The sequence below is a fragment of the Paenarthrobacter sp. TE4293 genome (genome assembly GCF_050435325.1).
Lineage (GTDB): Bacteria > Actinomycetota > Actinomycetes > Actinomycetales > Micrococcaceae > Arthrobacter > Arthrobacter nitroguajacolicus_C.
The window spans coordinates 573418-628010 of record NZ_JBNJRY010000002.1 but is presented as its reverse complement, the minus strand read 5'-3'; the positions used below and the strand labels follow the sequence as shown (position 1 = coordinate 628010).

Annotated in this window: 51 protein-coding genes, 1 tRNA gene and 1 pseudogene (1 of these 53 running past the window's edge); 23 read left to right on the top strand and 30 right to left on the bottom strand. The window is 63.3% G+C overall.

Going from position 1 to position 54593, the window contains the following annotated elements:
- Positions 1-154 precede the first annotated feature (154 nt).
- Both QF015_RS06305 and QF015_RS06300 read left to right on the top strand, forming a co-directional pair.
- Complete coding sequence (locus QF015_RS06305; RefSeq protein WP_429387793.1) at positions 155-649, top strand: SRPBCC domain-containing protein; 495 nt, start codon at positions 155-157, stop codon at positions 647-649.
- Between the two features lie 73 nt (positions 650-722).
- Positions 723-1175, top strand: coding sequence for a GNAT family N-acetyltransferase (locus tag QF015_RS06300; RefSeq protein ID WP_429387791.1), 453 nt, complete (start codon positions 723-725; stop codon positions 1173-1175).
- On the opposite strand, the gene QF015_RS06295 is transcribed toward QF015_RS06300, so the two are convergent.
- Complete coding sequence (locus QF015_RS06295) at positions 1172-2194, bottom strand: LacI family DNA-binding transcriptional regulator (RefSeq protein ID WP_310202435.1); 1023 nt, start codon at positions 2192-2194, stop codon at positions 1172-1174. The two genes, QF015_RS06300 and QF015_RS06295, sit on opposite strands and share 4 nt — an antisense overlap.
- A gap of 18 nt (positions 2195-2212) precedes the next feature.
- Positions 2213-3970: a glycoside hydrolase family 13 protein gene (locus QF015_RS06290; RefSeq protein ID WP_429387788.1), complete on the bottom strand. Its 1758-nt coding sequence runs from the start codon at positions 3968-3970 to the stop codon at positions 2213-2215.
- Positions 3971-4314: 344 nt separating this feature from the next.
- Between QF015_RS06290 and QF015_RS06285 the strand changes: the two genes are divergently transcribed.
- The 3 genes from QF015_RS06285 to QF015_RS06275 all read left to right on the top strand — a co-directional run bounded on the left by QF015_RS06285 (position 4315) and on the right by QF015_RS06275 (position 8004).
- A complete protein-coding gene (locus tag QF015_RS06285; RefSeq protein ID WP_429387786.1) occupies positions 4315-5778 on the top strand; it encodes an FAD-binding oxidoreductase in 1464 nt (487 codons plus the stop codon).
- Positions 5779-6126: 348 nt separating this feature from the next.
- Positions 6127-7410, top strand: a complete 1284-nt coding sequence (locus tag QF015_RS06280; RefSeq protein ID WP_429387784.1) for an MFS transporter — start codon at positions 6127-6129, stop codon at positions 7408-7410.
- 105 nt (positions 7411-7515) lie between these two features.
- The gene (locus QF015_RS06275) at positions 7516-8004 is read left to right on the top strand and encodes a pyridoxamine 5'-phosphate oxidase family protein (protein ID WP_429387782.1); all 489 of its coding nucleotides are present in this window, start codon (positions 7516-7518) and stop codon (positions 8002-8004) included.
- 82 nt (positions 8005-8086) lie between these two features.
- Here QF015_RS06275 and QF015_RS06270 read toward each other — a convergent pair whose 3' ends face one another.
- From QF015_RS06270 to QF015_RS06245, 6 genes are all read right to left on the bottom strand, one after another.
- Entirely contained in the window at positions 8087-9304 is a 1218-nt protein-coding gene (locus QF015_RS06270) for an amidohydrolase family protein (RefSeq protein WP_429387780.1), read from the bottom strand.
- Between the two features lie 37 nt (positions 9305-9341).
- Entirely contained in the window at positions 9342-10364 is a 1023-nt protein-coding gene (locus QF015_RS06265) for an ABC transporter ATP-binding protein (RefSeq protein WP_310202423.1), read from the bottom strand.
- Between the two features lie 8 nt (positions 10365-10372).
- Complete coding sequence (locus tag QF015_RS06260) at positions 10373-11425, bottom strand: ABC transporter ATP-binding protein (protein ID WP_429387777.1); 1053 nt, start codon at positions 11423-11425, stop codon at positions 10373-10375.
- Positions 11422-12423, bottom strand: coding sequence for an ABC transporter permease (locus QF015_RS06255; protein WP_429387775.1), 1002 nt, complete (start codon positions 12421-12423; stop codon positions 11422-11424). The genes QF015_RS06260 and QF015_RS06255 overlap by 4 nt, the downstream gene beginning before the upstream one ends.
- A 63-nt stretch (positions 12424-12486) precedes the next feature.
- Positions 12487-14211, bottom strand: a complete 1725-nt coding sequence (locus QF015_RS06250; protein ID WP_310202417.1) for an ABC transporter substrate-binding protein — start codon at positions 14209-14211, stop codon at positions 12487-12489.
- 51 nt (positions 14212-14262) lie between these two features.
- On the bottom strand, positions 14263-15315 hold the full coding sequence (locus QF015_RS06245) for an ABC transporter permease (protein ID WP_429387773.1): 1053 nt from the start codon (positions 15313-15315) through the stop codon (positions 14263-14265).
- 143 nt (positions 15316-15458) lie between these two features.
- Between QF015_RS06245 and QF015_RS06240 the strand changes: the two genes are divergently transcribed.
- Both QF015_RS06240 and QF015_RS06235 read left to right on the top strand, forming a co-directional pair.
- Entirely contained in the window at positions 15459-16925 is a 1467-nt protein-coding gene (locus tag QF015_RS06240) for a chlorohydrolase family protein (RefSeq protein WP_429387771.1), read from the top strand.
- Between the two features lie 52 nt (positions 16926-16977).
- The gene (locus tag QF015_RS06235) at positions 16978-17661 is read left to right on the top strand and encodes a GntR family transcriptional regulator (protein WP_310202410.1); all 684 of its coding nucleotides are present in this window, start codon (positions 16978-16980) and stop codon (positions 17659-17661) included.
- A gap of 61 nt (positions 17662-17722) precedes the next feature.
- Here QF015_RS06235 and QF015_RS06230 read toward each other — a convergent pair whose 3' ends face one another.
- The 5 genes from QF015_RS06230 to QF015_RS06210 form a co-directional block, all read right to left on the bottom strand.
- Positions 17723-19144 carry a DUF4032 domain-containing protein gene (locus QF015_RS06230; RefSeq protein ID WP_310202408.1) on the bottom strand — a complete coding sequence of 474 codons (1422 nt, stop codon included), beginning with the start codon at positions 19142-19144 and terminating at the stop codon, positions 17723-17725.
- Complete coding sequence (locus QF015_RS06225; RefSeq protein ID WP_429387768.1) at positions 19141-20730, bottom strand: family 20 glycosylhydrolase; 1590 nt, start codon at positions 20728-20730, stop codon at positions 19141-19143. Before QF015_RS06225 ends, QF015_RS06230 begins: the two co-directional genes overlap by 4 nt.
- A 102-nt stretch (positions 20731-20832) precedes the next feature.
- On the bottom strand, positions 20833-21915 hold the full coding sequence (locus tag QF015_RS06220) for an ABC transporter ATP-binding protein (RefSeq protein ID WP_310202404.1): 1083 nt from the start codon (positions 21913-21915) through the stop codon (positions 20833-20835).
- 206 nt (positions 21916-22121) lie between these two features.
- Positions 22122-22919, bottom strand: coding sequence for a trehalose-phosphatase (gene otsB, locus QF015_RS06215; protein ID WP_310202402.1), 798 nt, complete (start codon positions 22917-22919; stop codon positions 22122-22124).
- Positions 22909-24408 (bottom strand): alpha,alpha-trehalose-phosphate synthase (UDP-forming), encoded by a 1500-nt coding sequence (locus QF015_RS06210; protein WP_310202400.1) that lies wholly within the window; start codon positions 24406-24408, stop codon positions 22909-22911. The genes otsB and QF015_RS06210 overlap by 11 nt, the downstream gene beginning before the upstream one ends.
- A 175-nt stretch (positions 24409-24583) precedes the next feature.
- On the opposite strand from QF015_RS06210, the gene QF015_RS06205 reads away from it, so the two are divergent.
- On the top strand, positions 24584-25462 hold the full coding sequence (locus QF015_RS06205) for a DsbA family protein (RefSeq protein WP_310202398.1): 879 nt from the start codon (positions 24584-24586) through the stop codon (positions 25460-25462).
- 141 nt (positions 25463-25603) lie between these two features.
- A tRNA-Thr gene (locus QF015_RS06200) sits at positions 25604-25680 on the top strand.
- A 289-nt stretch (positions 25681-25969) separates the two neighbouring features.
- Here the strand turns inward: QF015_RS06200 and QF015_RS06195 are convergent.
- Positions 25970-26851: a helix-turn-helix transcriptional regulator gene (locus QF015_RS06195; protein WP_310202396.1), complete on the bottom strand. Its 882-nt coding sequence runs from the start codon at positions 26849-26851 to the stop codon at positions 25970-25972.
- Between the two features lie 324 nt (positions 26852-27175).
- On the opposite strand from QF015_RS06195, the gene QF015_RS06190 reads away from it, so the two are divergent.
- A complete protein-coding gene (locus QF015_RS06190) occupies positions 27176-28564 on the top strand; it encodes an MFS transporter (protein WP_429387819.1) in 1389 nt (462 codons plus the stop codon).
- 125 nt (positions 28565-28689) lie between these two features.
- Here the strand turns inward: QF015_RS06190 and QF015_RS06185 are convergent, their stop codons facing one another.
- Positions 28690-28929 carry a hypothetical protein gene (locus QF015_RS06185; protein ID WP_429387763.1) on the bottom strand — a complete coding sequence of 80 codons (240 nt, stop codon included), beginning with the start codon at positions 28927-28929 and terminating at the stop codon, positions 28690-28692.
- A gap of 131 nt (positions 28930-29060) precedes the next feature.
- On the opposite strand from QF015_RS06185, the gene QF015_RS06180 reads away from it, so the two are divergent.
- Complete coding sequence (locus QF015_RS06180) at positions 29061-29423, top strand: hypothetical protein (RefSeq protein WP_310202393.1); 363 nt, start codon at positions 29061-29063, stop codon at positions 29421-29423.
- Here the strand turns inward: QF015_RS06180 and QF015_RS06175 are convergent.
- The 3 genes from QF015_RS06175 to QF015_RS06165 are packed head-to-tail and all read right to left on the bottom strand — an operon-like array spanning position 29368 to position 31045.
- Positions 29368-30036 carry a DsbA family protein gene (locus QF015_RS06175; RefSeq protein WP_429387761.1) on the bottom strand — a complete coding sequence of 223 codons (669 nt, stop codon included), beginning with the start codon at positions 30034-30036 and terminating at the stop codon, positions 29368-29370. The genes QF015_RS06180 and QF015_RS06175 overlap by 56 nt on opposite strands.
- Positions 30033-30722 carry a cation transporter gene (locus QF015_RS06170; protein WP_310202389.1) on the bottom strand — a complete coding sequence of 230 codons (690 nt, stop codon included), beginning with the start codon at positions 30720-30722 and terminating at the stop codon, positions 30033-30035. The genes QF015_RS06175 and QF015_RS06170 overlap by 4 nt, the downstream gene beginning before the upstream one ends.
- Positions 30719-31045 (bottom strand): ArsR/SmtB family transcription factor, encoded by a 327-nt coding sequence (locus tag QF015_RS06165; protein ID WP_429387759.1) that lies wholly within the window; start codon positions 31043-31045, stop codon positions 30719-30721. Before QF015_RS06165 ends, QF015_RS06170 begins: the two co-directional genes overlap by 4 nt.
- 242 nt (positions 31046-31287) lie before the next feature.
- Between QF015_RS06165 and arr the strand changes: the two genes are divergently transcribed.
- Positions 31288-31698, top strand: coding sequence for an NAD(+)--rifampin ADP-ribosyltransferase (gene arr, locus QF015_RS06160; protein ID WP_429387757.1), 411 nt, complete (start codon positions 31288-31290; stop codon positions 31696-31698).
- Between the two features lie 13 nt (positions 31699-31711).
- Here arr and QF015_RS06155 read toward each other — a convergent pair whose 3' ends face one another.
- The 6 genes from QF015_RS06155 to QF015_RS06130 all read right to left on the bottom strand — a co-directional run bounded on the left by QF015_RS06155 (position 31712) and on the right by QF015_RS06130 (position 38311).
- Positions 31712-32398: a DedA family protein gene (locus QF015_RS06155; RefSeq protein ID WP_429387755.1), complete on the bottom strand. Its 687-nt coding sequence runs from the start codon at positions 32396-32398 to the stop codon at positions 31712-31714.
- 132 nt (positions 32399-32530) lie between these two features.
- Positions 32531-33610, bottom strand: a complete 1080-nt coding sequence (locus QF015_RS06150) for a LacI family DNA-binding transcriptional regulator (protein ID WP_310202380.1) — start codon at positions 33608-33610, stop codon at positions 32531-32533.
- A 38-nt stretch (positions 33611-33648) separates the two neighbouring features.
- Entirely contained in the window at positions 33649-34566 is a 918-nt protein-coding gene (locus QF015_RS06145; RefSeq protein ID WP_310202378.1) for a carbohydrate ABC transporter permease, read from the bottom strand.
- The gene (locus QF015_RS06140) at positions 34563-35444 is read right to left on the bottom strand and encodes a carbohydrate ABC transporter permease (protein ID WP_310202376.1); all 882 of its coding nucleotides are present in this window, start codon (positions 35442-35444) and stop codon (positions 34563-34565) included. The genes QF015_RS06145 and QF015_RS06140 overlap by 4 nt, the downstream gene beginning before the upstream one ends.
- A 46-nt stretch (positions 35445-35490) precedes the next feature.
- Positions 35491-36828, bottom strand: coding sequence for an ABC transporter substrate-binding protein (locus QF015_RS06135; protein WP_310202374.1), 1338 nt, complete (start codon positions 36826-36828; stop codon positions 35491-35493).
- A gap of 46 nt (positions 36829-36874) precedes the next feature.
- Positions 36875-38311, bottom strand: coding sequence for a GH32 C-terminal domain-containing protein (locus tag QF015_RS06130; RefSeq protein WP_429387750.1), 1437 nt, complete (start codon positions 38309-38311; stop codon positions 36875-36877).
- Positions 38312-38658: 347 nt separating this feature from the next.
- Between QF015_RS06130 and QF015_RS06125 the strand changes: the two genes are divergently transcribed.
- From QF015_RS06125 to QF015_RS06115, 3 genes are all read left to right on the top strand, one after another.
- Positions 38659-40218 (top strand): glycoside hydrolase family 32 protein, encoded by a 1560-nt coding sequence (locus QF015_RS06125; RefSeq protein ID WP_310202369.1) that lies wholly within the window; start codon positions 38659-38661, stop codon positions 40216-40218.
- 101 nt (positions 40219-40319) lie between these two features.
- On the top strand, positions 40320-40940 hold the full coding sequence (locus QF015_RS06120; RefSeq protein ID WP_429387747.1) for a dihydrofolate reductase family protein: 621 nt from the start codon (positions 40320-40322) through the stop codon (positions 40938-40940).
- A gap of 129 nt (positions 40941-41069) precedes the next feature.
- The gene (locus QF015_RS06115) at positions 41070-42737 is read left to right on the top strand and encodes a RecQ family ATP-dependent DNA helicase (protein WP_429387745.1); all 1668 of its coding nucleotides are present in this window, start codon (positions 41070-41072) and stop codon (positions 42735-42737) included.
- 14 nt (positions 42738-42751) lie between these two features.
- Here the strand turns inward: QF015_RS06115 and QF015_RS06110 are convergent, their stop codons facing one another.
- On the bottom strand, positions 42752-43681 hold the full coding sequence (locus tag QF015_RS06110) for an NAD(P)H-hydrate dehydratase (RefSeq protein ID WP_310202365.1): 930 nt from the start codon (positions 43679-43681) through the stop codon (positions 42752-42754).
- On the bottom strand, positions 43659-44435 hold the full coding sequence (locus QF015_RS06105) for a histidine phosphatase family protein (protein WP_310202363.1): 777 nt from the start codon (positions 44433-44435) through the stop codon (positions 43659-43661). Before QF015_RS06105 ends, QF015_RS06110 begins: the two co-directional genes overlap by 23 nt.
- Positions 44436-44567: 132 nt before the next feature.
- Here QF015_RS06105 and QF015_RS06100 point away from each other — a divergent pair.
- Positions 44568-45864, top strand: a pseudogene (locus QF015_RS06100) (NAD(P)/FAD-dependent oxidoreductase).
- Here the strand turns inward: QF015_RS06100 and QF015_RS06095 are convergent.
- Complete coding sequence (locus QF015_RS06095; RefSeq protein WP_310202494.1) at positions 45853-46578, bottom strand: 3-keto-5-aminohexanoate cleavage protein; 726 nt, start codon at positions 46576-46578, stop codon at positions 45853-45855. The pseudogene QF015_RS06100 and the gene QF015_RS06095 overlap by 12 nt on opposite strands.
- Before the next feature lie 97 nt (positions 46579-46675).
- Here QF015_RS06095 and QF015_RS06090 point away from each other — a divergent pair, with 97 nt between their 5' ends.
- Positions 46676-47137 (top strand): GatB/YqeY domain-containing protein, encoded by a 462-nt coding sequence (locus QF015_RS06090; RefSeq protein WP_310202359.1) that lies wholly within the window; start codon positions 46676-46678, stop codon positions 47135-47137.
- 20 nt (positions 47138-47157) lie between these two features.
- Here the strand turns inward: QF015_RS06090 and QF015_RS06085 are convergent, their stop codons facing one another.
- The 3 genes from QF015_RS06085 to QF015_RS06075 all read right to left on the bottom strand — a co-directional run bounded on the left by QF015_RS06085 (position 47158) and on the right by QF015_RS06075 (position 48717).
- On the bottom strand, positions 47158-47889 hold the full coding sequence (locus QF015_RS06085) for a DUF72 domain-containing protein (protein WP_429387742.1): 732 nt from the start codon (positions 47887-47889) through the stop codon (positions 47158-47160).
- A gap of 35 nt (positions 47890-47924) precedes the next feature.
- Positions 47925-48152: a hypothetical protein gene (locus QF015_RS06080; RefSeq protein ID WP_429387739.1), complete on the bottom strand. Its 228-nt coding sequence runs from the start codon at positions 48150-48152 to the stop codon at positions 47925-47927.
- 88 nt (positions 48153-48240) lie between these two features.
- Positions 48241-48717: a MarR family winged helix-turn-helix transcriptional regulator gene (locus QF015_RS06075; RefSeq protein ID WP_310202353.1), complete on the bottom strand. Its 477-nt coding sequence runs from the start codon at positions 48715-48717 to the stop codon at positions 48241-48243.
- Between the two features lie 139 nt (positions 48718-48856).
- On the opposite strand from QF015_RS06075, the gene QF015_RS06070 reads away from it, so the two are divergent.
- The 6 genes in view from QF015_RS06070 to QF015_RS06045 are tightly spaced (at most 56 nt apart) and all read left to right on the top strand, a layout consistent with a single transcriptional unit that may run on beyond the window.
- Positions 48857-49807: an SDR family NAD(P)-dependent oxidoreductase gene (locus QF015_RS06070; protein ID WP_429387736.1), complete on the top strand. Its 951-nt coding sequence runs from the start codon at positions 48857-48859 to the stop codon at positions 49805-49807.
- Between the two features lie 2 nt (positions 49808-49809).
- Positions 49810-50700, top strand: a complete 891-nt coding sequence (locus tag QF015_RS06065; RefSeq protein WP_429387734.1) for an amidohydrolase family protein — start codon at positions 49810-49812, stop codon at positions 50698-50700.
- 1 nt (position 50701) lies between these two features.
- Entirely contained in the window at positions 50702-51928 is a 1227-nt protein-coding gene (locus tag QF015_RS06060; protein WP_429387732.1) for an acyl-CoA dehydrogenase family protein, read from the top strand.
- A gap of 56 nt (positions 51929-51984) precedes the next feature.
- The gene (locus QF015_RS06055) at positions 51985-52440 is read left to right on the top strand and encodes a MaoC family dehydratase (protein WP_310202345.1); all 456 of its coding nucleotides are present in this window, start codon (positions 51985-51987) and stop codon (positions 52438-52440) included.
- Between the two features lie 42 nt (positions 52441-52482).
- Entirely contained in the window at positions 52483-53808 is a 1326-nt protein-coding gene (locus QF015_RS06050) for an MFS transporter (RefSeq protein ID WP_310202343.1), read from the top strand.
- A 12-nt stretch (positions 53809-53820) separates the two neighbouring features.
- On the top strand, positions 53821-54593 hold the 5' portion of the coding sequence (locus QF015_RS06045; protein ID WP_429387729.1) for an acyl-CoA synthetase. It continues 778 nt past the right edge of the window; the window shows 773 of its 1551 coding nt (coding positions 1-773); it begins with the start codon at positions 53821-53823; its stop codon lies beyond the right edge, outside the window.

The window sequence follows — 54593 nt, the reverse complement described above, 5'->3', positions numbered from 1 at the left end:
CCGATGGTACTGCACCCGGGAGGGTGTGGGAGAGTAGGACACCGCCGGACAACCATTAGGCAAGAGCCCCGACCACACGGTCGGGGCTCTTCCCCCTTTAACCCACAAACAACACCAGCCCGCGGAACACCGCCCGCCGGTAGAGTTGGTTGTCATGGAAAACCTCTTCAGCCACCCGGCCTCTGAGCCCGAGTCATCCGAGCAGGGCGGTGGGTCACTTGAACCGCTCATCCTCACCGTCGTGGTGCCAACCACTGTCCCGCACGCCTTCCAGGGGTTCACGGACCACCCTCACCTGTGGTGGCCCTTGGAGCAGGAGAGCGTCTATGGAGCGGGATCCCACGTGGAGTTCGAAGAGAACCTGATCCTGGAAACGGCTGAAGACGGCCGGACTTCCGTTTGGGGCACCATCGATGATTGGCAGCCCCCGCTGTCCTTCCACGCCAGCTGGTACCCGGCCAGCACACCTTTGTGGTCCACCGAGATCCGAGTGGCTTTCCGGGCAGTGGAGGAGGGCACGGAAGTGCGTCTGGTCCATGATGGATGGGAAGGTGCGGAGGATCCTGCAGCGTCCCGGGCCTCCTATGCCGAGGGTTGGCCGTCTGTTCTGGATCGCTACGTAAGGTTCATGGGCGGAGCAGTTGCCTAGGATCCGCAGGCTGCTCGCACCAGACTGGCGGTTGCTCAAGGCTGTCCGCCTGGAGATGCTCACGGATACACCCATGGCCTACATTGAGAGCCTTGATGCGGCGCGCAGGCAGACCGATACCCAGTGGCAGGAACGCGCGGCGGCCATGTCCGGGGACAACAGCCTCACGGTGGTGGCTGATGCCGGCGTGGACGGGAGCAGGTTCTGTGGGCTGATGCGCGTGGTGCTCAAACACCCGCAGGCCCCGCACAAGGAGCTCCAGGCCATGCTCATCAGCGTGTACGTCGCACCCGAACACCGCGGCCTGGGTCTTGCAGACGAGCTTCTGAAGGAGGCGTGCAAAGCCGCTGCCGAAGATCTCGGTGCCACGTACCTTGAGCTCGGGGTCCACGAAGACAACTCGAGGGCACGTGCCTTCTACGAACGGCACGGGTTCGAGACCACAGGGGCCAGTAGGCCGTATCCGCAAGACACGACCAAACGTGAGCTCGCCATGGAACGCCGCCTGCAGTTTCAGGGCGGTTAGGAAGCGCCGGCCTTCGGAACGGCGGTGCTGCTCCGCACCACCAGGCTGGTGGGATGTTCGGTATCGGCCGGTTCCAGGACCAGGCCGTTGGTGATGGCGCCCAGGAGGGTGCGGACAGCCAATGCACCCTGGCCCTTGGCATCTTGGTCGATTGTCGTCAGGCCCATGACGTTGCCCAGGTCGTGCCCGTCGATTCCCATCACGGAAAGGTCGTCCGGGATACGCAGCCCGAAGTCCCGGGCGGCAAGGATGGTGCCGATGGCCATTTCGTCAGACGCTGCGAAGACGGCCGTGGGCCTGTCCGGCGCACTGGCCAGCAACTGCCGGGCAGCAGCGTAAGCGCCTTCAATGGTGAAGTCCGCAGAAACGATCCATTCGGGCCTGACCGGACAGCCGGCGTCGTTCATTGCTTCCTCAAAACCGCTCCGGCGGGTTCCTGGAAGATGGAAGTCCTGGTCGTAGGCCTCGTGACCGGTGATGTGGGCGATCTGGGTGTGTCCCAGGCCCAGCAGGTGGTTGGTGGCCTTCCGCGCGATCCCGGAATCGTCGATCCTGATGGTTGAGGCTCCCGGCAAGGGACCGCCGATGCCCACGATCGGGCGGTGCATGGCGTGGAGCTGCTGGAGTTCCGCCTCGCTCAGTTCCAGCGATACCGCGATGACTGCATCCACCCGTTTACGCAGCAGGAAGTCGTTGAACACGCTGTGCCGATGCGCGGGGTTCTCGCCGATGTTGTACAGGGTGAGGTCGTAGCCGGCCTCGAGCAGCGCGGCCGAGGCACCCTCGATCACCGCTGAAAAGAACCAGCGGTGGACCGAGGGCACCACCAAACCAACGTTGTGTGTACGCCCCGAGGCCAGGCTGGACGCGTGATAGGACAACACAAAGCCCAGCTCGGCCGCGGCGGCGCGGGCCCGCTCCCGGCTGGTGGGGGAGACGTTGCCCTTGCCGCTCAGTGCCCGTGAAACGGTGGCAACGGACAGCCCTGCGCGCTCGGCTACGTCCTTGATGCCTGTCATGCCGCTCCTCGGGAAAAATCAGCTGACTGTCAGCCAGATTGTCTCCCCCGAGCCTAATGGATCAGCGTCGAGGAGATCAGCCGCCGGTTGATCAGCGGCTGGTGCAGCAGAGCTGCGCAAGATCGTTTCTCCAGCGGGTAGCGGCAGTGGGTCCGTTCCCACGTTCATGATCACCAACGTGGTGCCGTTGAGGTACGCCAGCGAGGACTCCGAGCAGAAGTCCTCTGCCCAGGCGAGCGATCCCTGGCCGAGCCGGTGCGCGGCGCGTTGGGCGAGCATGGCCCGGTACAAGTTGAGATGCGACGTCGGATCAGCCTCCTGCTGGTCCCTCGCCAGCGCGGGCCAGGACTCGGGCTGCGGAAGCCAGGGATCCATGCCGGAGCCGAATCCGGAGTGCGGTTCGCCTGAGCGCCATGGCAGGGGCACGCGGCAGCCGTCGCGGCCGATCCGGGCTCCGCCAGTGCGGGCGAAGGTAGGGTCCTGGCGCATGGTGCCGGGAATGCTGACGGAATCGGGGAGGCCCAGCTCTTCACCTTGGTAGAGGTACGCACCACCCGGGAGGCCGAGCATGAACATGGTGGCTGCGGCAGCCCGGCGTCGTCCGAGTTCTTCATTGGGCTGTGCGTCGTCGGGGCCGATGCCGTCGCCGTCGCGGGGTCCTGGTCCGTCGTACCCGAAGCGTGAGACATGCCGGACAACATCGTGGTTGGACAGCACCCACGTGCTGGCAGCGCCCACGGCGTCGAGCGAAATCAGCGAGTCGGTGATGGTGTGGCGAAGGCGGTGCACGTCCAGGCCGGCATGCAGGTAGGGGAAGTTGAAGGCCTGGTGCATCTCATCGGGACGGACCCACTGCGCCAGCCGGGGGAGCGGATCCACGTTGGCTTCGGCGCAGAGAATGCGGTCCGGACCGTACTCTTCCAGGAGGGCACGCCAGCGGCGGTAGATGTCGTGGAGGGCGGGCTGGCCAAACATGGGAGCGTCGTGTCCGGGGAAGCCCTCTGAGCTGTTGCCGTCAGCGCGCCCACCCCAGTTGGGCAGGCCGGCTGCTTTGACCAATGCGTGGGCGACGTCCACCCGGAAACCGGAGATGCCGCGGTCCAGCCAGAAGCGGAGGACGCGTTCGAACTCCGCGTGGACCTCAGGGTTGTCCCAGTTGAAGTCCGGCTGCGAGGAATCGAAGAGGTGCAGGAACCATTGCCCGGGCTGTCCATTGGGCTCGGTGATGCGCGTCCATGCCGGTCCGCCGAAATGGGACTGCCAGTTGTTGGGCGGCTCGTTGCCATCGTGTCCTTGGCCGTCACGGAAGATGAACATATCCCGCTCCGGGCTGTTGGGCCCGGCGGCCAGGGCGGCCTGGAAGGCGATGTGCTGGTCGGAGCAATGGTTGGGCACGAGGTCGGCGATGACGCGAAGGTTGAGCCTGTTGGCTTCGGCGATGAGGGCGTCGAAGTCAGTCAAGGTGCCGAACAGGGGGTCCACGTCGCAGTAGTCGCTGACGTCGTACCCGGCATCCCGCTGGGGTGAGCGGTAGAACGGCGACAACCACACGGCGTCGACGCCCAACCCGGCAAGGTGGGAGAGCTCGGCAGTGATTCCGGCCAGGTCGCCCACGCCGTCGCCGTTGAGGTCGCGGAAGGACCGCGGGTAGATCTGGTAGATCACAGCGGAACGCCACCACCCGTGCGCCGTCGAGGCGTCGTGGACCGGGGTGAGATGCGTGAAAGCTGCGGTGGGCTCATGGGCCGCAACCGAGAGCAATGAATCAACGGACATGAACACATCGTAGAAGAGAACTCTGAAAATTGTAAACGTTTCCAGTCCTAAGGGTACTGTCATTGAGGCTTGGATAAGGGTTTGCTTCTTCAACTTCGAGGACCCGGGTGCATCTTGTGGAAGCGCTTGCGGAGACGCGGTTACCCCGGGATTTAGCCGGGGTGTGCGACAAAACACCGACATCGCCCTGAACACGCGAGACACCGCACGGGCATCCACTGTGATGTTTGACGGCGGGCCGGGAACGCAGCTGGGCCGAGGGCGCTGGCTAGACTGGGAGCACTGAAAACACTGCGAAGACTGCCGGTTTGGCGTGTCCGCGGTGCTCACGTGGAGGGAATGCTTTGTCGGACGAAACGGCAGTGGCCGGAACATCAGGGGAACGCATCAAGGACCGCACCGTCGGTCACGCGGAAGAGGCCAGGCGTACAGCCGGCCAAGAGGCGTTCCTGGACGGATTGGCGGAGGGTCTCCAACGCGGACAAATAGCGCAGGACGAAGAAACCCTCACCGTCTACTCCGCGGATCAAGGTCCGCTGTTGGAGAGGCACCTCCCGCTCGCTGTGGTGTGGGCCGAGTCCGTGGAGGACGTGCAACACATCGTCCGCAGCTGCGCAGCGCATCAGGTCCCGATCGTTGCCCGCGGGGCTGGAACGGGGGTCTCCGGCGGTGCGCACGCCACCCACGGCTGCATCGTCCTGAGCCTTGAACGAATGAACCGCATCCTGGACCTCAACCCCGACGACGAAACCGCCGTCGTCGAACCCGGAGTCATCAACGCCGACCTGAACGCTGCTGCCGCCGGCCACGGCCTGATGTACGCGCCTGATCCGGCCAGCTACAAAATGTCCACCATCGGCGGGAACGTGGCCACCAATGCCGGCGGACTGCGCTGCGCAAAATACGGCGTGACCCGCGATTCCGTGCTGGCCCTGGACGTCGTCATGGCCGACGGCTCGCTCATGCACACTGGCCACCAAACCTTCAAAGGCGTGGCCGGCTACGACCTCACCGCCCTGCTGGTTGGCTCCGAAGGAACACTCGGAATCGTGGTGGGCGTGACTGTCCGACTGAAATACCTGCCCCGCGAAGTCCACACCATCGCCGCCTTCTACCAGGACTTCCGCAGCGCCGCCGCAGGAGTGCTCGCCGTCGGAAGGGCCCGTGTGCAGCCCGCCATCATGGAGCTCCTGGACAACGGCACCCTGGTGCAACTCGACGAACTCCACGGCGGCGACCTCCAGAAGCGCGGCAAGTCATTGCTGCTCATTCAGGCCGATGGATTCGGTGCGGCCGCAGAAGCCGACGTCGTCCGCCAAGTACTCGCCGACGGCGGCGCGACCGTCACCACCGAAGCCAGCGCCGAAGCAGAGATGCTCGTGGAACTGCGACGCAACAGCCGCGGCGTGGAAGTGGACGACGAGTTCAGGGTCGGCGAGGACATCGCGGTCCCGCGTTCACGGCTGGTGGACTTCGTCGCCGAACTTGAAGCCATGGCCGCACGGTTCCAGGTACGCCTGAAAGTCGTCGCGCACGCAGGCGACGGCAACCTGCACCCCACCTTCTGGATGGACCGTGTGGACCCGGCCACCGATGCAGACGCCCTGCAACGACTCAACGCTGCCCTGGACGAATCCATCCGCGTAGGCCTCGAGATGGGTGGCACCATCACCGGCGAGCACGGCGTGGGGCAATACAAGCTGCGGTGGCTTGGGCTGGAGCAGCCCGAACCAGTGCGGGAGCTGCAGCGGCGGATCAAAGAGCTGTTCGACCCCCAGGGGATCCTGAACCCGGGGAAGGCCATCTAGGGGTAATCCGTGGTGCGGCGCGCGGCCCGTGTGCTGCGGGGCGCGGCCCGCAGGCTGCGGGGTGCGGCCCGCGCAGGGCCGAAACGCTCGGCGCGCTCGGTCGTTCCTCCCTTAGACGCGCGCTGCCGCGTTCCGGCCCTGCGCGGGCCGTGCGATCTCGCGTTCCGGCCCTGCGGGCCGTGCGATCTCGCGTCTCGTGGACGCGGGCTGGGGCTGGGGTCTTTGGTATTCCAAATTTGATGGGTCCTTGTGGGTGTCACATGCTTCCAGCTTGTTTGGACGCATTTACTTTCCTTCAATCTCCTTTTAGGCTTACTTGGTATACCAAGTGGCTATGAGGGGAATGACGTGGAAGAACGACGGCGGGCCGGGACGGCGCTTTTGGGGCTTGGGGCCCGACTTGCTACGGGGATGGTGTTGCTCGCGTTGGTGATGGTGTCCGTCAATCTTCGGCCGACCATCACCACCGTTGCCGGAGTCATGAACCAGGTGCCAGGGGTGTTCGGCCTGGATCCGGCGCTGCTGCCCCTGCTGGGGACGCTGCCGGTATTGGCTTTTGGTGTTTCGGGACCGATCGGCCCTTGGCTGGCCCGGCGTTTCGGGACCGGGCGGGCTGTGGCCCTGGCCCTGGTGGTCCTGGCTCTTGCGCTGGTCGTCCGGGTATTGGTGCCGGTGCTTCTTCTGCCGGGGACATTCCTGGCAGGCATGTCGATCATGACCGCCAGCGTGCTGGTGCCGCAGATCGTCAAGGCAAACCATGGCACCGGCTGGTGGACCGGGCTGTGCACCATGGGGTTCGGGCTGGGCGCTGCGCTCGGTGCGGGACTGGTCCAGCCGTTGCAACATGTCCTGGGCGGGAGCCTGCCTTGGGCCTTGGCCGTGTGGGCTGTGCCTGCCCTGATGGGTGCCATACTTATTCACCGGTCCGGAGGCGCCGCGGCGGACGCCGCCACCTCGTCACCTACCGGGGACGCGTCGTCGACAATTGTCGGAAGAAGGCCCGCAGAGCCGCTCCGAAAGCAGCGGACCGCGTGGGCGGTGACCGCATTCTTTGGCCTCCAAGCCATGCTCTATTTCGCCATTACGTCCTGGTTGGCCGTGTACTTGGTATCCCGGGGCATCGCAGCAGCAGAATCGGCCGCCTTACTCGCTTGGTTCAGCTTGGCGGGGCTACCGGCGAGTTTGCTGGCCCCCGTGCTGGCGGGCCGTCCCGGCGTCCTGAAGATCCTGGCACCCGGACTGGGTTTGTCGGTGGCGCTGGCACTCCTCGGAGTCCTCGCCGCACCGTCAGAGCTGCAGTTCCTGATGGTCGGGATCCTGGGCGTGGTTCAGAGCGCCGGATTCGGACTCGCCATGGCCTTGGTGGTAATCCGCTCGGACGGCCCCCAATCGGCAGGAAGGCTCTCCGCCATGAGCCAGGGATTCGGATTCGCTCTGGCGTCCCTTGGCCCACTGGGGGCCGGGTTGCTGCACACGATGACCGGTGGCTGGGACGTGACCTTCTGGGTGCTCGCGCTTGAAGCCGTGGTGCTGGCCGGCGCAGGATTCTTCGCAATCCGCGGCCCCTTGGTGAGTGTGGAGCAGGCACCAGCTCCAGTGGAGCCAGGGACCGAAGCCACCCTCGTTGGATAATCCGGCGATACAAAGGACCCCCGGAGCAGACCACGCCGGCGCCGGCTGGGCTGCCGGTGGCCCTTGCCCTGTCGGGCCGCAAATCTGCGGCGTATCCTCGGCGTTATGACGAACTCACCAACAGGAACCGACCAGCCAGGCACGCCCGCCACCGAAGTCCTGGAAACCAACGAATGCTGGGAGCTCCTCAGGGGTGTCTCAGTGGGCCGGCTCGCGGTGTGGGTCGACGATCACCCGGACATTTTCCCCGTGAATTACAAGGTGGACCACGGGACCATGGTGTTCCGGACGGGTGAAGGCACCAAGCTCCATGCAGCCCTCAGCGATACCCCCGTGGCCATTGAGGCTGACGGCGTTAACGCACAGACCGGCGTTGCGTGGAGCGTGGTGGTCAAGGGCCAGGCGGCCGCAGTGAGCCTCACCCAGGATGTTTTGGATACCGTCGGGCTTCTCCTGTTTCCGTGGGAGGCCGGGCAAAAGGACCAGTTCATTCGGATCACTCCCGGCACGGTGACTGGGCGCCGCTTCCACGTCACGCCCCCCGTCACTTGGTGGACGCCCCTTGATGATGCGCCCACGGCGCGGGGTGAGTAGGGCTTAACGCAGGAACCCGCGCTTGGTGGACCTCCTTCGCGTTCGACCGCGAGGAGGCCCGCCAAGAGCGGGTTCAACAGCGCTAGACGAGTTCCAGCTGGTCCGCGACCACCTTGCCCGCATGGAACACGGTCCGGTCCTTCCCCCGGTCCATGACGGTGGAGGCTACCGTTTCGCCGTCTACCAGCAGCAGGTCCGCTGGGTCGCCAACGTCGACGCCGGGCCGGTGGGCAGTGTCCTTGAGCCTGGTGGCGGTGGGGTCAAGGATGCTGGCGCCCCCGATGGTGGCGATGGCCAGGCAGTGCTCGATCAGCTCATCCTTGCGGAACCCGTGGGTGAAGGCGAGTTGCCACGTGCGGTCCAGCATGTCGGTGTTGCCGTAGGGAGACCAGTAGTCGCGCTGCCCGTCCTCGCCCAAGCCCAGTCGGACCCCGGCCTCGGTGAGGAGCGGGATGGGAAGCTGGCCTGCAGCGGAGGGAGCCACCGAAGCCAGGGAAACGTCCAGCTCCGCGAACGCATCGATCAGCCTCCGGGTGGTGGCCTCGTTGACGCTGCCCAGTTGGTAGGCGTGGGACATGGTCACCTGGCCCTGCATCCCCAGAGCACGGGTGCGTTCAAGGACCAAGTCGGTGCTGAAGACACCCAGTTCGCCGGGCTCATGAAGGTGGATATCGATGGGCACTTGGTACTTCTCCGCCAGGCCGAACACGATGTCCAGATGCTTCGCCGGATCCCGGTCCAAGGTGCAGGGATCGATGCCACCCATCACGTTGGCACCGGCCTTCAACGCCTCCTCCATCAGCTCAACGGTGCCCTCCTCAAGCAGCAAGCCGGCCTGGGGGAAGGCGATGATGTCCACGGAGGCCCGGCCTGCAAACTTCTCCTTGGCGGCGGCCACGGCGTCGAAGCGTTCCAGTCGGCAGTCCACATCCACTTGGGCGTAGGAGCGGACGCGGGTGGTGCCCCGGGCGATCATCCGTCCCAGGGTGTCGTTGACACGCTCCTGCAGCGGGACCTCGGCGTTGCGCCAGTTCTGCCGGTCGTTCATCATCATGGTCCACACCCCGGGACCGCCGGTGTGCTCGCGGAAAGGCAGGCCGATCCGGGTGGAGTCGAGGTGAACGTGGACATCGGAGAACGACGGCAACAAAATCCGACCGCGGCCATGGACAAGCGTCACGCCGTCCGGAACAGTGCGGGTTGGGACATGGGGTTCGACGGCGGTGATCTTGCCGTCAGAGATGCTCACATCGCTGAGAGCCTGCCCCCAGGGACGGACGGCGTGGATCAGGGTGTTCAATGGTTTGCTCCTTTGGTAGTGAATCTATTGCCTGCGTCTATTTCACGCCGGCCAGGACCGATGCGGCCATCCCCGTGTGGTGGCAGGCCGGGGCGGCAGGGGTGGCCGGTGTGGGGATCTGGTCGATGCAGCGTTGGCGCTGCTCCTCGGGAAGGGTGCCGATGAGTGGGCAGCGGGTGCGGAAGACGCAGCCGCTGGGCGGATTGGCGGGAGAAGGCAGATCGCCACGAAGCCGTATTTTTACCTGTTCCCTCGCGGCGCGGGGATCCGGCAGTGGCACCGCCGACAGAAGCGCCTTGGTATAGGGGTGCAGGGGCTCGTGGAACAAGGCGTCGCGCGGCCCCTGTTCAACGATTTTGCCCAGATACATCACGGCAACTTCATGGGAAATGTGCCTGACCACGGAGAGATCGTGGGCAATGAAGATGTAGGAAACGCCGGTGTCGCGCTGAATCTGCTGCAACAGGTTCACCACCTGCGCCTGTACGGAAACGTCCAAGGCGGACACTGGCTCGTCGCACACGATCACGGACGGGTTCAGGGAGATGGCCCGGGCAATGCCCACGCGCTGCCGTTGGCCCCCGGAGAACTCATGCGGGAACCGGTTGTAGTGCTCAGGTTTGAGCCCCACCTGGTCCAGGAGTTCCTTGACCCGGTTCTTGAGCCCACCCGGCGGGCTGATCTTCTGCGCCACCATGGGAGCGGCAATGGCCGTGCCCACGGTTTGCCGGGGGTTCAAGGAGGCGAAGGGATCCTGGAAGATCATCTGCACCTTGCGCCGGAAGTTGTACAGGTCCTTGCCACGCAACTGGCTGATGTCCACGCCGTCGACCACAATCCGGCCGCCCGTTGGATCCATCAGGCGTGCCACCATGCGGCCGGTGGTCGACTTACCGCACCCGGACTCACCTACGAGCCCCAATGTCTGGCCGCGGGCAAGACTGAACGATACGCCGTCGACCGCTTTGACCGAACGCTTGGCGGCCCCCGGAAGGAGGCCGCCCTTCAGCGGGAAGTGCTTCTGCAGGTTCTCCACCTGGAGGATGGGCTGATGTTCCATGGCGGGTCCTAACGCGAATTCCGGATGGTGATGATCTGCGGGCCGCTCAAGTGGCACCGCTTGCCGTGCCCGCCCTCGACCCGAAGTTCAGGCCGCTGGTTGGCGCAGATACCGTCGCCGGCGAGCTCGGCGTACTGGCAGCGTGCGCTGAAGATGCAGCCCTTGGGCAGGTCAAGAAGCGACGGCGGCTGGCCGGGTATGGGGTTCAGCCGGCTGGAGGAGCTGTTGAGGGTGGGCATCGAGTTGAGCAATCCCAAGGTGTAGGGGTGCTGGGTGTCGTAGAAAATTTCATCCACGGGACCCGACTCGACACACTGGCCGCCGTACATGACCAGGACGTTGTCGCAGACCTCGGCTACCACCCCGAGATCGTGCGTGATGAGGATCAACGCTGAGTTGCTCTCCTCCTGGAGCTCGGACATCAGATCCAGGATTTGGGCCTGGACCGTGACGTCCAGCGCGGTGGTGGGCTCATCGGCGATCAGCAGCTCCGGCTCGCAGATCAATGCCATGGCGATCATGGCACGCTGGCGCATGCCACCGGAGAAATGGTGGGGGTACTCGTCGTAACGCTGCTCAGGGCTGGGGATTCCCACCCTGCCCAGCATGTCGACGGCGGCCGCCCTCGCCTGCTTCTTGCTCGCCTTGTTGTGGACCAGGTACGCCTCGGCGATCTGGTGACCCACGGTGTAGAACGGGTGCAACGCCGAAAGCGGGTCCTGGAAGATCATGCCGATGTTGCGGCCACGGAGCTGCCGCATGGCGGACTCGGGCAAGGTGACCAAGTCCTTGTCCTGGAACATGGCCTGACCGGTGACTTGCGCAGAGGTGCCTTTGAGCAAACCCATCAACGCTTGGCTGGTGACGGATTTGCCGGAACCGGACTCGCCCACGATTCCGAGGGTCTCGCCGCGTTCCAGGGCAAAGTCCATGCCGTTTACTGCGGAGACAACGCCGTCATCCGTAGGGAACTTCACGGTCAGGCCGGTGACCTCGAGGAAAGGGGCGGTGGCTGTCCGTCCGGTATTCGCGCTCGCGGTGGTGGCAGGCAGCTGGGTCATTGGAGCCTCACTCGGGGATCGATGGCGGCATAGGCGAGGTCAACCACAACATTGGCGACGATGACGAAGAACGCTGCCAGCATGGTGATGGCCATGGTGACAGGGAGATCGCCGGAAATGGCGGCGTGCACTGCTGTGAAGCCCAGGCCGGGTACGGAGAAGATCTGTTCCGTGAGGACTGCGCCGCCCAGCAGGAGGCCGATATCCATCCCGAGCATGGTGACAACAGGGGTGATTCCTGCCCGTACACCGTGCTTGAACGTGACCGTCCGGGGTGCCAGGCCTTTGGCGCGGGCAGTCCGGATGAAGTCCTCGCCGAACGTCTCAATCATGTTGGTGCGGGTGACGCGGATATAGGAGGCACTGAAGAGGACGGCAAGGGCGATCCACGGCAGCAGATAGTTGGCCACCCACGCTCCGGGTCCTTGCGGACCGAAGGGACTGTTGATCTCGTTGGTGGTGAAGGGCAGCAGATGCAACTGGTTCACGAACAGGAGCAGCAGGAACAGGCCGGTCACCGGGATCGGCAACGAGACGCCCACGGAAGCGGCGCCAACAATGAACTTGTCCACGGGCGAACCCTTGCGCAGGGCGGCCAGGAGTCCCAAGCCAACGCCGGTGATGGTCCACAGGACCAAGGCGCCGATGGCCATGGAGAAGGTGTAGGGAAGCGAGCGGCTGATGATGTCCGCGACGTTCTCGTTGGTTTGGAAGGACTTGCCCATGCACGGCCATTCACACAGTGTCTGGGCGCCGGGGGGCCCAATCATCCGCGACGAGAAAAGGCCGCGGATGTAGTCGAAGTACTGGACAAGGAAGGGCTGGTCCATGCCGAGGGCAACGCGGGCCTCGGCCACGCGTTCGGGCGTGCATTCCTGCCCGCACGCAGCAGCCGCAGGGTCGGAGGGGCCCAACTGGAAGAGCGTGAAGGTGATGAAACTGACCGCGGCGAGAAGCAGGACCAGCGATCCGGCCCGGCGAAGAATGAAAGTCATCATGGTGGTGGTTGCGGGCCGCCGGCTGGTGCAGGCGGCCCGCTTCTCCTTCTGGAAGAATTCCGGTTAGTGCTCGACGCCGACGATCGAGAGGTCTATGCCGCCGAAGAAGTAGCCCACCTGGGCGTTGCGGACGTTGGAACCCACCACGCTGTTGGTGTGGCTGCGGATGAGCGGAACGATCGGGTAGGTCTTCAACGCCGATCCGAACGCCTCGGACCACTTCTTACCCAGTTCCTCGGAGGTGCCGTCCGTGTTGCGCAGATCGAACATGGCCTTCGAAACAACGGGGTCGAAGTAGCGGGACGTGTTGGAGAATCCGTAGCTGGTGCCCTCGTTGTTCGGGCCCAGCAAGGGATCTGCGGACGTGCGGATGGACGCCGGATCAGCACCGCCACACCAACCGGAGCGGCCCATGTCCGGGAGCTGCTCGCTGGCGAGGACGGAGTAGTAGTTCGGTGCGGGAATCGCCACCAACTCAACGTCGATGCCCAGGGCCTTCAGGTTCTGCTGGACCACGGTGCCGGTGTTCTTGAAGGCGTCCCGGTTGTTGGCGTAGCCGTACGTCAGGGTCTTGGGATAGTCCTTGCCTTCCAGCAGCTTCTTGGCTTCCTCGAGCTTGGGCTTGCCGCTGGGATCCAGTTCCAGCTCGGTCTCCACGTAGCCGCGCATCTTGGGGTTCAGTGGGCTCTGGGTGATCTCGCCGAAGCGTCGTCCGCCGTACTGGACCAGGATGGACTGGCGGTCCAGGGCAAGCGCGATGGCCTTGCGGACGTCCGGATCCTTGATCTTCTCCGTGTTCAGGCTCAGAACGTCGTTGCAGCCCAGGAGACCGGAGGCGACACGGTCTTTGACCTTGGCATCGGCAAGCTTCGCGGAGTCCGAGGTCTGCAGCGCACCGTTGGAATCCAAGGTGATGGCATTCGGATCCGAGTCGGCCAGGAGCTGCTGGCTGATGGTGGCCTGGGACGTGGAGAGCGAGAAACTGAAGGTGTCCGGCAGTGCCGAACGGTTGGGGTCCGTGGCGGGGTCCCAATGCGGGTTCCGGACCAACTTGAGCGATTTGCCGCGGTTGTACGACTCCACCATGTAGGGACCCGAGGACACGGGGTGGTTGGTGTAGTCGAGCTTGGTGTCCTTGGCTTTCGGGACAGGCGCTGTGTTGGAACGGGAGGCCAGGGCTGGGAATTCAGCGAACGGCTTCTTCAGGTGGAAGACCACGGTGCGTTCATCGGGTGTTTCAACCGCCTTGAGCACCGCGGAAGGATCCTTGTACGGCCCCTTGTACCCACCGGCGTCGAGAGCTGCATTCAACTCCTGCGGCGCCTGGGTGAAGACGTCCTGCGCGAAGGTGCGCTCCACGCCGTACTTGATGTCGGCCGAGGTGATGGGCGTGCCGTCCTCGAACTTCACGCCTTCCTTGAGCGTGAAGGTCCAACTGAGGCCGTCGTCGGACACCTTGCCGGTATCGGTCGCGAGGTCGGGGACCACGGTGGGCGGCTGCCCGGCTGTTTCCTTCGCCATGGTCAAGGTGCGGTAGTACAGCTGGCCGACGTTGGCCGTCTGGACGTAGTTGCTGTTGCCCGGATCCAGGGTCTGGAAGTCGGACGACATGAGGACGTTGATGTTTCCGCCCTTGCCGTTGAATCCGGACTTGACCACTTGTGGGGCCAACTCCGTGACCGACCCGGCCGGCTGGGAACTGCTGGGCTGGTTCTGGCCAGCGGCACAGCCGGTGGCGGCCATGGCAATCAGGACGGAAAGAGCCAAGGCTCTTGCAGGGGTTTTCATGATGCTCCTTGAGAGGGGTGGAGGCGATGCAGGGGATTGGTGCGAAAGTTGCTAACGGGAAGACTTGGGGTCCAGGGCGTCGCGGACAGCGTCGCCCAGGAGATTGAAGGCCAGGACGGTGACGATGAGCATGACGCCGGGAACGGCAAGGAACCACGGATCACTGAGGTACCAGTTGCCGGACTGGGCGGCATTGAGCATTTGGCCCCACGACGGTGTGGGATCCTTGACGCCGACGCCCAGGAAGGACAACGCAGCTTCTGCGGAGATATTGGTGGGGATCAGCATGGTGGCGTACACCAGGACGACTCCCATGACGTTGGGAATGATCTGCCGGAACAGGACGCTCATGTGCGAGGCGCCGAAGGACCGGGCCGCTTCCACGAATTCGCGCTCGCGGAGGCTCAGCACCTGGCCGCGGACAATTCGTGCGAGGTAGGCCCAGCCGAAGAAGCCCAGGATGATCACCAGCGAGGCCATGGGCAGGAAGCTGCCTTCACCCAGCGGCGTGTCCCTGAGCCGCGACTGCAGGATCGGTGTCAGGGACAGCACCAGGAGGAGGTGCGGGAAGGCGAGGAACAGGTCCATGATGCGGCTGATGATGGCATCTGTTTTACCGCCGAAGTAGCCGGCCGCTGCGCCGAGTACGGTTCCCAGGACCACGGAAACAGCGGTGGACAGGAGGGCGATGGTGAGTGAGACCTGTCCGCCGTAGGCAAGCCTGGCGAAAAGGTCGCGGCCCAGGCCGGGTTCGACGCCCAACCAATGCTGGGCGGATGGATACATGTAGCCGGGGAGGGGAAGGCCCGGAGTCTGGAAATCATCGAGCACCTCCGGGCTGGTGTTGGAGGTGAAGGGATCGTTGCCGGACATGGCGCTCAGCACGGGAGCCAAGATGGCGAACACCATGATCGCCACCACCACGCACAGGCTAAGGAGCGCGATCTTGCTGCGCCGGATCCTCATCCACGCAGTGGCGAGCAGTGAGCGCGCTTCGGCAGGGGCGGCGACTTTGTTCTCCGGCGTCGTTGCTGGAGGAAGTGGTGGGCTGCCTGTAGTGGGTTCGACGGACTGTATCTGGGTCAACGGTTCTGCTCGATTCATGATCCAAGGAGCTGGCTCCGGAGTTCTTGTATACCAAAATAGACTAAGGCAGGATTCATGCGATGTAAATCACAAATAATGTACTGTTTGGAATACCAGAGAGTTTGCTTGTGGATCTGCATCCACCAGGAAGAGGAGTTCCCGTGCCCACCAAGGTCACCGCCCGCTATGTGCTGGGCCACCACAACGGACGCCATGTGCTGCTGGAGGACGCCTGCGTGGTCTACAGCGGAGACACCATTGATTACGTTGGCCACGACTACTCCGAACCTGTGGACGAGGAGCGTCATCTGGGAGAGGCCCTGCTGATGCCGGGCCTGATCGACCTCGATGCCCTCACCGACATCGACCACCTCATCCTGGACAGCTGGGCGGGTCCGGACCAGGCCAAAGGCCACCAGTGGTCCGAGGACTACTTCCGGAACCGGCGGGCCAACGTCTTCACGGCCGATGAACGCCAGCAGGTCCGGGAGTACGCACTGATCCAACTGGTCCTGCACGGCATCACGACGTACATGCCGATCGCATCTGAGGTTCATTCAGAATGGGCCGAGCCCTTCGAGGAACTTGTGGGGATGGCCAACACCAGCAGGCGCCTGGGCCTGCGCGCCTACCTTGGCCCCGCCTACCGCTCGGGCGTTAACGTTGTGTTGGAGAACGGGGACCGTTCCGTCATGTTCGACGCCGGCCGCGGCCGCGAGGGACTGGCCGACGCCTTGCGCTTCCTTGACCATGCGACGGAACTGGATGATCCGTTGGTGAACGGAGTCCTGCTCCCGTGCCGCATCGAAACCCTGGATATCGAGCTGCTCAAGGAGACGGCGGCGGCATCCACGGAACGGGACGCCCTGGTCCGCCTCCACTCGCTGCAGGGGCTGGTTGAACGCGAGCTCATCCTTGACTGGCACGGCGTGGCGCCCTTGGAACTGCTGGACCAGGTGGGTCTTCTCAACGAACGTCTCCTGATCCCGCATGCGACCTACATAGACCGAAATCCCGCGGTGTTCGGCGAGGACCGCGGTGACCTGGCCCGGCTTGCGGACAGCGGCGCAAGCATCATCCACTGCCCCCTGACCTCCATGCGCTACGGCAGCACGCTGGACTCCTTCACTGCCTACAAGGAAGCGGGCATCAACATTTCGCTGGGCACTGACTCGTTTCCGCCGGACCTTATCAGGGGCATGGACGCAGGCGTGCAGTTGGCGAAGATCCTGGCGGGCAGCAACGATGCAGGGGACGTTGCCGGTTACTTCGACGCCGCCACCTTGGGCGGGGCTCAGGCCTTGCGCCGCCCGGACCTGGGCCGGTTGGAACCCGGGGCTACCGCCGATCTGGTGGCCTTCTCCCTGGGGGATATTCGCGACGGCGTCCACGAGGATCCGCTCCGGACGCTGCTCCTGAACGGAACGGCACGCCAGGCCGTGCTGTCCGTCGTGGCAGGACGGACCATCATGACAGAGGGCAGGATCGCCGGAGTGGACCTGGAATATTGGCGGTCACGAGGCCAGGAGCTGTTCGAGACCATGCGGCGCGCCTACACCGCCCGTGACATCAGGAACCGGCCTGCCGATGAGCTCTTTCCCCCCGTGTATGCTCGGTTGGAACGCTGACCGGCGCCGTCCGGCATTGGGAGCGGACGCTGGTATGAAGAGGAGTTTGACAGTGGCTGAGGCGACGCCGGACACCGGGAACGGCCGTGATGAAGAGGCCCGTGCGGAGAACGTTTACCAATTGGTGCTTGAAGGCATCGTCACCGGTACCTACGCGCAGGGTATGCGCTTGCGCGAACGCGAACTCTCCGAGCTCTACAACGTCTCCCGCATACCGGTCCGGGAAGCCATCCAGCGCTTGGAACAGGATGGTTTCGTCGCGACCTTCCCGCGCCGCGGTGCAGTGGTCCGGCAACTGACACTCACCGACGTCAACGAACTGTTCGACATCCGCCTCTGCCTGGAAACCTTTGCCGCACGGATGGCTGCCACCCGGGTGGCAGAGGGCAGCGACGGCGGACGGCTCGAGGAGCTCATGGAAGCGTCCAAGACCGCCATCGACGAGGACCGGACGGACGACGTTGCCGTCATCAGCGCCGAGTTGCATGCCGAGATCGTGCGTCTTTCCGGAAACCGCCTGCTGATCGAATCTGTGAAGCCCCTGTTCGGGAGGATGCGCTGGATCTTCGGCCTCGCCCATAACCGCAGCAACGAGCTCCAACGCGATGAACACACAGAACTGTGCAACGCGATCCTGAAGGGCAGGCCGGACCTGGCCTACTCGCTGGCGTACTCACACATTGAACTGGGCCGGGAACCCGTTCTGGCCGGCCTCGCCGAAACCTTGGAGCCGTGAGTTAAAGAGTTCGACGCCGGCACTGACCTGAGTGCCGACGTCGAGCCCGTTCTGTCGATTCTTAGTCGTCCGCGTCCGGGTACTCCTCTTCGTCTTCGTCGTCGTAACGGCCGGATTCCTCCACCTCGACCTCAAGGATCTTCAGCAGCTCCGTGTCCGGGTTCAGCATGATGGCGGCCTCGTCGCGGCGGTGCTGCAACACAGTATCCAGATAGGACTGCACGGTCTCGGCCAAGGGGACGTACCTGTCCTGTTTCTGGCTCATGTACCAGCGGTGTTCCAGGACTTCGTGCACCACTTCCGCAGGCTCCAGCTTCCCGGCGAGGTGACGTGGAATGGATCGCACAATCGGTTCGAAGATCTGGCTGACCCAAATGTGGGCGCTGATTTCTTCGTCCAGGTCCGGGTTGTTGTCCGCACGGAACTGGTCCATGTCGTTCAACAGCCGGCGGGCCTGGTTCTCCTGGGCGTCCAGGCCCGTGAGGCGCAGCAAGCGCCGCTGGTGATGGCCGGCGTCGACGACTTTTGGCTGGAGCTGGATGGTGGAGCCGTCCGCCGTGGTCTTGATGGCGTACTCCTCCACATCGAAACCGAGTTCGTTGAGGCGCCGGATGCGGGCACCCACACGCCATCGTTCGCCCAGTTCGAAGGACTCTTTCTCCGTGAGTTCGGTCCAGAGCCGGCGGTAGCTGTCCATGATCAGCTCGCTGGTGGCCACGGGGTCGACCTTTTCCTCGATGAGCCCGCCGTCCAGCAGGTCCATCAGTTCGCCAGCGATGTTCACCCGGGCAATCTCGAGGTCGTACTCGCGCTGACCCATGGACAAATCGGGGTACAGCTCGCCCGTTTCGGCGTCTACCAGGTAGGCGGCGAAGGCACCGGCATCCCGGCGGAACAGGGTGTTGGACAGCGAGACATCGCCCCAGTAGAAGCCAATGAGGTGCAAGCGGACCAGCAGCAGGGCCTGCGCGTCAATGAGGCGGGTCAGGGTGTCCTTGCGGAGCATTTGCGAGAACAAAGCACGGTAGGGCATGGAGAACTTGAGGTGTCGGGTCACCAACACCGGGTTGAGGGGACGGCCATCTGCCGTGGTGCGTCCGGTGATGACGGCCACCGGTTCCACACAGGGAACGTCCAACCGGGCCAGCTTCCGCAGCATGTGGTACTCGTGGCGGGCCACGTGCTCGGACGTTTCCTTGATGGCAATCACCGAGCCACCCAGGTGCGCAAACCGCACGATGTGCCGGGAAATACCCCGGGGGAGTGCCGCAAGGTTCTCGGCCGGCCAGTCCTCCAACGCGATATGCCACGGCAGGTCCAACAGTTCCGGGTCGGCCGAAGCTGCCGTGATGTTGAGGGAACCGATGACGCTGGCAGGGGGCGCGGTGTCCTGCGCACTCGCGGCTTCAGTGCGGGGGAGCTTGCCGATCTGCCCGTAGTCGGTAGGTTCGTCGTGCCACTGGGCTCCGTTTTGCTCGCTCATGCCTCAATTGTTCCGTACTCAGGGGTGGAGGAGGTTCCGGCCTCCGGGAAGGGCCACATCGATGCCGCTGACCACTCGACGTCGGGGGCCTCCTGGAAGACGACGCCCTGTTGGGCGAGCCGCTCACCCAAGGCGCCCAGCCGACGTCGGAAGTCACCTGCGTTGCGGACCTCCTGACCGGACCAGGCGACTTCCGCCAAGGAAACGGCCCTCGGGTAGAGGAGCCACTGTGCCTGCTGGTTGTTGCGGACCGTTTCGGTCCACAGAGGGCCTTCAACGCCGAGGATGTGCTGGTCGTTCAGGCCGCCCTGGGCAGGATCCCAGTTGTAATACTCGGACCAGGTAAAGGGTCCGCCTTCGACCCAGGACAAGCCGATGGGGCTGGCCGGGTCATACTTTTGGTCCAGGTAGGTGTTGGCCGCCGGGGACATGATCACCTGAGAGCCGCCCTTTTCGGCTTGCTGCACGGTGGGCTCGAAAGCGCCGTGCCAGTATTGGATGACGGCTCCCTCCGGAAGATCGACGGCGGCAAATTCGTTCCAGCCCACCACAGCCTTGCCGGTTTCAGCGCCGATCTGAACGAACTGCTGCACCATGGCAACGTAGTCGTCGTGCCCGGTGACGTGTGCTTCGTCGCCGCCGATGTGCAGGTAGGGACCGTCGGTGATGGCAGCGAGCTGGTTCAGGACTTCCCGGACAAACTCGTACGTCGCGGGCAGATCCGCGGTCAGGGTTGACCATCCCACCTCAGCGGTGGTGCTCATGGGCTTGACCTGGGAGTCGGGGTTGAGCTGGGGGATAGCGGCGAGGGCTGCATTGACGTGGCCCGGGAGGTCGATTTCAGGTACCACCAGGACATTCTTGCTGGCGGCGTAGGCCTGGATGTCCCTGAAGTCCTGCTGGGTGTAGAAGCCGGAGTTGCCGCGGGGAGGCACGGCGGTGGACACCTCAACCGCCCCTTGCCCGCCCACCCCGGTCAGCTTGGCGTAGGGCAGGCCCGAAGGATTACCGGCAGACCCGGGATCGTGGATTTCGATGCGCCAGGCTTGGTCGTCCGTCAGGTGCAGGTGCAGCGCGTTGAGCTTGAACTGGGTCATGACGTCGATCTGCTCCTTCACCTCCTCCACCGTGAAGAAGCTGCGGGCGACGTCCAGCATGAGGCCGCGGTACGCGAAGCGGGGAGCATCCGCAATTTCGACGGCGGGAACCACCCAGGTGGTGTCGGTCGGGGCGGCGCCTTCAACGGCTGCCGGGAACAACTGCCGGAGCGTCTGGACGCCGTTGAAGAGACCTGCGGCGGTGGCTGCCGCGAGCTTGGCCCCCTCCTCGGTGACGCTGAGTACATAGGCCTCGGGACCGCCGTCGAGCGTTTCCACCACCTCGAGGGAGATATCGCCGGGGCGGGTGTCTTCAACGATGGGCAGTGCGAAACCCGTGGAGCGGCGAAGCAGCGAGGCAAGCTGGCCGGCGACAGGTACTGCCGGGCCGGTGGCACCGATCCGTGCTGTGGAGTTGAGCGTGAAGGCCGGGGCGTCCAGGGGTTCGACGTGGGAGGGGCGGGGGATCAGGGTGTCCGTCGTGTTCATGCCATTCTTTCCGGGAGAAAGGTTAACGCGAGAGCGGCCCGACCTTGAGGGGTCGGGCCGCTATCAAAATGCGGATTTGCCAGCCAGGGTTTCCGGTGGGAATCAGTCGCCCAGGCGGAGGCCGGTCTTGGTGTCGAACAGGTGCACGTGGCCGGACTGCGGACGAACGAAGATGGACTCGCCCTTCATCGGGGGGCGACGACCGTCGACGCGTGCGACGATGTCGTGGCTCTTGCCATCAAGGATGGTGTGGCCGTAGACGTAGGCGTCGGCACCGAGTTCTTCGACGACGTCAACCTCAACCTGGAGGCCTTCGCCATTGCCGACGGTCTCGAGGTCTTCCGGACGCGAACCGAGGGTAACGGTCTGGCCGTGGGCCTCTTCCAGGATGTCGCGCGGCACGGGGTAAACCGTTCCGCCGAACTGGACACCGCCGTCGACGACCGGAAGTTCGAGCAGGTTCATGGCCGGGGAGCCAATGAAGCCGGCAACGAAGACGTTCTGCGGGCGGTCGTAGAGGTTGCGCGGGGTGTCAACCTGCTGGAGCAGGCCGTCCTTCAACACTGCGACGCGGTCACCCATGGTCATGGCCTCGACCTGGTCGTGGGTCACGTAGACCGTGGTGACGCCAAGGCGGCGGGTCAGGGATGCGATCTGCGTACGGGTCTGGACGCGGAGCTTGGCGTCAAGGTTCGACAGCGGCTCATCCATGAGGAAGACCTGCGGGTTACGGACGATTGCCCGGCCCATGGCAACACGCTGGCGCTGACCACCGGAGAGTGCCTTCGGCTTGCGGTCCAGGTACTGCTCAAGGTCGAGAAGCTTGGCGGCTTCGCGAACACGCTCGGCACGCTCTTCCTTGGAGACGCCGGCGATCTTGAGTGCGAAGCCCATGTTGTCCGCAACAGTCATGTGCGGGTAAAGAGCGTAGTTCTGGAAGACCATGGCGATGTCGCGGTCCTTCGGCGGAACGTCCGTGACGTCGCGGTCGCCGATCAGGATGCGGCCTGCGTTGACGTCCTCAAGGCCGGCGAGCATGCGCAGCGAGGTGGACTTACCGCAACCGGAGGGTCCAACGAGGACCAGGAATTCGCCATCGGCGATGTCGATGTTGAGCTTATCGACGGCGGGCTTATCTGTGCCCGGGTACAGACGCGTAGCGTTATCAAAAGTAACTGTAGCCACAGTTATCAATCCCTTCACCGGCAGGTACGTGCCGGACGATCCGTTGTGAATGGTTCATTTTCTTCAGTTGAACTCCCCGGCCAATGGCCGGGGAGGATCGTGTGACGTCGCACGGTACTGTGCGTCACATCACATCCAAGAGTATGTCAGACTTTTTGACTTACTACCTAAATGTTACGAACGTCACATGTCACGCTCGTCACCCGCTACGCCCCGGCGGTGACCCGGCGACGCTCCTTCAGCAACGCTTCAAGCAACTCTGCCACGTGTACCGGTGCCTCCACCCGGAACTGGGCCTGGGTGAAGTCCAGGCCCACCTTGATCCCGATGTCGTCGCCCATCAGGCGCCCCAGCGCGTCCTCATCAGTAACGTCGTCGCCGGCGAACAGGATGGCCGTTGCGCCGGTGGCCTGCCGAAGGAACTCCACGGCCTCACCCTTGGAGGCGTGGACCACCGACGTCTCCAGCACCCTCTTGCCTGTCTTGAGGTACACACCAGGGTGCTCGCGCAGCACCCTGGTGGCTGCCTCGACGGCGTCTTCCGCAACGTCGTCATCGGCCATCCTGGTGTGGAGGACGACGCCGGCAGGTTTGTCCTCGAGCACCGTCCCCGGGGCGATGTTCACGATTTCCGCCAACACCTCACGGACCGCGGCCAGCTTGCTGCGCTGTTCGTCGTCCAGTTCCAGGCCCAACGACCCTTCACCGAGCCAGACTTCTGCTCCATGGCTGCCAATCAACAGCGTGGTGGCCGGCGGCGAGGCGACCAGCCGCAGGCTGTCCAGTGCCCTGCCCGAGATGAGTGCCGTCGTCGTGCGTGGAAGTTCGGCGAGTGCCTCCAAAGCCGCAGCCGACCGGGGCAGCGGCCTGGCGTCCTCCGCCCGGTCCACGATAGGGGAAAGGGTGCCATCGAAATCGAGGGCCACCAGGAGATGCTCCGTGCCGGAAATGCGCCGGACGGCGTCCAGCAATTCCGGTGGGAGGGTGAGGTTCTCAGCTGTCATCGCGCACTACCTTTTCTTCGAGTGCGGCCAGGAACTCGGCCGACCAGTGATCGACGTCGTGGTCCAGGATCTGCTTGCGCATCAACTTCATACGCCTGCGTGCTTCCTTGGGGGAGAGGTTGATGGCCCGCAGGATGGTGGACTTGAGCCCATCGATGTCGTGCGGGTTGATCAGGAGCGCTTGCTTGAGTTGGTCGGCGGCGCCGGCGAACTCACTCAGCACCAACGCGCCGTCATCCTCGGAACGGGCCGTGACATACTCCTTGGCCACCAGGTTCATGCCGTCCCGCAATGCCGTGACCAGCATGACGTCTGCGGCGAGGTACAGCGCCACCATCTCCTCCACCGGGTAACTGTGGTGCAGGTAGCGGACCGCGGTGTTCTGGATGGTGTCGTAGGTGCCGTTGATGTGGCCCACGGTGCCTTCGATTTCTTCGCGAAGCAGCCTGTACTGTTCCACCCGTTCGCGGCTGGGGCTCGCCACCTGGATCAGCGTGGCATCGTCAACCTTGATGTGCCCGTCGGCCAGGAGTTCCTCGAAGGCCTTGAGCCGGTGCCTGATGCCCTTGGTGTAGTCGAGGCGGTCCACGCCCAGCAGGATGGTCTTCGGGTTGCCCAGGTCCTTGCGGATCTGCTGCGCGCGCTCGATGATGTCCGGCCGCGCAGCGAGCTCGCGGATCTGGGCGACATCGATGGAGATGGGGAACGCCTGTGCCCTGGCGATGTGCGTGACCTCGCCGTTGGGACCCTTGACGTGGACCTGCTGCTGTTTGACGCTGGCGCCCAGGAAACGGCGGGCCGAACGCATGAAGTTGCCGGCGTCGCTGGGCCGCTGGAAGCCCAGGAGGTCTGCGCCGAGCAGGCCGTCGATGATTTCGCGGCGCCATGGCAACTGGGCGAAGATCTCCGGCGGCGGGAAAGGAATGTGGTTGAAGAAACCGATCTTAAGGTCCGGCCGGGCCTCGCGCAGCAGGCGCGGAACCAACTGCAGTTGGTAGTCCTGCACCCACACTGTGGCGCCGTCGGCGGCGTGGCGGGCGACGGCGTCGGCGAACTTCCGGTTGACCTTGCGGTAGGAATCCCACCACGTACGGTGGAACTCCGGCGGCGCAATGACGTCGTGGTACAGCGGCCAAATGGTCGCGTTGGAGAAGCCCTCGTAGAAGAGCTCGACGTCATCGCTGCTCAACTGGACCGGGATGAGGTCCATGCCTTCATGGCTGAAAGGACGCACTGTCTCATCCGGGGCGCCATGCCAACCCACCCACGCGCCGTCGGACTTTGTCATCATCGGCGCGAGCGCCGTCACCAAGCCGCCCGGTGAACGACGCCATCCGTCGCTGCCGTTTCCGTCCTCGTCGCTGATGCGATCCACGGGCAGCCTGTTGGAGACCACCATGAAGTCGAACTTGGTTGCCGTGGGCTTCTTGACTGGAGAAGCCCGAACGCCTTCTTCGGTCTTGAGTTTTTCGCTTGCCAAATCCTGCATTAATGCTCCCTGGGGTTGCTGTGACTCAACTCCCAGCCTACTAGCGGAATCTTCAGTGGCAGTTGATCGTTCAACAACCGGGCAGGAGGGTCTGCGGCAGATCTTCAAGTTTGCTCCCGTAAACTGACCCCGTTGCCCTAGCTAGCCCTATGACGTCGAATACCCCGAGGAACTGATGAGCCCCGCAAACGAACAACGCCTGTCCAAGGCTGAACGCACCGCCCAGGCACGGGAGAAAGCGCGCGCAATCCGCGAAGAGCAGCTGAAGAAGGACAAGCGCAACAAGCTTCTGGTTGGCTGGGGCATTGTGGTTGCCGTTGTCGTCATCATCGCCGTGGTGGCGTTCGTGGTTATTGGCAACGCCAAGAACAATGCACCCATCGCCGACCAGGGTCCGACCCCGGCCAACGGCAACGTGCACGGCGGCGTCACGCTGCTGGCCAACAGCGAAGTCGTTAAGACGGAACCGGCCACCGTCAATGTTGCCGACGTTCCGGAGCCTTTGGCCAGCAAGCCCGCTACCGTGGCCGTCCCGGGCGGAGAAGCCGAAGCCGGTAAGCCGGTCAAGGTGGTTGCCTACATCGACTTCATCTGCCCCGTCTGCAAGCGTTTCGAGACGACCTACGGCGAGTCCCTCACCAATCTCCGCAACGAAGGCAAGATCTCCCTCGAATACCGTCCGCTGGGCTTCCTGGACCAGCAGTCAACCACCAACTACTCCTCCCGCGCAGCCAACGCTGCTGCGTGCGTGGTGAACTCCTCCCCGGAAAAGTATGCGGACTTCTTCAACCTGCTCTTCGAGCGTCAGCCCGCTGAAGGCAGCGCCGGCATCTCCGACAACGACCTCAAGGGCATGGCTACAGAAGTAGGTGCGGCCAACATCGACTCCTGCATCGACAGCAAGCAGTTCCGACCCTGGGTGAAGGTTGCCACGCAGGAAGCTGCGGCGATCGGCATCACCGGCACACCCACCGTGTTCATCGACGGTAAGCAGTGGGACGGCACCACCGACCTGAACGCCGACATCCAGGCGGCAGTTGACGCCAAGGGCTAAACCCCGGAAATGCACGACGGCGGCCGGTCACCTTTTCCTTGGTGGCCGGCCGTTTTTGTCCGGCGAATTTCGTTGACGGGGATGGTCTGGGCTAACCTTATCTAGCGCTCTTTCGCGCTGTGCTTCGGGTGACCGGAGCGTGCCTCCTTAGCTCAGTTGGCCAGAGCACCGCTCTTGTAAAGCGGGGGTCGTCGGTTCGAATCCGACAGGGGGCTCCACCAACCCCTCCGTTCCGGCTTTTGGCCGGGTACGGAGGGGTTTTTTGGTGCCGGAAATGCAGGGCACGGGGCACCGACTACACGCTATTCGGAAGGTGTACGTCTGGTGGCGTGAACTCGTCGATCGAGGCAAAGATTTTGGGCAGATTTCGGCTCCCGCCCGACAGCCATCCCGATCCAGGGGACCACCCAAACTGCCCGGCGACCTGGTTGGAGGGGCGTCGTGGCAGGGGATGTCCCTGAAGTCCTTCCCAACGCGGGGGCTGCACGGATCGGCAGAGCGCTTCCGCTACTTGGCGGCCAGGTGTTGAGCTTCGCTGTCCACACCAGGGCCGCTGGACGTCAGCAGCTGCAGCGCTTCGGCCGCTGGCGTCCCGGGGTCAGCCGTGTACATGAGGATCCGGTGGCCGGATTCATCGGGCGGTGTCAGGACCTCGAAGTTCAGCTCCAGATCGCCCACCTCCGGGTGATGCATGTACTTCAGCCCCGACATGCAGTTCTCCACCGGGTGCCGTGCCCACAGGTTCGCGAATTCTTGGCTTTTCATGGTCAGCTCACCGATGAGCGAAGCGAGCTCCGGGTCGTCGGTGGATCGTCCCGCGACCAGACGTAACGAGGACACTGCGCGTGTGGCTTCCTCAAACCACCGTGTGTACAGCTCACGGGTGTGACGATCCAGGAATAGCAACCGCGTCATGTTCGGCCGCGTCGAAGGCATTTCCGGGGAGGCGAAATCAAGATGACCGGCCACAAGTCTGTGACCAATCCGGTTCCAGGCCAGCACTTCGCTGCGGCGCCCCAACACTACTGCCGGTGTGTTAAACATCGACTGGATCAATCGCAAGGTACCCCGCCTGACTTTGTCGGGCTTAGTCAGCGTACGTCGTTTGGTTGTGCCGGGCCGGGCGAGGTTGAACAAGTGCGCGCGCTCATCGGTGTTCAGGTTCAGAGCCCGGGCGATGGCATCGATGACCGCTTCTGAGGCGTTGTTGCTCAGGCCCTGCTCCAGACGGGTGTAGTAGGTGTTGCTGACGCCGGCGAGCATGGCAAGCTCTTCCCGGCGGAGGCCCGGTACACGGCGGATGCCGTAGTTGAGAAGGCCGACGTCCTCGGGCTGCAAGGCAGCTCTGCGGACGCGAAGGAACTCCCCAAGTTCACTTGGATTACTCATGCGCCCCATTCTGCCGGTCTTCCCCTGCACTGTCCTGTCCCTGCCAGTAACACCCTCAACGTCAAGACGCATTCGTACTTGTGACCACACAACGGCGTCGAAGCAGGGTAGGCGGCTTCCCGCCTACCACTGTCAGTGGTAGGCAGGACGGGGTGTGGTTGATCCCCGGACTTTCCGAAAATGTGGAGTTGTGAAGATGCCGCCAAAGGGCGGCCACCCCTCCAGAGAAGGATCACCGTCATGACCACCCAACCGGATGTCACCACAGGACCCGGCGCCCCGCCCTCGACCGAATCGCAACCGGCAACTGCTCCCGTGGGACGCATGACGGGGCGGCAGCGGCTGGCACTCATCGTCCTGCTCGCAGCGAGTTTCACCCTCGCTGTTGACTTCTCCATCCTCAACGTTGCCCTCCCGGCCATCGGCACAGATGTCGGCTTCAGCCTGGAGAATCTGCAGTGGATCGCAACATCATTCGCACTGTGCGCCGCCGGCCTGACCTTGCTGTTCGGACGCGTCGCCGATATTGCCGGGCGCCGGAAGATGTTCATCATCGGCATGGCCATGCTTGGCGTAGCGTCGCTTGCCGGCGGACTGGCCGCCGATCCTGCCTTGCTTCTCATCGCCCGCGTGGGACAAGGTGTCGCGACTGCCATTGTCGTTCCGGCTGCACTGTCCCTGTTGTTGGCGTCCTTCCCGGAAGGCCCGCTGCGCGATAAGGCACTGGGCCTTAACGGCTCATTGATGGCCGCGGGCTTTACGACCGGCGCTATCCTTGGCGGACTTCTGACAGACCTGCTGAGCTGGCGGTGGGCGTTCTTCATCAACGTTCCTGTGGCCATCGCAGTACTGGTTATCGCCCCCATCGTCCTTGCCGAAAGCAAGCCCACCACGAAGCTGAAGCTGGACGTCCCGGGCGCCATCACCGTCACCCTTGGCCTTCTGGCCCTTGTCTTCGGTTTGAGCAACGCCGCCGAGCATTCCTGGACCAACCCGCTGACTCTGGGCTCCCTCGCGGCAGCCGTTGTGCTCTTTGTTGCTTTCGTGGCTGTCGAACGCCGGGCGAGCTCGCCGCTGGTGCCCCTGGACATTCTGAAGCGCTCCACCGTTGCGTGGGGCAACATCGCCGGCATTCTGGCATTCGTCACTGAAACATCGCTGGTGTTCTTGCTGACCCTGTACCTGCAGCAGGTTCTTGGCTATACGCCGCTTGGCGCCGGCCTGGCCTTCGCGGTCCTAGGCCTCGGCACCGTACTCGGTGGCATCCTCGGCCCCAAAGTCATCGGAAAGATTGGCAACAAGAAGGCCATCGTCTACGCATTTATTGTCCAGGCGATCGCCACTGGAGCCCTAGTCCTGCTCAGCGCCGACCCTGTCTCCATCGGCCTGCTATTGGTAGCCACCTTCATCGGTGGTGTAGCCAACCTTGTCGTCATCGTCGGATTCATGGTCACGGCAACCTCCGGTCTGCCCGAAGATGAACAAGGCCTGGCCACAGGACTGGCAACAATGAGCCAGCAGATCGGCATCACCATGGGCATCCCGATCATGAGTGCAATTTTTACAGCCCAAATTCTCACCATCGGGAACAACGAAGCCCCGGCTGTCCTCAGCGGCGTCACCACTGCCGTCTGGGTCAACGCGGGCCTTTGCCTGGTCACCGCACTGGTTGTGGGCCTTTTCCTGCGTAAGCCGGCACTGTCCGCCAACTGAGCCCACCAGGCGGCAGCTCTGCACGAAGACGGTGGGGGAGGGCTTGACCAAGGACCCTGAACCTGCGACGACGAGAGGTGCCCCCATCAGCACTGCCGGCCAGAAGTTGTCCGCGGAGGCCGGTCCTAAGTGTCCGCGCCGGTCAAGAGCAGGACGATGATCGCGCCACCTATCAGGACGAATCCGGCGCCCACCGCCGCCGTCATCCCGGGGTGTGCCCTGGCAGCAACTTTGTCTCCGGCATTGCCGAAGGTTGCTCGCTGGGCATCAGACATGAACCTGGTCAGGGAGGTGCGGTAGATGATCATCAAGACACCGACGATCAAACCAACGCTTCCCAGCACTCCCACGAAAATCTTCTCCACAGTCTTCTTCCCCCAATAAGTCGTTGCTGGGTGGCACTTCCGCACCCAGTGAAACACTGTGAACCACAAAACCACGAAAGCAGTGACTCTTGCGCACATTCTTCAGGCGGGTGGCATCAGCCTCGGTCGTTGTGTTGGTCGTGATAGGCGTCATTGCCTGCGGCGGCCCGTCGAAGGCAGAACAGCTCGGCAAAGATATGCAGGAAGCGGCGATGTCGGTGCCCGGAGTGAAAGCCGCCCAAGTCCACGTGAACATGAATACCTCAGGAAACTTCATCTCCGCGAAGCTTGTGGGTGCCGGAAGTGACGAGGCCGCGCTGTCCCAGGCCCTCGAGGGAGCTCTACCGGCGATGCTCGAGAAGACCAAGGAACTGGACTCCGGGAGCTTCTCAGTCAGTATCTTCTCCCCTGATGACGCCCTGTCCGTGGGCTGGGACCCTAGCGTGCAGCTTCGTCGAGCAATTGTCGGAACTGGGCTTCTGTGTTCAAAGTGAGCTTTTTCCCGTTCAGAAAGAACGTAGGTGTGCCCGTGACGCCAAGAGCTCTGCCATCAGCAACGTCCTGGTTGATGCGGTCCTTGGTTGCTTGGTCCGCAACTGCCGTGTCGTAGCTGTCCATGTCCAACGCCAGCTCTTCCGCGTAGGTCCTGAACAGTGGCGCTTGGGAGTCCTGCTTCTCGCCCCATTGGGGCTGGGTCTCGAACAGCTTGGCCGCCATTTGTTCATACTTACCCTGTTGGGCTGCGGCTTCCACGGCCAGCGCAGCGGTGCCGGAATTGCGGTGCCCAGGCAGAGGGTAATACCGATGGACGAACGTGACCCGATCCCCGTACTCGTCCTTCAGTTCCGTCAGGAGTGGTTCGGCAGCGCGGCAGGATTCGCATTCGAAGTCCAGGAATTCGACAAGTTGGGCCTTCTCCGCGGCCGGGCTCGTGACCCGGTGGCTGTCCTCCCTCACAAGCTGGGCGTCGGCGGACGCCGGCGGGGCAGCCGGAGCCGGTGTGTTGGCGATGAGCTGTGCGTACCAGATCACGCCGGCACCAACGACTGCAGCCAAGAGGATCCAGATGGCGATTCGGACTTTTCGTGCCGAGATGACGGCGCTCACCGATCAGCCTGCTTTGTTCCAAGCTCCACTGTGACGGGCTGAGCCACGCTTTCCGAACTGCACCCGGCGCAGCAGGCCTCGCCCTTCCACGCATTGATACCTTCGCGAACGGCGATACCGGCGATGACCAAGGCCGCGGCGGCATCAGCCCACCACCAGCCCAGGGTGCTGTTGAGGACCAAACCGATCAGCAGGGCGGCTGAGAGGTAGGTGCAGAGCAGGGTCTGCTTGGAATCGGCGACGGCGGTCCGGGAACCGAGTTCCCGCCCTGCACGGCGTTGAGCCCACGACAGCACTGGCATGATCGCCAGGCTCAAGGCCGCAATCACCATGCCTGGTGTTGAGTGCTGGGCCTTTCCGATCCCGGTCAGGGATCCGACGGCGTCAACGGCCACGAAGGCGGCCAGGGCGAAAAAGGAGACAGCGATGATCCGCAAGGTCAGGTGTTCCCGGCGCTCCGGGTCCTTGGCGGAGAATTGCCAGGATAGGGCAAGGGCTGAGGTTACTTCTATGACGGAATCCAGTCCGAAGCCGATCAGCGCGGAGGAGTCAGCGACCCCTCCTGCCCATAGTGCTACGACGGCTTCGATGACGTTATAGGTGATGGTCGCGGCGGCGAAGAGCCTGATCCTGCGACTCAGAACCGCGCGGCGATCCGGGGTGGGTGCCTGTACCAGGGCCGTCATGCGAAGCACTCTCCGTCCGGGGCGCAGCAGGCCGGGTCCACCGCCAGGACCACCCCGAGCAGGTCCTTGATAGCGTGCCCCAACCGGGCGTCAACGAGTTCATACCGTGTCCGACGCCCATCCGGGACGGCCACGACGAGCCCACAGCCACGCAAACAGGTCAGGTGGTTGGACATGCTCTGTCGGGACACCTTGATCGAGTCCGCCAGATCGGACGGGTAGGCCGGAGCCTCGGAAAGGGCAAGAAGGACCTGGGCCCTGGTTGGGTCCGAAACTGCATAGCCGAACCGGGCCAGCACCGGGGCGGTGGTGAGAGTTTCCATGAACTCAAAGTACAGCTGTCGCTGTATTCACGCAAAGGTGTATCGGAGCCTTTAGTTCCAACGAACCCTGGCAAGGGGCAATTTCAGTCAGCATCAAAGAGCAGGACAGCCCTCCGGAAAGTTTTTCATTTTTCGCGTCACGATTCGCCCCGAGCACACACTGTTCCTTTAGGAGGATTCTTTCCTGCTTTCCGGATGGTCGGTCCAGCGGGAGTGGCTTCCTGTTGCTTTAGGCTGTAGCTGTGAATCAACCGCTGGACAAGGGACCGTTTTATCACGGTACAAAGGCCGATCTTCGCGCGGGCGATCTCCTCAGCGCGGGCTTCAGGTCAAACTATCGGCCCGACGTCGTGATGAACCACATTTATTTCACCGCGCTCCGGGACGGCGCGGGACTCGCTGCGGAGCTCGCGGCCGGCGACGGCGAACCGCGCGTCTACGAGATTGAGCCGACAGGGACGTTCGAGAACGATCCGAATGTGACCGACAAGAAGTTCCCGGGCAACCCCACTCGTTCATATCGCAGCAGCGCCCCGCTGAGGGTTGTCGGGGAAGTCAGCGACTGGACACGATTGGCGCCCGAGGCACTCCAGGCGTGGAAAGACCGCCTGTCCGCTCTCCTTGCGGACGAACGCGGAGAAATCATCAACTAAGGCGACCCAGCGGTTACTGGGCAGTCTGCTTGCCCCGCCTCACTCTTCGGACAATGAGCCACACTACGACGGCGGCCAGCCCGACGTACACGGCGTAGTTGAGGAATCGTGAGTATTGGTCCACCAGGTGGTACTGCTTGCCGAGTAATGCCCCCAGTCCGATGAGCAGGGCATTCCACAGCCCGGTCCCGGCAATAGTGAAGATACTGAAGGTCATCAGGTTCATGCGCTCGGCGCCTGCCGGGAGGGAAATGAGGCTGCGGACCCCTGGCAGGAGGCGGCCAAAGAAAATGGCGGACTTACCGTGTCGTTCGAACCAGCCGGCGGCTTTCTCGAAGTCTTCGCGATCAACCAGGGGCAGCTTCGACAGGAGGTGGATCGACCGTTCAAGCCCCACCTTGTATCCCAACCAGTACAACAACAAAGCCCCTGCGTACGCTCCAAGGGTGCTGGTGAGGAACACGAGGAGCAGGCTGATGCTGCCTTGCTGGGTAAGGAATCCGGCCAACGGGAGGATGACCTCGCTGGGGATGGGCGGAAAGATCGTCTCCAAGAGCGTCAACAAGCCCACGCCCCATTCGCCGAGGGCCTCGATAACCCGCGCGGCCACACCCACGATTCCGGTCAGCGAGTCAGTGGAACCTGCCGTTTCCAACGGGTTGATCAAACCGATGTCCTTCCCAAGAGCTGACGGGTTCACAAGGGAAGCCCAGTGATGGGGGACCACTGGGCTTCCACCCTCAACGCTATTCCCCTTGACGCCCGGGGGCAATGTGCAGTTATCCGTAGGGCTCCTCCACAGTGCGGATTGGGCCTGGGCGGGAGGGTAACGCTATGCGGGTGAGTGAACTGCCACGGACGCGCGCTGAACCGGCGGGCATGCGATCTTGACGGCTGACTCAAGCGGAGCAGCGTCCAGGCCCAGGAGCATGCGGACGCCTGCGGCGCCGAGTTCGTAGTGAGGCAGTGACACGGTGGACAACGGTGGCCGGAGGTGGGCCGCAATGACTTCCTGGTTGTCGAAACCCACCACGGCCATATCGTCTGGAATCGAGAGCCCGTTTTCCCGCAGGCCATCGTAAAGTCCCATGGCCATGCGGTCGTTATAGCAGTACACGGCGCCGACGTTGCGTGCGAGCAGGTGCTCCGTAGCGCCGTAGCCGCCTTCCTGATCCGGGTAGGCTTCCAGCACCAACTCGGTATCAAAGGGGATCCCGGCAGCTTCGAGTGCGTCCTTATAGCCCTGGAGCCGTCCGTCCCGGGCAGGGGATGGGGTCGTGGCATTGATAAAGGCGATGCGCTGGTGGCCGCCGCGGAGTAGGATCTCCGTGGCGGAGCGGCCGCCCTGTGTCTCGTCCGGGACAACGGCGCGGGCAGTTCCGGGTTCCGGTGAGAAACAGTTGACCAGAACAAAGTCCGATTCCCGAAGGGTATCGGGGATATCAGTAGGGCGGTGGAACCAGGTGGAGTACAGGATGCCCCGCACCTTGTACTCCAGCATCATCGCGATCGCATCCTTTTCCAGTTCCTGGTTGCCTTCGGTGTTCGCGATCAGCAAAGCGTAGCCATGTTTCCACGCTTCGTCCTGGGCCCCATGGATGATTTGGCCGGCAAACGGGGTGGTGGCTACGCCGTCGGCAACCAGCCCGATGAACTTCGAGGTGCCGCTTACCAAAGTCTTCGCCATGGCGTTGGGCCGGTAGCCGAGCTGGGTGATCGCCTGGGTGACGCGTTGCCGCGTGTCATCTGCAATGCGGGCGTTCTTCTTCTTATTGATCACCAGGGAGACCGTGGCGGTGGAGACCCCGGCCAGTTCAGCGACTTCGCGGAGGGTCACCGGATGGGCATGGCCTCGTTTGACAGGAACGTCCGGGGTGGCCGCGTTGCCTGAATCTCTCTCCTGCGAAATCATCTGTCCTCCATCAGGAGTATATCCGTCTGCCGTAGCCGTCATCCCTTGGTGGCCCCGCTCTCAAGGCCCTGGATCATGGCCTTGTTGAGGACCAGGAACACCAGCAGCAACGGTGTGATGGTGACGCAGACGGCGGCAAAGGTTGCCGTCCAGTCCACCTTGCCCATGGCACCGATGTAGTTCTGCAGGCCCAGCGGGATGGTCTTCAGGTCTTCGGAAAGAACAAAGGTATTCGCGAAGATGAAGTCGTTCCAGATGAAGATGCTGTTGACCAGCACCACGGTAACCACGGTGTTGAGCGACAGAGGCAGCGTGATCAGCCCGAAGATCCTGTAAGGGCCGGCCCCGTCCAGGGACGCCGCTTCGTAGGTTTCCCGCGGAATGTATTCGAAGAACGACGAGAAGAGGTAGATGGACATCGGCAGGGCGAAGCCTGCCAGTGGGATGATCATCGACTGGTAGGTGTCCAGCAGGTTCACGGTGGAGTAGTCGATGAACAGCGGAACCAGGGCGATCTGGACGGGAACAATGATCCCGATCAGGAACAACCCCCGGACGAATTTGCTGAGGCGGAAGCCCAGGACCTGGATGGCGTAGGCGGCCATCATGCCGAACAGGACGATCAGGACGTTGGCGCCCATGGTGACGATGAAACTGTTGAGGATGTTCCGTCCCAGGTCTCCGGTTTCAAAGGCCCGTGCATAGTTTTCCCACGTCAACGAGCTGGGCAGTGCGAACGGATCGCCGGTGGCGAAGTCCTGTTCGGTCCGCAAGCTGGTCAGGAACAGCCAGGCGAGCGGATAGACCTGCACGATCACGATAAGCATGATCAGGACCCGCGAGAGCGTCCTGTATAGGCTTGGCTTCCGCCGTCGCCGATGAACCGGAGAGGACCGATGAACCGGAGAGGACGGGGCCGAAGAGCGCGGGGTAGCCGGGGCTGTCTGGGTGATCATGAATCTGCCTTCCGCTTGAGCATGAACAGGATGAGGCCGACGGCGACGAGGCACTCGATCACGATGAAGACGGAGATGGTGCTTGCGTAGCCAAAGTCCGTGCTGGTGAAGGCGGTCTTGTACATATAGGTAGTGAGCAGTTCAGAGGACTGCCCGGGGCCGCCGTTGGTCATGAGGTAGGGAATGTCGAACCCCCGCAGGCCGTACGTGGTGGCCATGATGGTGGTGGTAATCCACACGGGCCGTATGTAGGGGAATCGGATCTTGGTAAAGAGTGTCCACTTCGATGCACCGTCCAGGACGGCTGCCTCTTCCAGTTCCTTGGGCACGGCGATCAGGGCCGCATAAATGATGAGCATGTACAGCCCGGTGAACCTCCACCCTTCAGGAGCGGAGACGGCGGCCAGGACAGTGCTGACGTCGGACAGCCAAGCACGCTCAAAGGCTCCCAGTCCTACCCAGTGCAGCAGCTGGTTAAGCAGCCCCACGGGGTCAATGGAGTAGATGCGGACAAAGAGGAACGCGATGGCGACAGTGGAGATGACGGCGGGCAGCAAATAGAGGGTCTTGATGAGTTCGCGGCCTCTCCGCAGGGAGGTGAGCAGGCTGGCGACAAGCAGTGCACCGCCCAGTTGCAGGACCAGGCATATGGCCAGGTAGATGAGGGCGTTGAAGAATGAGCGCCAGAAGATGTCATCAGCGGTGAGCATTCGGACGTAGTTGGCCAGCCCGACGAACTCCATCTCGCTGATGCCGTTCCAGGAGAAGAAACTCAGGAACAGGGACTGAAGAATCGGGAAGAGCACAGCTGCGCAGTAGAGCAGCAGGGGTGGGAGGAGGAAAACCAGGACTGAGGTCCTTGACCTGTTGGGAAGCATGGCTGGCCTTTCGGGCGGGGGCCGTGCCGGCCCCCGCCACTTCGGTTTACTTGAAGAACTTGGGCGCGTTCTGCTTGATGGCGTCGTCCATGGTCTTGGTGAATTGTTCCGGCGTGATGTTGCCCTGGACCAAGAGGACGAGCTCTTGCTGCAAACGACCGTTGGTGGTGGGGTCCAGCTGGGTGTCCCACGGCATTGCTTGCTTGCCGCCGAGGGTGTTGGCCGTCTCGAGGGCCTTCTTGTACAGCGGGGTGGCGTTCCCGGGAATGGCCGTTTGTACGTTCGTGGTGGGGGAGAGCGCTCCCGTGGCGGCGTACTCAGCTGGGTACTTCTCCAAAGCGAACTTCAGGAAGTCACTCACCAGGGGGTCGTAGGTCTTCGAATTTACTGCCATGCCAATACCGGACGGAGAGACGAACTCGTTGGCAGCCGTCACTGAACCGGATGTCGTGGGAAGGGTGAAGAAATCGATGTCGTCTCGGACGGCGGGATTGAGCTTGTCGGTGGCGAGGCTGGGCAGCTCCCACGTTCCGATGTTGTACATCGCGGCCTGGCCGGAGGTGAACTGGTTCTGCGCGTCCGAGTATCCCTGCGCTGAGAACCCGTCCTGGAAGCATCCGGCTTTGCCCAGATCAGCCATCCACTGAACGGTCTTTTGGCCGGCAGGATCGCTGAACGCTGCTTCACCCTTCTTCAGCTTCTGGACGAAGTCGGGTCCGGCCGCCCGGAACGGCTGGTACGCGACGTAGCGTTCCAGCGGCCACTGGTCCTGCCCGTCGATGGCAATCGGCGTGACGCCGGCGCTGCGCAACGCCGTGCACATCGCGGGGATGTCGTCCAAGGACGCAGGCACAGCGACGCCCGCCTTTTCCAGCAGTGCCTTGTTGTACCAGATGAATTCCAGTTCGAACTGGAACGGGATCATGTACAGGGAGCCGTCATCGAAGCGCTGGTAGTCCAAGGCCCCGGGCCGGTAGTCGTCGTAGAGGTCCAAGGACTTCAGCAGCTTGTCGGCGTCCACCATTTTGCCCTGCTTGGCCAGCTGTTGGGCGAAGGGGGTGGCATCCGTGTCGAACAATTCGGGGAGCTTATTGGCCGCGGCCAGGGTTTCAAGCTTTTGGATGTAAGAGGGGCGGTCCGGGGTGGTGATGAGGTTCAGTCCAAAGCCCGGGTGGTCCTTGGCGTAGTCGTCGGCGAGCTTCTTCATGATGTTGATGACGGCCCCATCGGCGGGCCTGGAGAGCAGCCACGATATTTCACGGGGTTTGATCTCTCCTGTGGGGCTGACGTTGGCGGGGTCGCTGGTGCTTCCTCCGCCGCCGCATGCTGTCAAAGCCAAGGCTGCGGCGGCTGCGACGGCGGCAGCACGGAGTAGTTTCTTCATGGCGGCAATCTCCCTTGATTGGAAAAGAGGTGGGGGTGGGGGTTCTTTAGTTGTCGGTGCGCTGGCGGATCTCTAGTTCGGTGACAGTGACGGTTCCTTCGCCGGCGAACACGCCGATCCGGCCGGTCGTGTGGTCGTAAATCCTGGCGCTGAGCGCCACCTGACGGTCGACGACGGCGACGCAAGTGTCGCCGTCGACGATGACCTCAAGGGTGTGCGTGCCCGGGGTGAGGTCGCACGGCCGCTCAAGTTCGATGTCGAATGGCACGTCGCCGGAAACCTGCCACTGCCCATCCCCGGTGATGGCGCGTGGCCAGCGGTCGAAGACGAGCCGCCCGCGCTTGGGTTCCAGGCGCAGTACGTACGAATGATCGCCGTCGTGGCTTGAGCGGAGCAGCAGCCCGCATTCGGTGGTGTCGGCAGCGATGTCCAGCACCGCTTTGGCGTAAAACTGATCCGGAAGCTCTTCATCGGAAATGACGGCGGTGTAGCCGTCAGGGGCGCTGAGCCGGGCAGGCAACGCACTGGTCAGGGAAACAGGGACGTCCTCCCAGAAGCTCTCCACCAGCTCGTCCGCGAACGAGAAGCCCAGGGTTCCGTCCGGGTTTTGGTGTGCTTCCAGCACTGACATGGTGCCTGCCCACTGCCAAGGCCCTTGATCGGTGTTGCCTTCCTTGGTGGCGATCCAGCCAAAGAAGAAGCGGCGTCCGTCCCGCTCGGCGGACTTTGACGCGTAGAAGGCGCGCCCGTCGATGCTGTCCTGAGGCGGCACGATCCACGGACCGTCGGGGCTCTTCGCCATGCGGTAGCGGGTGGTGAACGATTCGGAGAACTCGGAGTAGACCATGTACCACCAATCGCCCCAAGCGAAGACGTCCGGGCATTCGTGGGTGATATAGCGGCGGGGATCCCAGAACGGCTCGGTGTGCTCCCAGGTCATCAGGTCCTGGGACACGCACTGGGCGATGACGCCGCGGCGGCGTTCCGGGCCCGTGGAATGCCGGGCTGCCACGAGCATCCGCCACTGGTTCCTGTGGGGATCCAGGAAGACGAAAGGATCCCGCCAGTCACCGGTCTCGTAGCCGTCCGGCGCGCCGAACGTCAGTTCCGGGTGCTTTTGCCAGGTCCGCATGCCATCGGTGCTGGTGGCGTGCATGACCAGCTGGAGGGGCGTGCCGTCGGCACCGAGGTTCCGGGGGTTGTGGCCGGTGTAGAACAGGTGGTGGACTCCGGAACCGTCGTCGACGACGCTGCCTGTGTAGGCGTTGAAGTCCAGGTCTGTTTCGCTGCCGTGATGCAGGGAGACTCCATGGTTTTCAAACTGTGTGAGGTCCTTGGTGGTGACGAGGCTCCATGAGGTTCCGGGTTTGGGGTCGGAGCGGTCTTCGTGAAGGTAGAAGAGCCAAAATTCCCCGTCTTTCTCGAAAGGGATAAGGTCCCCGACCCATCCGTCGGCGGGTTGGAAGAAGACTGAGCGTTTCATCTGCGCTGATGTCCATTCTGCTAAAGCGTTTGATCACTCGTAAGTTAGCGTGAAAGTGCACGATGATCAAGCGTTTTAGCAAAAGTAACTTTCTGATGTAAATCGAGTGCTAAAACGCTTGACCGTACTATCGCGTACCGCTAATGTCCTGCGTAGCCGATGACTCCGGGACCGCTCGATGCTGAGCCGAACGGAGTAGGCCGAAAGCACCGATCCAGCTCTCTTCGACGTGCAGCACCAGGATGTCCGGGACCTCAATGACGTCCCCGGCTGTGCTGCACATTCAAACCCGCCGAATGACCTTTGGCGCGCCGTCGCGCCCGCCAAACCTTGAGAGGAACGCATCAATGACGCATGACATTTCTCGACGAACCGCACTGCAAGGCGCAGGAGTCGGCGCGCTGGCACTGTTCATGAGCAGCGCAGTCCCTGTCGCGGCCCACGCGCAAACATCACTCCGGGCGGTTTACCACATGACTCCGCCGTCGGGCTGGTTGTGCGATCCCCAACGGCCCGTCCATACAAACGGGGCCTACCAGCTGTACTACCTTCACTCAGGCCAAAACAACGGCCCGGGTGGATGGGACCACGCCACTACAGGCGACGGAGTGTCATACACGCACCACGGTGTGGTGATGCCCCTGCAACCCGACTTTCCTGTGTGGTCTGGATCGGCCGTGGTGGACACCGCCAACACCGCCGGCTTCGGTGCCGGAGCGGTGATCGCGCTCGCAACCCAGCCCACAGGGGGAGTCCGGAAATTCCAGGAACAGTACCTCTACTGGTCGACGGACGGCGGCTACACCTTCAGCGCCTTGCCGGATCCGGTGATCGTGAATACTGATGGGCGAACGGCTGCCACCCAGACTGAAATCGAGAACGCAGAGTGGTTCCGGGACCCCAAGATCCACTGGGACAGCACGCGGAACGAGTGGGTCTGCGTGATCGGCAGGGCCCGTTATGCAGCGTTTTACACCTCGCCCAACCTCAGGGATTGGCAGTGGAAGTCCAACTTCGACTACCCGAACCATGCGCTCGGCGGTATCGAGTGCCCGGACCTGTTCGAGATGACCGCCGGTGACGGCACCCGGCACTGGGTTTTCGGCGCGAGCATGGACGCCTATAGTATTGGCTTGCCGATGACCTTTGCCTACTGGACAGGTACGTGGAACGGCACGGCCTTCATCGCGGACAACCCCACCCCGCAGTGGCTCGACTGGGGATGGGACTGGTACGCCGCCGTGACGTGGCCTGCCGCGGACGCGCCGGAAACCAAACGCCTTGCGACTGCCTGGATGAACAACTGGAAATATGCGGCCCGCGATGTGCCCACGGACGCTTCCGACGGGTACAACGGGCAGAATTCCATAACGCGGGAGCTCACTCTGGAGCGCCAATCCGGCGGCTGGTACACCTTGCTCAGCGCCCCGATACCAGCGCTCCTCGGTTATGCAACTGCCACCATCGCGCTTCCGGACCGCACGGTCACCGGGAGTGCCGTCCTGCCGTGGAGCGGGCGGGCGTACGAACTCGAACTCGACATCTCCTGGGCTGCCGCCACCAATGTTGGAGTGTCCGTCGGACGATCCCCTGACGGGCTGCGGCACACGAACATCGGCAAGTACGGCAACGAGTTGTACGTTGATCGCGCACCGTCGGATCTTGCCGGTTACTCGCTGGCGCCGTACACACGCGCGGCCGCGCCTATCGATGCCAACGCGCGTTCGGTACACCTGCGTATCTTCGTTGACACCCAAAGTGTCGAGGTGTTTGTGAACTCAGGGCACACGGTGGTCTCGCAGCAGGTGCACTTCGCGGAGGGCGACACGGGAATCTCGCTGTACGCAGACGGCGGCCCGGCCACTTTCACTGGAATCACCTTCCGCGAGTTCGGAAACCCGATCTAGGGGGCGTACAAGAAACGGAGAACGACGGCGGCACTACAGCGGGCGGAAGCGCCGCCGTCGTTCTTCCTTGACATCCCGGACACGGCCACGACACTGGGTGCATGTACAGGAACAGCCGCGTCTCGGCCCAGTTTTCGGTATCCCTCGACGGGTTCATTGCAGGTGATGATGACGGGGTCGGCCCTCTTTTCGACTGGTATGAAGCCGGAAACGTTGAAACGTGGATGCCGGGACACCCCGTTCCTTTCCATCTCAGCGAGGCCGATGCTGCTTACTGGAACTCTCTTCCGCGGGAGGGGGCGTTCATTTCAGGTCGTCGGTTGTTCGACCTGACGAAGGGGTGGGGAGGGCATCCGCCCAACGAATCGCCAACGGTGGTTCTGACCCACCGCGACCCACCGGAAGGCTGGCCCCCTGAAAGACGGGACGGAGGGCGTGTGCCCTTTGAGTTTGCCGGGGACCTGGAATCGGCTCTCGAACGTGCCGCCGACCTCGCGGCCGGCGAAGAAATAGGGGTAGCGGGCGCGAACGTTGTGCAGCAGTGCTTGAAACGCGGGGTCGTTGATGAGCTCCGCGTGGACCTGGTGCCGGTGCTGCTCGGGAGCGGTATCCGGTGGTTCGGCGAACTGGACACCGGCATCGCCCTGGACGATCCCTCCATCATTCCGGGAACCCGCGTCACGCACCTTGTCTATCAGGTGCGTCCGCCGGCCCAGAACTGAGCTCGATGAGACCGGGATTATCCACAGCTGGACAGGCGAGCGTATGACGGCGGGTCCCGGCTCGCGCTAGGCTGGTCACCTCGGCTGATGCAAGTGGCCGCAGGAACCACTATGCGGAGCCACATTTTAATGTCCGATGATCTTGCCCTGACTGCCCTTGCGGCGTCGTCTTTCTCCCTGCCCGAACTGCGTGATGGCCAACTTGCAGGCATGCGCGCCCTTGCCGATGGCCGCGACGTCCTGGCCGTCATGCCCACCGGGTACGGCAAATCCGCTACCTATCAGGTCCCGGCCCTGCACCTTCATCGCCAAACGGGACGTCCCGCCGTCGTGGTTTCTCCCCTCATTGCCCTGCAGGAAGACCAACTGGAGGGACTGACGGAGGACCTGGGTGAGGGAGCCGCCGTCGCCATCAACTCTTCCCGCAGCGATGCCGAGGTGGAAGCGGCTTGGGAGGCAGCGGAAGCGGGCACGGCCATCTTTCTCTTCCTCGCCCCGGAGCAACTGGCCAAGCAGGAAACTGTGGACCGGATTACCAAGCTGGACATCTCCATGTTCGTGGTGGACGAGGCACACTGCGTCTCCTCGTGGGGCCACGACTTCCGTCCGGACTACCTCGACCTGGGCAGCGTCCGCGAACGGCTGGGCAACCCGCCGGTGGTGGCACTGACGGCCACCGCCTCCCCGCCCGTACGTGACGAAATCGTGGAACGCCTTGGCATGAAGGACCCGCTGGTCCTGATCCGTGGCTTTGACCGGCCCAACATCAGCCTCGCCGTCGTCCGCCACCAGGAGGACAAAGCCAAACGAAAAGCCGTGGTGGAGCAGGTTGCCGCGATGGCCAAGGCCGAAGGCCTGGGGTTGCTCTACGCCGCCACACGGAAGGACACCGGGAAATATGCGGCCGAATTGTCTGCGGAAGGACTCCGGGCGGAGGCGTATCACGCGGGCCGGTCGGACACCGACCGGGAGAGGATCCACGAGGCATTCCTGAATGACCAACTGGACGTCGTCGTTGCCACGACCGCTTTCGGCATGGGCATCGACAAAGCCAATGTGCGGTTTGTGGTCCATGCGAATATTCCGGAGTCGCTGGACTCCTATTACCAGGAGATCGGCCGCGCGGGCCGCGACGGGGAGCCGGCGACGGCTGTGCTGCATTACCGTGCCGAGGATCTGGGACTGCGCAAGTTCTTCGGCACCCACGCCCCTGATCCTGAAGCTTTGTTGGCTGTCCTGAAGGTCATCAAGAATGCCGGCGCACCTGCCCCGAAGACCGCATTGGTGGAGCTCACGGGCTTTCCCGCCCGGCGTATCACTACGCTGATTAATCAGTTGGAAGAGGCCGGCGCAGTCACCACGGGCAAGCGGGGAACGCGACTCAGCTCAAAAGCCAAACTTTCCGCGCTGGCGGAGCGCGCCGTCGAACGGGCGGAAGCGCGGCAACGCGTTGACCAGTCCCGGCTCACCATGATGCGCGCCTACGCGGAGACGGATGGTTGCCGCCGCCAGTTCCTGCTGGGCTACTTCGGCGAGGACATGCCTGAACCCTGTGGCAACTGCGATGCCTGCCAGGAGGCTGCAGCCGACGCCGGCAGGCCGGGTTCCGTTGAACGCCTTTCTCTGCGGGATGACGAGCCCTTTCCGCTTCAGTCCACCGTGGTCCACAAGGAGTGGGGCCAAGGCTTGGTGATGCGGCATGAGGACGATGTCATCACGGTGCTGTTCGAGCAGGAGGGCTACAAGACTTTGTCGCGTACCGCCGTCGTGGAGCACCACCTGCTGAAGCCCGCCTAGGGGCCTCAGCGGCTTCAGGTGTTCAGCTCCAGCATCAGCGCAGGCAGTTCGTCGGCAAGCTCGCGGGCCAGGAACCCCAGCGGGCCGAGCTTACTGGCAAGGCGGTCCGCTGCGGCGGCGTGAAGGTGGGTTCCCCAGCAGGCGGCCTGCGCATTGCTGGTTCCCCGCGCCCGCAGTCCGGTGATGGCGCCGGCCAAGACGTCCCCACTGCCGGACGTTCCCAGCCCGCCATACCCTGTGGTGATTTTCCACAGCCCGGACCCGTCGGCACCTTCGGCAGAAGGACCGGCAATGTACCCTTGGCAACTCACCACAGCATCGAACCGTCCGGCGATTTCTGCCACGGCAGCTTCCAGATCTTCGACGTCCCTGCCCAGCAGGATTCCCGCCTCGGTGGGATTGGGAGTGAGGATCAGCCGGCCCCGCCAAGGTCCAATCTGATCCTCGACCTCCGTTAGGGCTCCCAAGGCATAGGCATCAAGCACGACGGCGGGACCTCGCGCGGCGTCAGCGGCACCATCGGATTCCTCCCGCTCCAGCAGCGCCCGCAGCAAAGTCCCGGCGAGTTCCAGATCATCCAGTCCCGGCCCGATCAGCAGGGTGTCCGCACGTTCCAGGTAGTTCGAGATCCGGTCCAGCCCTTCCCCGGTCAAGGAGCCGGCCGGGGTTTCGGGCAAGCCCATGGCCCCGCACTCCGGCAGAGCAACGCCTACCTGGGCTGCCACGGATTCGGCAACGGCCAACGTAATTTTTCCGGCACCCGCTCGCAGCGCAGCGGTCCCGGCCAGCAAGGCAGCGCCGGGCGTGACCCGGGCTCCACCGATGACCAGCACTGCACCGCGGGAGTACTTGCTGTCGCCTGGAGCCGGCAAGGGCCAGTCGCGCAGCAGCGACGGTGTTACCGGAACGGGGGCGTTGGAATCACTGCGGGTGGACACTGGCATCCCCTGCGTGTTCGGTCACGGCCACACCCTGCTCTTGAAGATGGTCAGCCACGTTGAAGCTCTCCAACTCCCACGGGCCTGCACCCGATGGCCGAACGTAACGGGTGATTGAGGCATTGAGCACCGACGTCGTTGCGGCAAGGTCCAGGATCTCCTCTTCGGACATCCCTTCCAAAACGTACCGGACCAGCAGGATCACAGCGTCGTGGCAGACCAGCATGACGCGCTGCCCCGATCCCAAGGTGTTGAGTTCGTCCAGGACCGACCGCAATCGAAGAGCTACATCGGCCCACGACTCACCGCCCGGCGGTCGGTAGTACAGCTTGCCCAGCCAGAGCCGGCGCTCGGCCTCGTCCGGGTACCGTGTCTCCACGCCCAGCCGTGTCAGCCTGTCCAGAATCCCCAGCTCCCGGTCCCGCAGGCGCTCATCGGTCAGCACCTTCACAGGCCAGCCGGCCGTCTCGACGGCGATTTCCGCCGTCTGCCGGGCACGGGCATAGGGGGAGGACACCACCGCGTCCGGGCGGAGTTCTTCCGCGATGCGGGCCAGCGCAGTTCCCAAGGCCTTAGCCTGCTCCTGGCCCGTGCCGGACAGATTCACGTCTGGGTCCCTCGCCGGAACCTGGATAACCTCCGCGCCGGCCAAGCGTGCCTCCGTCGCGGCCACGTTGCCTTCACTCTCACCGTGCCGGATCAGCAGCAACTCGACAGCACCGGCCTCCTGCACAGCGTCCGTCAGCCCGTCCTCGTTCACCAGATCACCCCTTCGCGTGCGTTGCCGAATGCAGAACACTACCCACTGCGTACCCACCGGTCCAGAGAGTAAACGCTCGACGGCGGCCAGGTACCCCTGTCGCCCGGACCTTGGGTGAAGTATGTTGCTGGCATGGAGGACTCATACCAAGTCATCATTGTGGGTGCCGGATTCGCGGGCGTTGCAGCAGCCAAGGAACTTGGCCGCAAGGGTGTGCGCGTCTTGCTGATCGACTCGAACAACTACCACCAGTTCCAGCCACTCCTGTATCAGGTGGCGACTTCCCAAATTGGTGTCTCCGCGATTGCCCGGCCGCTCCGATCCGTGTTCCGCCGCTTCAAAAACGGTCAAAGTCCTGACCGCGAAGGTGGAATCCGTCAATGCGGCCGAACGGGTGGTCACCACTGCCGATGGCGACACCATGCGCGCGGAAATCCTGGTGATCGCCGTTGGAGCGGTCCCGAACTTCTTCAATACCCCCGGTGCGGAAGAACTGGCCTTCCCGCTGTACTCGGTCACCGATGCCACGAGGCTTGGAACGGGTCTCACCCGACTGCTCGACCAGGCGGATTCCACGCCGGACGGATTCGTGGATGTCGTTGTGGTGGGTGGCGGACCCACAGGCGTGGAGACCGCCGGGGCCATGGCGGAAAACGTCAAATACGTGGTGCGCAAGTACTTTTCGCCGGAGCTTGCAGCACGTTGCCGCGTGCATCTGGTGGACATGGTTCCCACCGTGTTGAACATGTTCTCCCCTAAATCCCAGAGCTATGCGACGGAGCACTTGAAGAAAGTGGGGGTTGAGCTTCATCTGGGGCAGGGTGTCACCGAAGTCCGCAAAGACGGAGTGGCGCTGGCCGACGGTAGCTCCGTGCCCGGGCAGATCGTGGTGTGGGCCGGCGGCCTGAAAGCGGGGGACGTGATTGCCGGCTCGGGGTTAACCCAGGGGAGAGGGGGCCGCATCGACGTTCAGCCTGACCTCACTGCGCCCGGCGTGGAGGGTGTGTACGTCCTTGGGGATTGCGCCAACATCACCGATTCCACGGGCGCCAAGCTGCCGCAGCTGGGTTCCGTGGCACAGCAGGCCGGAAAATGGGCGGCCAAAAACATCCTGGCAGACCTCAGTGGTGGGAGCCGCACCCCGTTCAGGTATGTCGACAAGGGGTACATGGCAATGGTGGGACGTGGTGCAGCTGTGGCTGAACTCGGCCGCAAACGCATCCAGTTGCAGGGAGTCTTCGCGTTCCTGTCCTGGCTGTTGGTACATCTGGCCCTGCTGTCGGGCCTCCAGCAAAAGATCCGGGCCCTGTTCTCCTGGCTCAATGGGTACATCCTTCACAGCCCGGCACAGGTGGTGGTCAGCGGACCCGTCGAGAAGGCACCGCCGGAGCAAGCGCCTCCGGGGGTGCCGCCGGTGTCAGTGAGCTAAGCCGCCAAGGATTTTGCCGGCGGCCGCTACCAGTTCTGCGTTGCCTTTCGCCGGGGTGCCGTTCGGCAAGAGGAGGGTGTCTTCCAGGCCCACCCTGGTGTCCAGGCCCCATTGGGCAGCGAGGTTCAGGGCCGGCCACGTCGAACGCTCCTCGCCATGCAGCAGGATCGGCATCCGGCTTTCCTGGGTGCGTACCAAAGCCACAAGGTGTTCAGCTTCCTGTTCCACATCCTCGGGCCGAAGATCCTGGATCTCGACGAGGACCCGCAGGCAGGCGGACCGCAGCGGGGACGAAGCCCAGCGATGTGCAGCGTCGGCATGCCAGATTCCTGCCTCGATACCGATGCCGCGGGAGCTGAGTGCTTCAGCTACCTCTTCCGCTCCGTCCTCGTGCCAGTTCACCGAAGCGAAATCCGGCAGTTCCACCCACGACTCGATCATCCTCAAGCGGTCTGGCACATCGGGGCAAATCCAGGCCCCGGTGGTCACCCCCAACGGAATGCCCGGGCAAGCTGCACGAAGAGCCGTCAGCCACGAGGCCATGTGGTGGGCGTCCAGGCTGTCTTCGCCCTGGGAATTTTTGGGGTGGACATGGATGGTCCGGGCACCGGCCGCAACTGCTGCTGCCGCATCCTGGGCAAGCCGGAGGGGATCAGGGGAGAGCCCGGGGTGCTCCGGGACTCCGCGGGCTCCATTGAGACAGGCCTGTAGCATCACCAGGCCATGTTAAGGGTCTCTCAACGCGCCGGGAGAACCCCTGACGTCCGCTTGCTGGGAAGATAGCAGGAGGAACCCGGAAACAAGGAGCATCATGACCCTCAAAGAACGCTTGAAAGCCGACGTCGTCGACCACATGAAAGCCGGCAACAAGCTCGCGCTGACCACTGTGCGTAATGTGCTGGGCGAGATCACCACCCGCGAAAAGTCGGGCAAGACGCCGGTGGAGCTCGACGACGCGCAGGTCACCTCGCTGCTCCAGAAGGAAGCGGCAAAGCGCCGGGACACGGCCCGGATCTACACGGAAGCGGGCGAGGCGGACCGCGCGGCCGCCGAAGTGGCAGAAGCCGAGATCATTGAGGCGTACCTGCCCAAGGCGCTGACCCGCGAAGAAGTGGAAGTCATTGTGGACGAGGCCATTGCCGCGCTGAAGGCCGATGGCCAGGAGCTTTCGATGCGTTCCATCGGAGCCGTCATGAAGCCGGTCACCGCCAAGGTCGCCGGACGGTTCGACGGTAAGACCGTCAGCGAGATTGTGCGTGGTCGCTTGGCGTAGGAGCCAGCAACGCCGCGGAGTCAGGTGGCTCCCAGCAGCCACCGCAAAGTGTCGGCGTTCCGTACGGCATGGCCACCGCCGTCGTTATTGAAATACACGTAGACGTCCTTGCCCGGACCGCTCCACTCCCGGATCCGGTCAGCCCACCACTGCAGATCCGCGTCGGAGTACGAACCGCCGTAAAGGTGCTGGTGGTCCGGGCCGTGCATCCGGACGTAGACGAACGGTGCTGTCGCGCGGAGGATGCACGGCAGGTTGGCGCCGCTCATGATGCAGTAGGCGGCCCCGTGGCGTTCCAGCAGCGAATAGACATCCGGATGGTCCCAGCTGTTGTGGCGGAACTCCACTGCGATACGGATCCAGTGGGGCACCACGGACAGGAAGTAGTCCAGCCGGGCGTCGTCGCGGGCAAAGCCTGGTGGGAGCTGGACCAGCAGCACGGCCCGCTTGTCACCAAGTTCGTGCCAGCACCGGCTGATCCGTTCCACCCAAACCTCAGGGCTGTACAGTTTCTTCGCATGTGTCAGTCCCCGTGGGGCTTTGACTGACATGGCAAAGCCCTCCGGAAGGCGGTTGCGCCAACCAGCGAAGGAAGTATCCCGGGGCCAACGGTAAAAGCTCGCGTTGAGCTCCACGGTGTTGAACCGGGCCACGTAGTGGGCCAAGCGTTTCGATGCCGGAAGGCCGGGAGGGTAGAGCACGTTCTCCCAGTGCTCATAGCTCCAGCCAGAGGTACCGATGTGAATGCCCATGCTGTGAAGGTACCCGGCACAGAGGCTCGCTAACGCTAAAGTTTGACCGCTGTCCTGGCCATCAAGGCTTGAAGGTCCTCGGCGACCTTGGCGACCTCGCGCTGGCGGGCGTTGCGGGCCGGCTTTGAGCTGTGCGTTGCCGGCCGGTCCGGGCGGTGGGGTGTGCGGGGTGTGCGGGGCTGGCGGTGGACTTGGGGATCACGCACGGGCACGTCGACAGTGACGGTGCCTTCCAGGGGATCGTGAAAGAGTGGGAGGTTCATGATCCCTGATCCTGACACAACCCCAGGGTCTCCGAAATGGACAACTGCATACCCTCCATCCGGGGCGCTGTGCAGGTGTCCATGCGTCTTATCGGCGAGTGGGCTCTGACCCCCACAAGGCTTTCTTGAGCAGCGCCCTCAGCTGCGCATTCTCATCCTCGGTAAGGGCCGCAAGCTGGGTCTGCTCGCACTCTTCCAGTCCTGCCCGGGCCTTGTTGTGGATCCGGCGGCCCTCCGCCGTGGAGACGATGATCTTGGCCCTGCGGTCCTGCTTCCCTTGTGCCCGGGTGACCAGCCCGCGGTGTTCGAGGTCGTCCACCAGGCTCACCACCTGGCTGGGGTCCAGGCTGAGGAAATCGGCCAGCTCACGCTGCGTGGGTTCCAGCCCGCTGCATGCGAGTGTCAGCACGGAGAAAGACCGTTCCCTCAGCCCGTAATCGGCCAGTGCTTTGTTGTTCAGCAAGGAACCAGTGGCGTGCAGTTTGGCCAGCAGCAAGCCCACGTCATTGCCGATTTTGGCCGCGGCCAAGCGCGGGATTTCCATTTCGGTGCTCTGCGGGCCCATGACAACTCCAATAGTAATGAAAAACAATCGTTGACTTTTTCAATGATCCGTATTCTCATTGATCATGACAAGGATCTCACGACGCAGTGGGATCGGCCCCACCGGCTCAGGCCGGTTACAGCATGCGAAGGAGCACGCCATGAGCTTGAACGGCAAGGTTGCAATCGTCACCGGGAGCGGACAGGGTCTTGGACTCGCTTACGCGAGGGAACTCGCCCGCCAGGGTGCCGGCGTCGTGGTTAATGACGTGAACGCCGGCACCGCTGCAGAAGCGGTTGCGCAGATTGAGGCCGACGGCGGACGGGCCACCGCCGTGGTGGTTCCGGTAGGAACCACGGACGCCGCCAAGGCCCTGGTGGCGGGCGCTGTTGAAGCGTTCGGCCGCTTGGACATCCTGGTCACGAACGCCGGAATCCTGCGGGACAAGAGCCTGCTGAAGATGACCGACGAGGATTTTGACCTGGTCATCAACGTGCACCTGAAAGGGACGTTCACCTGCGTCCGCGAAACGTTCGCGTACTTCAAGGAAAACAACATCGCCGGCCGGATCATCACGATTGGTTCGCCCACCGGCCAGCGGGGCACCTTCGGCCAGACCAACTACGCCGCGGCCAAGGCAGGAATCGTGGGCATGGTCCGGACATGGGCGTTGGAGATGAAGAAGGCCGGCGTAACAGTGAACTCCGTGATTCCGGTGGCGGCGACGGCCATGACCAAGACCGTCCCCTATTTCCAGAAGGCCGTCGAAGCCGACGAACGCGGCGAGGCGATGCCGGCGTTCTTCCGCCACGACCTCGGTTTCGGAACGGCCGACGACGTCGCCGGGCTGATTGCCTTCCTCGCCTCTGATGCGGCTGCCGGAATTACCGGCCAGGTGATCGGCGCCGGTGGTGACCGGCTGCAGGTTTGGACCCACCCGACGGCCGCCACCACCGAGTACCGCGACGGTGGCTGGAGCTACGATGCGCTGCAGGAAAACGCTGGCTCGCTCTTCGGGGCGGATGCTTTGCAAAGTGTCGGTGAGGAACTCCTGCCGCTCCCCGAAGAACTGCAGCCGGAACCGGCGGCTGTCCCTTCCCAGGCACGCTGATCATGGCCAACCGCTACGAACCGGGCATCGACGCCGCGGCGCTGGAGGCGATCGACATGCACGTCCACGTGGAGGTGGACAGCTGCGGGCATGGGTCCCTTCCGGAGGCCTTGACGGAGGCCTCGGCCAAGTACTTCAAGTCCGAGGACAGGACGCCGTCCCTGGACAGGATCGCCGAGGTCTACCGCGATCTGAACATGGCCGCCGTCGTTTTCACCGTCGATGCCCGGACGCAGCTCAAACACGAACCAAACAGCATCCCGGACCTGATCGAGGGCGCTGCCCGGAACAATGATGTGCTGATTCCGTTCGGCAGTGTCGACCCCCGGACCGGCGAGGACGCGATTGCCGGGGCAAAGCACCAGGCTGTGGAGCTCGGTGCCCGCGGTTTCAAGTTTCACCCCTCGTTGCAGGGCTTTGATCCGTCCAACGAGACGTTCTACCCGCTGTGGGAAACCCTCCAGGAACTGGCCCTGCCCTGCATCTTCCACACCGGCCAGAACGGTATGGGCGCCGGTCTTCCCGGCGGGTTCGGGATCAAGCTGGCCTACTCCAACCCGTTGTTGCTGGACGCCGTGGCCGCTGATTTCCCGGGCTTGCAGATCATCATGGCCCACCCCTCGGTGCCGTGGCAGGACGAGGCGAACTCGATCGCAACACATAAGTCCAACGTGTTCATTGACCTCTCCGGGTGGTCGCCCAAGTACTTTCCAGAGTCGCTCGTGAAGGCTTCCAACTCGGTGCTCCAGGACAAGGTGCTGTTCGGCACGGACTTCCCGCTGATTACCCCGCAAAAATGGTTGGGCGCGTTCGCGGACCTGCCGCTCAAGGACGACGTTCGTCCGAAGATCCTCAAGGACAACGCCGTCCGGCTGCTTGGGCTGGGTGGTTAGGATGACCGTCACCAGCACGACGACAGCACCCGGTAAGGATCAGCGGCTCTACTCCGTGGCGGATTGGTATGACGCCGAAGCACTGCTGACCACTGCGGAGCGCCAGGCTTTGGCGAGGTTGCGGGGCTTCCTGGAGTCCGAGGCCAAGCCGTTGCTCGCCGAGTACTGGGAACGCGGTGAATTCCCGGAACAACTCGCACAGCCGTTGATCGACTTGGATCTGATGGAACCTGCTGATCTGACCGTGGATGCTCCTGCCCGCGGTATTTACCACGGCTTCCGGATCTTCGAACTCGCCCGCACGGACGCGTCACTGGCCACGTGGTACACGGCCCAGGCCGGCCTGTTCAGGACCGCGATCCAGGTAGGAGCCTCCGTGGAGCAACACAAGGAGTGGATGCCCAAGGTCATCGACTTTTCCCTCAAGGGCGTCTTTTCCCTCACCGAACCGGAGCATGGCTCGGACATCGCCGGCGGTCTGTCCACCACAGCACGCTTCGAAGAAGGTCCCGACGGCGGAAGCTGGGTTTTGGACGGTGCCAAACGATGGATCGGGGGCGCCTCGACAGCCGATGTGCTGTGCGTGTTTGCCCGCGATGTGGCGGACGGGCAGGTCAAAGCCTTCCTGGTGGACCGGGCGGCTCCTGGTGTCAGCCTGGAGAAAATCCACGGGAAAACCTCGCTGCGGATGATGCAGAACGCGCATATCACCCTGGACCAGGTCCGGGTTCCGGAGACCATGCGCCTGCACAACGTGAACTCCTTCAAGGATGTCGCAGCCATGCTGCGCGCCATGCGTTCGGACGTCGCCTGGATTGCCACGGGTATCCAGGCCGGTGCGTTCGAAGCCGCCCTGGCTTATGTGAAGGAACGCCAACAGTTCGGCCGGTCGTTGGGCTCCTTCCAGTTGGTCCAGGAAAAGCTGGCACGGATGCTCGGCAACATCACAGCTTCACTTTCACTCGTGGTCCGGCTGACCGAACAGCAGAACTGGGGCATCTACCGTGACCAGGACTCGGCCTTGGCCAAGATGCAGACGTCCCTGATAATGCGCGAAACCGTCGCCCTCGCCCGCGAAGTGGTGGGCGGAAACGGCATTACCCTTGCCGCCGACGTCGCGCGTTTCCATGCCGATGCCGAAGCCGTCTATTCCTACGAAGGCACCCACGAGATCAACGCCCTCATCATTGGCCGGGCCCTCACCGGCGAGGGCGCCTTTACCCGCTAAGCGCCTGCCCGCCAGGCACAGCACCACTTTTCAGATAACTGCTACAGGAGGCAAAGATGCCCAATCTCGTCGTCGATTTCGATACCCTGCTCACCATGTCCGGCAAGGACCTGGGCACCACCGACTACCGTGAAATCACCCAGCAGCAGATCAACCTGTTTGCTGATGCCACGGATGACCAGCAGTGGATCCACACCGATCCCGAACGCGCCAAGAACGGCCCGTTCGGCGCCCCCATCGCGCACGGGTTCCTGACCCTGTCCCTGATCATCCCGTTCTGGGGCGAGCTGTTCGACGTCGAAGGTGTGACCACCAAAGTCAACTACGGCCTGGACAAAGTCCGCTTCACCTCCCCGGTCAAGGTCGGCTCCAAAGTCCGTATGAACGGCAGCATCGCCGAAGTTACCGAAGTCAAGGGCGGCGCCCAGATCAAGGTCAACGCCACCATTGACATCGAAGGCCAGGAACGCCCCGCCGTCGTCGCGGAATTCCTCGCCCGTTTCTACAAGTAAGCCCATCCACACACCCCGTCCCTCCTCTCCCAAGGAACAGCCATGTCAGGACACACTGCGCTCGCACAGTCGAGCACGGCCGCAAAGCGCAAAGAAGCGCGCACGGTCATCTTGTCCAGCTATCTGGGCAGCACCATCGAGTTCTACGACTTCCTGCTCTACGCAACGGCAGCAGCGGTCGCTTTCCCGAAAGTCTTCTTTGCCGGCACGGATGAATGGGTTGGCGTGGTCGCGGCCTACGCCACGTTCGCTGCAGGCTATGTGGCCCGTCCTTTGGGTGGCATCATCTTCGGCCACTTTGGAGATCGCATTGGACGCAAGGGCATGCTCATCGTGTCCATGGCGATGATGGGCATTGCCTCCACGTTGATCGGCCTGATTCCGGGGGCCAATGTCATTGGTCCTTGGGGAGCGGTGATCCTGGTGCTCCTGCGCGTCTGCCAGGGAATCGCCGTCGGCGGTGAATGGGGTGGGGCAGCGCTGATGGCACTGGAACACTCCGACCCCAAGAGGCGGGGCTTCGCGGCGTCGTTCGTCAACGCCGGTGCGCCGACCGGCGCCGTTCTCGGCACCGTCGTTATGGGCATCTTCTCCGCCCTTCCGCAGGATGCGTTCCTGGCGTGGGGTTGGCGTGTGCCGTTCCTGTTGTCCTTCGTGCTGCTGATCGTGGGCATGTTCGTCCGTTTGAGGGTTTCCGAGAGCCCCATCTTCGCCGAGGCTGTGGCCAAGGAAAGCGCCCAAGGGACGAAACGCAAGATCCCGCTGCTGGAAGTGCTGAAGCGTCCCAAGGCACTGATCATGATCATGTTCGCCGGCGCTGCCGGTTTCGGCCTCCAAGTGGTGCTGCCGACATTCTCGGTGACGTATGCGGTCTCCAAGGGTGCACCGCAGCAGGGCGTGCTTTACGCCTTCGCCGGAGCCTCTGCCATTTCCATCCTGTTCGTCCTTTTGGGTGGCAGGTTGTCTGATCGCTTCGGCCGCCGCCCGGTCATGGTCACCGGCCTGGCCTTGTTCATCCTGTACCTGTTCCCGATGTTCGGGATGCTCAGCTCAGGCAACATAGCCCTCATCTTCCTGGCCTTCACCGTGGCGCTCATTCTGCACTCGTCCCTGTACGGCCCCCTTGCCGCGTTCGTGTCGGAGCAGTTCGGCACCACCAACCGTTACACCGGGGCTGCCGTCGGCTACCAGCTGGCAACCCTGATTGGCGCAGGCTTCACTCCCGGGATTGTCGCTGGCCTCTACAAGGACGCGGGCCAAAGCATCGTCCCCGTGGTGGTGTTCCTGTCCGTCATGTCATTGGTGTCGATTGTCTTCATCCTGCTGACGCGGGAGTCTAAGAACAACGACCTCTCTACGGTCAGTTAGGAGTACCGCACCATGAACAACAACGGAGTTGGATCCTGGCTGCACCGCCGCCGGATCAAGTCCGGAAACGCAACCGCCCTCGTTTCCGGTGAACAGACCCTCAGCTACGCCGCGCTCGCCGAGCGGACAGACCGGCTGGCCAACGCCCTCAAAGACAGGGGAGTCAGCAAAGGGGACCGGGTGGGCTACCTCGGTGAGAACCACCCGTCCTTCGTGGAAACCTTCTTCGCCTGCGGGCTGCTGGGCGCGATCTTTGTCCCGCTGAACACCCGGCTCGCGGCACCTGAACTGCAGTTCCAGCTGCAGGACTCCGGCGCCCGGCTCCTGATCAACGCCGGTGCTCTGGACGCTGTGGCGTCGGCGTCCGTGACCGACACAGTGGTAACCCACCGTCTTGTGGTGGCGCCCGACGGCGGCACCGACAGTTCCGCCGTCGAGCTGCCCACCGGCGTCGAGCGCTATGGTGCGGTGATTGCCGGCGCGGCCGCCACGCCTTTGGACGAAACCGTGACGTTGGACGACGGCGCCATGATCCTTTACACCTCAGGCACCACCGGGAAGCCCAAGGGAGCGTTGCTGACGCATGGCAACATCACGTGGAACTGCATCAATACGGTGGTGGACATGGACCTGAACCGCAACGACGTAGCGCTGATGATTTCACCACTGTTCCACGTTGCCTCGTTGGATATGGGCTTGCTGCCGATGCTCCTCAAAGGCGCCACCGTCGTGCTCGAATCCAAGTTCGACGCCGGGCGGGTCCTGGAGTTGGTGGGCCGGCACAA

Excerpts from the sequence above, each read along its gene's own strand:
- QF015_RS06305 (WP_429387793.1), top strand. The coding sequence starts at position 155 with ATGGAAAACCTCTTCAGCCACCCGGCCTCTGAGCCCGAGTCATCCGAG.
- QF015_RS06300 (WP_429387791.1), top strand. The coding sequence starts at position 723 with ATGGCCTACATTGAGAGCCTTGATGCGGCGCGCAGGCAGACCGATACC.
- QF015_RS06295 (WP_310202435.1), bottom strand. The coding sequence starts at position 2,194 with ATGACAGGCATCAAGGACGTAGCCGAGCGCGCAGGGCTGTCCGTTGCC.
- QF015_RS06290 (WP_429387788.1), bottom strand. The coding sequence starts at position 3,970 with ATGTCCGTTGATTCATTGCTCTCGGTTGCGGCCCATGAGCCCACCGCA.
- QF015_RS06275 (WP_429387782.1), top strand. The coding sequence starts at position 7,516 with ATGACGAACTCACCAACAGGAACCGACCAGCCAGGCACGCCCGCCACC.
- QF015_RS06265 (WP_310202423.1), bottom strand. The coding sequence starts at position 10,364 with ATGGAACATCAGCCCATCCTCCAGGTGGAGAACCTGCAGAAGCACTTC.
- QF015_RS06260 (WP_429387777.1), bottom strand. The coding sequence starts at position 11,425 with ATGACCCAGCTGCCTGCCACCACCGCGAGCGCGAATACCGGACGGACA.
- QF015_RS06255 (WP_429387775.1), bottom strand. The coding sequence starts at position 12,423 with ATGATGACTTTCATTCTTCGCCGGGCCGGATCGCTGGTCCTGCTTCTC.
- QF015_RS06250 (WP_310202417.1), bottom strand. The coding sequence starts at position 14,211 with ATGAAAACCCCTGCAAGAGCCTTGGCTCTTTCCGTCCTGATTGCCATG.
- QF015_RS06245 (WP_429387773.1), bottom strand. The coding sequence starts at position 15,315 with ATGAATCGAGCAGAACCGTTGACCCAGATACAGTCCGTCGAACCCACT.
- QF015_RS06230 (WP_310202408.1), bottom strand. The coding sequence starts at position 19,144 with ATGAGCGAGCAAAACGGAGCCCAGTGGCACGACGAACCTACCGACTAC.
- QF015_RS06225 (WP_429387768.1), bottom strand. The coding sequence starts at position 20,730 with ATGAACACGACGGACACCCTGATCCCCCGCCCCTCCCACGTCGAACCC.
- otsB (WP_310202402.1), bottom strand. The coding sequence starts at position 22,919 with ATGACAGCTGAGAACCTCACCCTCCCACCGGAATTGCTGGACGCCGTC.
- QF015_RS06210 (WP_310202400.1), bottom strand. The coding sequence starts at position 24,408 with ATGCAGGATTTGGCAAGCGAAAAACTCAAGACCGAAGAAGGCGTTCGG.
- QF015_RS06205 (WP_310202398.1), top strand. The coding sequence starts at position 24,584 with ATGAGCCCCGCAAACGAACAACGCCTGTCCAAGGCTGAACGCACCGCC.
- QF015_RS06195 (WP_310202396.1), bottom strand. The coding sequence starts at position 26,851 with ATGAGTAATCCAAGTGAACTTGGGGAGTTCCTTCGCGTCCGCAGAGCT.
- QF015_RS06190 (WP_429387819.1), top strand. The coding sequence starts at position 27,176 with ATGACGGGGCGGCAGCGGCTGGCACTCATCGTCCTGCTCGCAGCGAGT.
- QF015_RS06170 (WP_310202389.1), bottom strand. The coding sequence starts at position 30,722 with ATGACGGCCCTGGTACAGGCACCCACCCCGGATCGCCGCGCGGTTCTG.
- QF015_RS06165 (WP_429387759.1), bottom strand. The coding sequence starts at position 31,045 with ATGGAAACTCTCACCACCGCCCCGGTGCTGGCCCGGTTCGGCTATGCA.
- QF015_RS06150 (WP_310202380.1), bottom strand. The coding sequence starts at position 33,610 with ATGATTTCGCAGGAGAGAGATTCAGGCAACGCGGCCACCCCGGACGTT.
- QF015_RS06145 (WP_310202378.1), bottom strand. The coding sequence starts at position 34,566 with ATGATCACCCAGACAGCCCCGGCTACCCCGCGCTCTTCGGCCCCGTCC.
- QF015_RS06140 (WP_310202376.1), bottom strand. The coding sequence starts at position 35,444 with ATGCTTCCCAACAGGTCAAGGACCTCAGTCCTGGTTTTCCTCCTCCCA.
- QF015_RS06135 (WP_310202374.1), bottom strand. The coding sequence starts at position 36,828 with ATGAAGAAACTACTCCGTGCTGCCGCCGTCGCAGCCGCCGCAGCCTTG.
- QF015_RS06130 (WP_429387750.1), bottom strand. The coding sequence starts at position 38,311 with ATGAAACGCTCAGTCTTCTTCCAACCCGCCGACGGATGGGTCGGGGAC.
- QF015_RS06125 (WP_310202369.1), top strand. The coding sequence starts at position 38,659 with ATGACGCATGACATTTCTCGACGAACCGCACTGCAAGGCGCAGGAGTC.
- QF015_RS06120 (WP_429387747.1), top strand. The coding sequence starts at position 40,320 with ATGTACAGGAACAGCCGCGTCTCGGCCCAGTTTTCGGTATCCCTCGAC.
- QF015_RS06115 (WP_429387745.1), top strand. The coding sequence starts at position 41,070 with ATGTCCGATGATCTTGCCCTGACTGCCCTTGCGGCGTCGTCTTTCTCC.
- QF015_RS06110 (WP_310202365.1), bottom strand. The coding sequence starts at position 43,681 with ATGCCAGTGTCCACCCGCAGTGATTCCAACGCCCCCGTTCCGGTAACA.
- QF015_RS06095 (WP_310202494.1), bottom strand. The coding sequence starts at position 46,578 with ATGCTACAGGCCTGTCTCAATGGAGCCCGCGGAGTCCCGGAGCACCCC.
- QF015_RS06090 (WP_310202359.1), top strand. The coding sequence starts at position 46,676 with ATGACCCTCAAAGAACGCTTGAAAGCCGACGTCGTCGACCACATGAAA.
- QF015_RS06085 (WP_429387742.1), bottom strand. The coding sequence starts at position 47,889 with ATGGGCATTCACATCGGTACCTCTGGCTGGAGCTATGAGCACTGGGAG.
- QF015_RS06080 (WP_429387739.1), bottom strand. The coding sequence starts at position 48,152 with ATGAACCTCCCACTCTTTCACGATCCCCTGGAAGGCACCGTCACTGTC.
- QF015_RS06075 (WP_310202353.1), bottom strand. The coding sequence starts at position 48,717 with ATGGGCCCGCAGAGCACCGAAATGGAAATCCCGCGCTTGGCCGCGGCC.
- QF015_RS06070 (WP_429387736.1), top strand. The coding sequence starts at position 48,857 with ATGAGCTTGAACGGCAAGGTTGCAATCGTCACCGGGAGCGGACAGGGT.
- QF015_RS06065 (WP_429387734.1), top strand. The coding sequence starts at position 49,810 with ATGGCCAACCGCTACGAACCGGGCATCGACGCCGCGGCGCTGGAGGCG.
- QF015_RS06060 (WP_429387732.1), top strand. The coding sequence starts at position 50,702 with ATGACCGTCACCAGCACGACGACAGCACCCGGTAAGGATCAGCGGCTC.
- QF015_RS06055 (WP_310202345.1), top strand. The coding sequence starts at position 51,985 with ATGCCCAATCTCGTCGTCGATTTCGATACCCTGCTCACCATGTCCGGC.
- QF015_RS06050 (WP_310202343.1), top strand. The coding sequence starts at position 52,483 with ATGTCAGGACACACTGCGCTCGCACAGTCGAGCACGGCCGCAAAGCGC.